Below are 57,671 nucleotides of genomic sequence, written 5' to 3' on the forward strand. Positions count from 1 at the left end.
AGCACTGGGATTAACGAGCCGAGCACTGGGATTAACGAGCCGAGCACTGGGATTAATGATGTCATTATCATCAAGGAAGTGGGGGATTTAAGTAATGATATGCTACTAAATCTACAATCCATTGTAGCGTCCGCAAGGGCTAAAGGCAGATTCACCCCTGAGCAATCGAAAAGCATCGTATTACAAATTTGTCAAAAGCAATTTATGAGCAGTAGTATTTTAAAACATTTTCTCAATAGAGAGATTGATACGATACGCAGAAAGTATTTATCACCCTTGCTTAAGGAAGGGTTACTTGAACTTGCTTATCCTAAAACATTACAGCATCCAAGCCAAGCCTATCGCACAACCGACAAAGGGCTAGCGTATCTACAAACGCTAGATGATAACCCACAGCAAGACTTGCTTATTTAATCCAAATAATTCATTCAAACTCTCAAGGACTTCCCCATGACCACGCTAAAAATGCACACCCCAAACCTAGTCGATAGCAATATTGAGCGTCTTGCCGCGCTGTTCCCCAACTGTGTCACCGAGAAGCCAAAAACCGATGAGCAAGGCAAGGTTATCCGTGATATGAACGGTGAAGTAGTGCTTGAGCGGGGCATTGATTTTGAATTACTTAAGCAAGAATTATCGCATTCGGTCATTGATGGGTCGCAAGAGCGTTATCGCCTTGACTGGGTGGGCAAGCGTGAGGCGATTGTGACGGCGAACAGTCCGATAGCTAAGACGTTACGCCCGTGCCGTGATGAGAGTGTGGATTTTGAGACGACGGGCAATTTGTTTATTGAGGGGGATAATCTTGAGGCGTTGAAGCTATTGCAGGAGAGTTATCTTGGCAAGGTGAAGATGATTTATATTGATCCGCCGTACAATACGGGCAATGATTTTATTTATAACGATGATTTTGCGGCGGATACGGCTGAGTTTTTTGAGCGGTCGGGGCAGGTGGATGGTGATGGCAATCGGTTGGTGGCGAATACGGAGAGTAATGGGCGGTTTCATAGTGATTGGTTGTCGATGATGTATAGTCGGCTGAAATTGGCTCGTAATCTGTTGGCTGATGATGGCGTGATTTTTATTTCGATTGATGATAATGAGCAAGCTAATTTAAAAAAAATTTGTGATGAAATTTTTGGTTCGATAAACTTTATAGCTAATGCAGTTTGGCAAAAAAAATACGGACCTGCAAACGATGCTCAAGGGATATCCGATACTCATGAACACCTAATAATATTTGCTAAAAATGCAAAAATTTGGAAGCCAATTTTATTGAAAAGAGATGAAAAGCAATTATCAGCTTATAAGAATCCCGACAATGACCCACGTGGAGTTTGGAGAGCTAGCGATTTGTCAGTTAGAACTTATTCAGCAAATTGTTATTACCCAATTGTAGGACCAGATGGTAGAGAGCATTTACCTCCAGAATCAACATCATGGCGTGTATCTGAGGCAAAGTTTAATGAACTTTTAAATGATAATAGAATAACATTTGGGGTGTCAGGCACAGGTCGCCCAATGCAAAAGAAATTTTTAACAGAGGTTAAGGAGGGTATTACTCCACAGACTTGGTGGTCTAGGGAGTTTGCTTCAGATACAAAAATAGCTAGGTATGAGATGAAAGAGTTAATTCCTGAGAATGTATTCGATACTCCCAAGCCTTCCATGTTAATACAAAGATGTATAGAGATATCTGCTAAAGATGGAATAATTCTCGATTTTTTCTCTGGTTCAGCAACGACTGCACATGCTGTAATGAAAAGTAATGCAGAGGATAATGGCAAAAGACAATTTATAATGGTTCAAATTCCTAGCTTAAATGATGAAAAAAGCCATGCATTTAAGAATGGATATAAAAATATTTGTGAAATCGGCAAAGAACGCATCCGCCGAGCAGGGGCAAAAATCCGCCAAGACCACCTAGACAATGCAGACATGGACAAAGACCTAAGCCATCTTGACACAGGCTTTCGTGTACTCAAAATCGACACCACCAACATGAACGACATCTACTATCGCCCCGACCAATACAACCAAGACCTACTTGAGCAACTCGAAAACAACATCAAATCCGACCGTAGCGATGAAGACCTACTATTCCAGTTTATGCTAGACACAGGCGTGCCATTATCCTTGCCCATCCAACGCACCGCAATAAATGGACACACCATCTACCAAGTGGGCGGTAACTCACTCATCGCAAGCCTAGACTACATCGACGCAAATATGGTCAATGACATCGCCGCACTCAATCCACTGAAGTTCATCACCAGCGAACGCGCCATCGCCACCGACAGCGACAAAACCAACATCAAAGAACGCTTTAAACAACTATCACCGCATACCGATGTCCGCTTTATCTAAGGGAAAAGGAGAAAAAACATGAAAATCACCTTCAAACCCTTAGCCTACCAACTCGATGCAGTGCAAGCCGTCGTCGATGTGTTCCGTGGACAAGAACAACTGATTGGGCAAACACGCTACACACTCGATAGAGGCATACAGTCAACCCCAAAACGTTTGCCACAGCAAGCAGGGCTAGACTTTGGCGACAGTGATACGTTGCAAAACGCTGCCTTACAAACCTATGATATGTTGGACGATGAAAATATCGGTTTTGCCAACACGCCGTTATTTGACTTAAACGAGATTCTCAAAAATATTCAAACTATTCAAATCAATCGAGGCTTGCCAAAATCCACCGAGCTTGTCACCAGTGACAACAAAAAAGGCGACAATCTCACCACAAGCCCGCTCAATCTCAATATCGAAATGGAAACAGGTACGGGCAAGACTTATACCTACCTACGCACCATATTTGAGATGAACAAACAATACGGCTGGAGTAAGTTTATCATCGTCGTGCCTAGTATCGCCATTCGTGAAGGCGTGAACAAAAGCATTGCCATGATGGCGGACGACCTACTGGCAGAATATGGCAAAAAGCCACGAGCTTTTATTTATGATTCCAAAGCCTTGCACCATCTAGAGAGTTTTAGCTCAGATGGTGGTATCAACATCATGATTATCAACGTGCAAGCCTTTAATACCATAAAAGAAGGGGCGAACAACGAAGCATCCCGCAAAATTTACGCCAGCCTAGATGAATTCGGCTCTCGCCGTCCCATTGACGTGATACGCCGTAACCGCCCCATTATCATCCTAGACGAACCGCAAAAAATGGGCGCTGACAAGACCTTACAAAGCCTTGCCAACTTTAACCCGTTATTTATCCTACGCTATTCCGCCACCCACAAGCGTGACTATAACCTAGTGTATCGCCTTGACGCACTGGATGCCTATAACCAAAAACTGGTCAAAAAAATCACCGTTAAAGGCATTGAAGTCAAAGGCTTGACGGGCACAAATGGCTATCTGTACTTACAAGACGTGGTTGTCTCAAGCAAAGCGCCCGTTGCACGGCTAGAGCTAGAAATCAAATCAACCAAAGGCGAGTTTCGACGTGAAATCCGGAATATTGCAAAAGGCGATGACTTGTTTGTAGTATCCAAAGAAGCCGAACAATACAAAGACCGCTATACCGTCACCCAAGTCACCGCCGATAGTATCGAATTTGCCAATGGTATTGTGCTACACGTTGGGCAGGGGAATGTGGACGATAAAGACTTACGCCGTATCCAAATCCGAGAAACCATCCGCTCACATTTGGACATCGAACAGCGGTTATTTCATAAGGGCATTAAAGTCCTAAGTCTATTTTTTATCGATGAAGTCGCCAAATACCGCCAGTACGACATGGACGGCAATGCGGTGAATGGCGAATATGCTGATATCTTCGAACAGACTTACAGCGAAGAAGTAGGCAAACGCATTGATTTAAACCTAACAAATGACCCATACCAGGACTATCTTAAAGCCATCACTGCTCAAGGTACGCATAACGGCTATTTTAGTCTTGATAAAAAACGCCACATGGTCGATCCCAATGTCAAAAGCGTTAAAGACGAAGAACTGGGCGAAAAAGTGCTGGTCGCTGATGACATCGATGCCTATGACTTGATTTTAAAAGACAAAGAATCCTTGCTTGCTTTCCCCGAACCGCTTGATAATGACGAACAAATCGCGCGTAAAAATGTGCGTTTTATCTTTTCGCATTCTGCCTTGCGTGAAGGCTGGGATAATCCCAATGTCTTTGTCATCTGTACGCTTAAGCACTCGGACAACGTCATCTCTCGCCGTCAAGAAGTAGGGCGGGGATTACGTCTAGCCGTGGATAAACATGGCACACGCATGGACAGTGGCTATCTACCACTCGGTGAAGTACATCGGCTCAATAACCTAACCGTGATTACCAATGAAAGCTATGCTGAATTTGTCGGTAATCTACAAAAAGAAATGCTGGCAAATCTAGCCACTCGCCCAAGCAAAGCCAATCCACAATATTTTACGGGTAAAACCTTGGTGAGTGAACTGGGTGGGCAAATGGTCGTTGATGACAAGACAGCCAATCAGATTTATAAATATCTCGTCAAAAATGATTATCTCGATGATGACGATAATCTACTGGCAAAGTTTCAGGACGATAAAGACAATGATAGCTTGCCAAAACTGCCCGATGAGTTGCAACCCTTTGCCAATTCTATCCATAAACTCATTATCAGCGTGGTGAATCCAAATGCCCTTGATGGCATGTTTAACGATGGCAATAGACCTAAAAATACCATCAACCCAGACAATCTAAACCGTAAAGAATTCCAAGCCCTATGGCGACGCATCAACCAAAAATCCATCTATCAAATCCAGCTTGATAGCGACAAATTGATAGCCGAAAGTATCAGCGAAATTGACAAAGTCAGCCGCGAGCGTAACAATAACTTTGTGCAGTCACTCACCTATACCGTCAAAACATCTGAGCAAAAAGATAGTCTAGATTACGATACAGTGAAACAAGGTGACAGCTTTGGGCAAGTGCAGTCCAACCGTGAGCAATATAGTGTGACTGTACAAACGCCGATTCGCTATGACCTTATCGGGCAAGTGGCAAGCCGTACCAATCTGACCCGTCGTACTGTCATTGCTGTATTGAGTAAAATAAACTCAGCGGTGTTTTCACAGTTTAAACATAACCCAGAAGCCTTTATCAGCGAAGTCAGCCGTATCATCAACGAGCAACAAGCCAAACTAATTGTACAAAACATCGCCTATGAGCTTACCCAAGAGCGATACGATAGTAACGATATCTTTGTAAGTAATATTCCTTTGTCAGATACCGCAATTAAAGCCAACCGTCATGTCTGGGAGTATGTGGAAACAGACTCGGATGTTGAACGCAAATTCTTGGCAGAGCTAGAGCAGCACATCAATGAAGTCGTAGTGTATGCCAAACTGCCCAAAAACTTTGTCATCCCCACGCCATTTGGCGGTTATAACCCTGACTGGGCGATTGCCTTTAATCAAGACAAAGTGCGTCATGTCTATTTTGTCGCAGAGACCAAAGGCTCTACCAGCGAAATAGACTTGAGAGAGACCGAAAAACAAAAAATCGCCAGTGCCAAAGCGTTTTTTGCCAAACTGCAACAGACACAAGGGAACAATAGCGAACTTGAACAAGTGGATACCTTGGCGGCAGTTGAAAAAATGCCAGTTAGCTATGAAGTAGTTAATAGCTTTGACAGCTTAATGCAAATCGTAGGGATAAAATAGACAGAGGGCGTATCGCATAAGCCCAAACAACATTAACTAAAAAAGGCATCATCATGAGCTTTATGGCAAAATCGGCAAATTACCAACGTCACTTTCGAGAGTCGGCTGCATGGCGACTACTGCGAGCCGATAATGCCCCATTTATTTTAGCTTTTATTGCTACTGCTTTTGAGACCGACAATGAAATTAGTTATGGGCAAGCTAGAATATTGCTCGATAATGCTTTGGATGAAGCACGGCTTGATGGCAGTTGGCAAACCGAATCTAACGCAATGACCTATCTGAATGATTGGATAAAAAAAGGTTGGCTTAGAGAAATGGATAACCGCCTGACAGTCACTGACGCTACTGATAGGGTATTACGGTTTTGCCAAAGTTTTGATGAGCGGATTATCAGTACATCTGCATCGCATCTGCGGATTGTCCAAGAGTCGGTTCGAGATTTGGCGGTGATGATGAGTGAAAATACGGCCGAGCGTATCGCTATTTTAGAGAAACAAAAAGCCCAGTTAGAAAGCCAAATCAATGACTTAAATGTAGGTAAAATGGTCTATCTCAATGACTATGAGAAAAAGGAACGAATTCGAGAAATTTATAACCTTGCGTACAGTTTAACAGGGGATTTTCGGCTACTTGAAGAAGAAATCCGCAAAATGGATAAGACCTTACGCGTACAAATGATTGATGATAACTTGAGTAAAGGCGAGTTACTGCAAAAAGTATTTGAACAAGAAGACTTACTTGCCAAAACTGATGCGGGTAGTGCATTTGATGGATTTTTTCATTTGTTATCCGATGACAATCGCTTAACCGAGTTTACCGAGCAGATGCGAAGTGTGCTCAAAACCACTGATAAAAACCAACTTGCCCCACATCACCACCAGTTTTTGAGCACCATTATTTCAGAGCTAACACGAGAAAGTGATAGAGTATTTCGTATCAGACGACGTACTGAAGAACAGTTAAAGTCTTACATTGAAAGTGGCGCAATGAGCGAGAATCATGCAGTTGATAGGCTAATTAGTCAACTTGAAAAACGGGCAATTGCCTTTAAAGACACGCCAAAAATTATTGATAAAGACCTGAATCTAACAATTAAAGTCGGCAAAATGCCGTATTCATCGCCTGATAGTATACGGCTCAGAATTGCTGAAGAAAAACTTGATTTAAGCGACATTCAAGAGCATGAAAACAATCACACCCTAAGCCAAAAAACGTTAGAAAATTTAGAAACAGTCCAGGTCGTTGAAGTCGCCAAAAAAATCTATTACACCTTAGATCAATACGGTGCGATGAGCATAGCGAGTATCAATAACTATATGCCAATTCAAGCAGGACTTGAGGAATTGGTCGCGTTCATCCGTATTGCAAAAGCTGTCAAAGCCACCGACATCGGACAAACAGAGTTGATTTTGGTCAATGATAAATTTGGTAATCAGCTAAAAGCAACTATACCTAAGCTAATTTTGACAACTGAGCATTTCCCTCAAGATTTTATCGATAATCCGATGGCTTTAGCGTTATAAAAATCTCTTACAGCGAATAAATCTGGAAAAATAATGACAAACAGCTTTTTTGACATGGTAACTAGCACCGATAATTCGACCTGTTTTGACACCCAACAGCAAAATGATTCAAAGGCTTCGAGAGTATCAAGCCAAAATATTGATCATGGTAGCGATAGGCAAAAACTGAACACACAAAAGATGGATGAAAATGGATCATTCGATGCGCGATCAGATGCTCAATCGACCGCTATTACTGAGAGTGACATGCCAGCTGACGCACGCCGAGCGTTGATTTATTTATCTCAGCAAGGCGTGATACTGCACAGTGCCAAACCGCAATTATTTGACAATATTGTGCGTCATCAAACCAGTATTCGCCGTCATTTATCCGAGATCTATTGTAGCTTAATTATTGATGAACATAGCGGAGTTGCTTTCGTAGCGAGAGCAGATTTTGTCGCAGAAAACCATGAACAGCTTAAAGGGCTAGATAATTTCGAAAATGACACCGAGCAAGCTGAACTGGATGGCGAAGATATTACGTCCATGATTCAAAAACGTACGCTCAACGTATATGACACGCTTTTATTGCTCAATTTGCGTAAGTACTATCAAGAACGCCAAAACTTGGGCGAGACTGAAATCATCATCGATATCGAAAAACTAGAAAGTTTAATGTCGCCATTTTTGCCACTCACCGACCACGGTTCAAAAGATAAGAAAAAACTCTCAGCGAGACTGGAGCATTTTGCTAAAAATCATAAATTGGTTACTCTCAAACGGGGCAACGTTGAACGCTATGAGATCACACCTATGATACGTTATGTCGTCAATGCAAGCCTATTACAAGCCATGCTCAATGAATACATCGCATTGCTTGGTGAGATGCCAGACAAGTATGACGATAAAGAACACAATCTAGAACAGTCGAGCAATGCTGTCACTAATCAAGTGAAAAATGACACAGTAGTAGAACTTAACTTGCCAACAAAAAATACAACAGGGGACACGCAACTATTCGGACAGCAGGACAGCCTATTTTAATATTAACACAGCACTAGAAATAAATCTTATAAGTAAAAAGAGATATGTCATGGAAGCCACGCTACTTAATCAATCCGATAACGGACAAATAAAACTACGAGAAATTTCGCTATTTAATTGGGGCTCCTTTGCAGACCTGCATACTGCTCATATCGACCCAAATGGCACATTGATTACAGGAGATAACGGTGCAGGAAAATCCACGCTGGTTGATGGACTAATGGCTCTACTAATGCCACCTAGTAGAGCCAATTTCAACATCGCCGCCGCTCAAAACGACAAGGCAGATCGTACCATTCTATCTTATATGCGTGGTAGTTATGGTCAAGAACATGATGGGACAACCACCGCCACTAAATCCAAACGCAGTCAAAAAGTCGTCACAGGCTTACGAGCTTATTATCGCCAAGATAATGGTAATGATATTACTCTAATAGCGCTATTTTGGGCAGATAACACAGCGACTAGTGCCAGTGATGTCAAACGCCTGTATTTGGTTGCCAATCGCGATGTAAAGCTAAAAACGGTACTGGCAGAGTTTGATGAGAAATATGACCGCACGTTTAAAACATGGCTGGAGAGTCAGCATATCAAGCATATGACAACCTTTGATGAGTATCAAAAACTGTATCAAGAAGTTTTGCACTTAAACAACAAAAATGCCCCAGCTTTGCTTTCTCGAGCATTAGGGCTTAAAAAAATCGATAACTTAACCGACCTTATCCGTACCCTTGTACTTGAGCCGAGTAACTTACGAGAAGATGCTCAAGCTATTGTCAAAGAGTTTCAAGATTTAAAGAAAGAACACGATATATTAGTCGATGCCCAAGAACAAGTTCAACGGCTTGAGCAACTACCGATACTCGCCAAAAGAATGGAAGAAGCCAAACAGCAACTTAGCGAACTTGAAGTTTTAAAAGACGCTATTCCCATTTATCTTGCCAAAATCGAACAACACGCCCTTGCAAAAGAGCTTGCAGTGCTAGAAGCGGATTATCGAACTATTGAAACTGCCATTCTTGATAAACAAACACAACTTGAGCAAACCAGACAAACTGCCGAAACTTACCGTGATGAATACATGAAACTTGGCGGTAATCGCATTGAATCGTTACAAAAAGATATTAACTATACCCAAGATGGATTACGCCGTACTAGCAAAAATGCGTCTGCCTATCAACAGCTTTGTGAAGTTTTGGATATCACAACAAACTTAACGCGAACCACCTTTATACAATATCAACAGCAAGCAACTAATAATCAAGCGATTTTAGGCGAGCAATACACCACTGCACAAAATAACTTTGGTTTAGCAACAGGTAAATTTAGTCAAACGCAACAAGATCTATGCAGTGTAGAAAGTGAAATAGAGCAAATTCGACAACGCCCAGACTCCAATATTCCATTACGTTTACAACATTGGCGAGATGCCCTTTGCCAAGAATTAAATCTATCACAAAATACCAAATTTATCGGTGAAATGTTGGATATTGAGGATAACCAAACCGCTTGGCAAGGGGCAATCGAGCGCGCTTTAGGGGGTCTCAAAACAACTTTACTTGTGAGTAAACAGGATTATCCAGCTATCACTAGCTACATCAACACGCAACGGCACACTGGGTTACATTTACGAGTGCAAGTGGTTGAGAATACCAGCGCCACAGCGACTGAATTTTCAGCGAATGGGTTTTTGCGAAAACTTAAATGGCGAGAACATCCTTACCGTGATTGGCTTAAGGGGTTTTTAAAAAAATATGATTTAACCTGTGTCGATGATAGCGAGCAACTGGATAATACACCTTTTTCTATGACGATTACAGGATTGATTCATCGAGAATGGAGGCGTTTTGAGAAAAAAGATACGCATAAAATCGATGACAGACGTGAATGGCAATTGGGCTTTAATAACCAATCCTTATTAAACTCACTGCTTTCTCAACAACAAACGTTCAAAACTCAACTTGTCGAACAAGGAAAAATACTCGCACAAGCTCGCCAAGCCATGACCAACATAGAAATATTAAAAAATCGTTGGCACAAATTACTTGAAACCAACTGGGATGATATCAATGCACCGTTTTGGCAAACCCAACTCGATTACCAACAGCAAGAACTTGCCACGCTTGAAAATGCCCAAGGCGATATTGCCAAAGCAAAACAACTATATCAACAAGCTGAACAAAATCTTAACGAGTTACAAAGCCAGCTAATTAAACTTAATCGCAAAGAAGGGGCGAAATCTCAAGAATTAAAAAGCCATCAGCTTAAAATCACCCAAAACGATATCTTAGCCAACCACCCGATGAGCGAAGCCATCATAGAGCAACTGGATAAAAAATTTAAACAACTCGCTCACAATGCCGATGTATTAAAAACTCGCCTTAATGAAGACATTGAAAGTGCTAGTAATCGTATCAGTCGAGACAGTAAGTCAGCGATTGGTATTATGGGTAATTTTAAAGGCAATGAAAAATGGCAACCTATCACGTCAGATTGGTCAGCAACTGAGCAAGGTATGCCAGATTTTCTTGCCCATTATGACCATCTAATACAAGAAGGGCTTGCAAAACTTACGACAAAATTTAAAAGCCGTATGAATAATAATCTCACCCAATCGTTGGCGAACTTTAAGACCAAAATGAATAGTGAGTTAGAACAAATCAAACAAGGTATTGAGCAAGTCAATCTGGTACTTCAAAAAACCGAATTTCGCCAAGGTACATTTTTACGCCTAAAAATCAAGCCAGAACGCATTGTCAATGTAGTCGAATTTAATAAACAGCTTGCCATGCTCATGGAACTCATGACCACAGAAGAACATGAAAAACGCTTTAAGCTGCTTAGTGATATCAACGCGGTACTTGATAAAGCCGCTAATGGCACTACAGCAAGCAACCTTGAAAGCTTAAGACTGCTCGACCCACGTTACCAAATGAGTTTTAATGCTGAAGAGTTTAAAATAGATTCTGAAACAGGTGATGATATCGTGATAGATATATTAAGCTCATCAAGCGGTAAATCAGGGGGAGAAAAAGAATCGTTCGCAGGTATTATTGTTGCTGCAAGTCTTGCCTATGTACTTACGCCAACAGGAGGCGATAAGCCGATTTACAGTACTGTATTTTTAGATGAAGCTTTCTCCAACACGCAGGAATCGGTCAGTCGCCGTGTGCTGAAAGTATTTAAAGAACTCAATATCCATATCAACTTAATAACCCCTTACAAAAACCTTAACCTAGCCCGTGAAGCTGCCAATAGCCTGATTATCTGTGAGCGCAACATCAATGACCATGAAAGCAGGCTTACCGAAGTGACTTGGCAAGACTACGATAAACAAAAAGCGCAACAGCAAACAAGTCATCTGAATGAACAGCTAGCTGAAATGAACATTCAAATTAGCCATGTTGAAACATAGGAACATGGTATGAATCAAATTCAAACTACGTGGGGCAAGCTGCCTAATGATGTTCTCAAAGAACTTAATCAGCGTTACTGGCAAAATTTAGGCAGATTTAAACAACTGCTAAACCATGAGATCTCCCAGGAAAATGCTATTGAAATAACACTTAAACCCCCAAGCTCTGGTAAAGTAGCCGCTCAAAACACGCTACATTTTCAAGCTTTTGTTAAAGCGTGGCAGATTTTCGAAACTCAGCATCCAAATAGCCATATCCAATTAGAAACTAAAAATTTAGGTTTTCTTGGTGAGCAATCTATTCCAGTAAAGTTAATTATCCATGACCTTAATACGCTTGCTGAAATTTTGGGCAAAGTGGCGATTGAACGCCTTGATAGTTTGCAATTTAAATTTAAAAGTCTAGTTCAACTTAGCCCAAATCCAGACACACAAAAAAGGATTTTTGATAGTTTAATTAATCACTTAGATATGATTGAACGTTTATCTAATGAACAAATTGCCAATCTAACCATCTTGATTCCACAACTATATGAAGGTATGGGTAAAGGTAATTACCTTAGAGCGGTAAACGTCGCAGGTATTGACACTAAGTTTATAGAAAATAATTTTAGAACAATTGAGATTCTAGTACAAAGCCTGCACCAAACCGACAAAGCTATTACTTTAGATACGATCGATGAAAATAACCACCTTACATTATTAGCTTGGCTTGGCTGTAATATTAAGCCAAAAGATTGGCTGTTTGTACGACCACTTTGCGACGCATCAAAATTGGCATTGGCAAATTTGCCTATTTTAAAACTATCTTCTCAAACGTTATTAAACTTCGAATTACCTGCAGATAATATCTTAATCATCGAAAACGAAACACCTTGTTTTATGCTACCAAATTTAGCCAATACGATTGCTGTCGCTGGCGGTGGAAAGAACCTAACATGGTTAAAAGCACAATGGCTGAAGCATAAAAAAGTGGGCTATTGGGGTGATATTGACTCAGAAGGGCTAGCAATGCTCTCTTATGCCCGTAAATGCTGTGCTCATGTTGAGTCATTAATGATGGATAAACATACGCTAGGAAGCCATGATCATAAACGCGTTGCCGAGCCTGTTTTTAATCAAGTAGCACCCAAATTTTTAACCATTGACGAAGCCGAGTTGTTTGCGTTTATTCAGCAGCAAGATATTGACAAGCGACGACTTGAGCAGGAGTTTATCCATCAAGATGTTATTTTACAGGTATTAAAAAACTGGGTTCTTGGGTTAAAAATCTAATTTATTCATTATAGCAGTGGCATAAAGCTAATACGTTTTTTCAAACCCCGCCCTCACCAAATACGGCATATACTCCCCAATTTTACCCAAATCTCGCTGTAAATCTTGAGATATACGGCTCATAAAGCTTGCCATTGCTTCACCGGATCGCGCAAACTTACTGCCAAAGCCTGAATCATTCGCAAGAAGATTAGCAAACATATCTGCCTGTTTTGGGCTAAGAAGTTTCACACTGTTATTAGAATTATCTTTACTCGTATGATTTAACTTTATGGATTTTAGTTTTTTGATAATCATAGAGAAATGTGTAAAGCTACGCCCTAGACGGGTAGGATCTAGCGTTACTTCAAAGTCACCTTGGGCATTAATTTGCTTAAGCCCATAATCTAAAACACGACGCCGAAATTCACTAACTTCTGGATAGGAATCTATATAGCCCAAATATTCCTTCCACTCATAAATGGTCATAGTAGGAGTTTTACCAATGTCTTTCCATTTAAGCACCAACTCGTACAGTCGTTTAGTGCTACAACCTTTAAAATCAATAGTTTTAAGATAATCGTACTTGGTGTAAGCCTTGCCTGTATTGCTAATGATATGTCTGACTAAATCAGAAAAATAAAGCGTAATAAACCCAGTCTGCTCAACATAGGTAGCATTTTGTACCCAATGGCATTCGGTCGCAATAGTTTTATATTTTGAATGATTGGGTCTAACGACCAATAGCTCATCCGTATTTTCTGCTGATAAATCTTTGTACAAGGTAACTGCCAGTTTCTTATTCGGTAAACTTTCGGCACAGTCTTTTAGAACACGGTAGGCATAGGTCGAGCTAACTCGATTGGCAGTCGCAAACTCTCTTACACTGATGATAACTTGATTAGAGTCAGACTTTTGTAAATACAATTTGTTAATAGCAAGCGTGATTAAATCATATTCCGCCATTGTCAAATTGCAGCTAGCCTCGACCAGTGTATTAGGCTTAGTGATAATGATAGATGACTGTTGACCGCAGTAAGCGTTGAGTTCATACATGATAAAACCTCCAATTGAACATACGTTTTATTATAAAAATCGCAGGTTTTGGAGGCAAAACACAAAATGACGTTAAATGATATCAGTTACAAAATTCACTTAATATTTTAATTTGAGTACTTTAAAAATTATTAAGGAAAATCAAATCAATCCTTTAAGAAATAAAGCCAATAATTTGTACACCAATCTCAACTAATCAAGGGGCAAATTCATACCTACTGTCAGCCGATTTCCAACGAGTTGTAAGGCGTATTTGAACTAATAGTACATTTTATTGCTCTCAAACCCTTGCTTATCAAGGCTTGCAGAGGCTCTATAATATATATAATTATTATAATAGAGATAAGTTTTTTCTAAAAATTTTGAATACAAAAAAATTTGAAACTTAAATATTAATTTTCACTTTTTTCATTTGGTACATATTCGAAAATATCACCAACATTTACATCTAATGCCTCACAAATTTTATCAATGGTATCAAAATCAATGCGAGATGTTTGGTCATTATAAATTTTATGCATGGTTGATTTGCTAATATCAGTCATACGTATCAAGTCAGCAACTTTCAGCCGTCTCTCTGCTAAAAGTACGGGTAAATTACTTTTTATCATAATAAAACCTTAAATTTTGCAAAAAGTACTTGTATTGAACTATATTTTACGTTAAAGTACTTCTATCGAATAACAAAATAGTTGTATAAAACTATTAAGGATTTCGATATATATTAATTCTCATTGAATAAGAGGCTATTATGACACAAACCTACCTTACTACAGAAGAACTTTCTCAGCGTATCAAATACGACCAACGCACGATTCGCAATCAACTCAAAGACAGTGTATTGATTGAAGGTATTCATTACATTCGTCCGTTCGGTGGTCGCAAAATTTTATACGTTTGGGAGCAAATCGAAAAGGACATGAAGAAAGCCTTCGCCAGTAATGTCAATGCAATGACACTGCAATAAGGAGATCAAAATGGCAAGTATTCGTACCCGAAAGGGCAGTAAATTTTTACTCGTTGATTTTATGTTTATGGGTCAACGATGCCGAGAAACGACCAATCTTTTGGATAATCCTGCCAACCGCAAAAGGTTGGAAAAAGTAATTCAAAAAATGGAAGCAGAAATTACCTTAGGGATTTTTGATTACAAATCTTATTTCCCCAAAAGTAATAAAGCAGACGAGCTTATGGCGTTAAAAGAACGTGCCGATACGATTTTGTCTGATACACCGCTGTTTGGCGACTTTGCCAAGTTATGGTTTGACGAGAAAAAACTGGAATGGCGTCCGAGCTATCAAATTAAGGTACGCATAATTCTGGAGAAATACTTGATGAAGCATTTTGGACATCGTGCGTTGACTGCAATCAATAGAGCAGATGTGTTAGCTTTTCGTGCCTCCCTCGCCAAAGTGAATCACGGTAAAGCTAACAACACCTTGTCTGCCACCAGAATTAACTCGATTATGATGACCCTTCATATGATACTGGAAGAAGCTTCAAAACGCTATAAATTTGAGAATCCCAGTGAGGATATCAAAAATTTAAAGCTCTCAAAACGAGAAATCATGCCATTTTCGTTAAGTGAAGTATGGTTATTCATTAACAACGTCCGTGAAGACTACAAAAATTATTACACGGTGCGATTTTTTACAGGTATGCGAACCAGTGAAATAGACGGATTACTGTGGCAAGACATCGATTTCAATCGAAAGGAAATCCATGTCAGAAGAGCATTGGTGGAAGGAGAATTGGGCGAGCCAAAAACGCTTGAATCAACACGCGATATTGCTATGTCACCTTGGGTATATGAAGCCCTACAAGCTCAGTATAAAGTGACCTCTGGGCGTTCAAAATTCGTGTTTTGTGATAACCGAGGTAATCCATTCGATTATCGCAGTATCAATCGACGAATCTGGACACCTACACTTAAAAATTTAGGGTTAAAACATCGCCGTGCCTATGAAACCCGACACACCGCAGCCACGCTTTGGCTTGCCGCAGGGGAGGCACCCGAATGGATTGCCAAGCAAATGGGACATGCTAATACCATGATGTTATTTAAAGTCTATAGCCGTTATGTGCCCAACAATACCAGACAAGACGGCAGTGCGTTTGAAGCCCTCATCGCCAGTAGTCAACCTGCCAATCAAAACATTCATCAAAATAACCAATAATTTGAGGTAGAAACATGGAATTTATCGATTTTCAAAATCTAGTCCAACAAACAACCAAAAATAAAAAATACTTTGTTACCGCTGAGGCACGCGACTTAGGCAACAAGTTAATTTTTGAGTATGGCATTACAGCAGACCAAGACTTAGCAAGCTTTTTAAAAGTGAGTACCAGACTAAATGGACAACGTGCTGTCAGAGTATGGGCACAAAAACAATTGCCTCTAATTGATGAAGATGAAACTGATGATGAGCGTTATCGCCAACTACGTCATCTTTTTCAAAAAGCGATCCCTAATTTTATGTAAGGAGCTATTATGCGTATTCATCTACTTACCAATGGCATGTTAACCGGTCAATCATTACAAATGTGCCAAGATTATTGGCGACCTTATTACCCTTATATCCCATTTGACTTTTCACTAGAATGGCACATTCAACAAATCTGTCATCGATACAATGTTACCTTTGAAGAGTTGTTTTCAAGCCTAATGAAAGTCAAGGCTTATGATTCAAGTATCAGATGTAGACATTGCGGAAGGATGTATGAACTATACAAGCCGTGTAATTTGCCAAATTCAAATAATTTCATAACTTGGGAATGTCAAGAATGCCAAAAATTCAAAAAAAGGGGCGTAGTAAGATTGAATGATTTCTTAAACTCTCTTAATATGCTTAGTGACGATGAATGCCCATTTTGAGATTTTCACTTCCATTAAAAAATACCGCCAAACCACTGGTGGTATTTTTTTTGGCTGTTTTTATAAACATTTTACATCTAATGATCATTACCTTTTTTAAAAGTTCTTATAAAATCTCTTAGCTCTGGGTAAATAATTTTTTTTAAAATTAATCTGTCATAAAGACAACGGTTTAATCACTAAATTATTATCATGTAGTGCCGGAACATCTTTCATAGACTTTATCGACTCTAATATAACAAATTTCCCCGTTTGACTACAGTCACGGTAGATAGATAGTATCGTGTGTTCATCGTCATCTATCGTGACGACTCTTGGATTACTATTAATAAAATGTTCACCTTCGCCTGTTAATAGCCAACTAATGTTTATTCCTAAACGTGTGCAAAGAGTTCTCAATCCCTCAGCATTGGGTTCTCTATCGCCATTTAAATAACTTTGAACAGTTCGATAGGGCATTCCTGTTATTTCAGCTAATCCTTTTATGTTTAGTTCTTTCTCTTGACAAACTAGCTTTAATCTTTCATTTATACTCATTTGTGTATATACCTTGATTTAAAAAATTCAATTGTGTATATTAAGCATTAAATAATACTCGCTTAAAAAAGTCAAACTACATTCTAATTCACATGCAATCGACTACGCCAAAACAACTTCAACTAAAAAAAACGAGCCTAGCGTCAGAGGCTATATGGGTTTATACGATTTATCATCACTGGATTGTATGCAAGATTTCGAACGAAGCACTGAGGGAAGAACTAACTATACTTTCAACTGAACCTATAAGAATTCATATAACTGCAGATGGCTACTGGCAGATAGAAAACAAAATTCTCATTTATTATAGTTTGTTCTCTTATGAATTAGAAAAGTTTTTGCCCCTTAATCTGACGATTGAAAAATCCGAAAAATCCAAATTTGATTTCATTGTGATATTTAATGAACTGATTGCAGTGATTATACGCCACAAAAAATCTCTGCCGATCAAAACAATTTATAACGATGTCAAAAAATCTTTGAATAAAAACGCTTGTCAAACTTTATTTAAAAAAAACACTTTCTCAATAGTGCAATATTGCTCGCTTCTCAATATCTCGCTAGCAACTTTTAAAAGAGCAGAATAATGGCTAATCGAAATAATAAAAAAAATGGGCTGAAAATTTATAACGTCAATGAATTTAGAGATCTTATTTCCGAAATTCTTTCTAGTGAAGGGTTTAAGGAGGGTAAGCTAAAATTAACAGACATTACAATTAATAATGAAGATGTTAAAAGCACATTAAGCGAACTTATAAATATTGCTTTGGAGAGTCAAAAATTACTAACTCATTATGACGTTAATACATTGCTGATACACAGAATTATAACTTTTAAACCGTTAGATTTTTTTAAATCGGAAAATTTACAAAAAGTAAGAACCCTAAGCAAACAGCCACCAATTGTCCATCTATTAATATTATTACATAAAGAGAGGTTAACGCCTCATCAAATAAGTTGGCTAAAAATAGGAATTTACCTCGCAATTGTGATGAAAGCCCTTGGCAGAATGTCTTATTACAAAGATATTATTGTGCGTTTTAAAATGCCACTCATTCGCAAGACAGCAGTCTATACATGGCTTTATGATGAATTTCCGACAATTAGTGTTGAAAAAGATTTAAGCTTTATAAATTTAATTTCTTACTTTCCTCAGCTAATCAAACGCATTGAACCACCTGCAGACAGTAAAGATCGCGATAAGGGGAAAAAACAAAAAGTAAATCAAGTTCTAAAGTTTTCTCTTTATCTAGAGCTTATTTCTGGGCACAGACATGCAAGAGAAATAACAAAAGAGATTAATAAAGTTGAAAAGGACGAAAAAGAGGAAAAAGATAAAGAACCGAAAGATAAATTACATAAGCCGAAGAATATAGCAATCTATCAAAAAAGTGATAAAGGCTTTCGTGCTGATGTGCCAAGTTATTTTAATCCAAGCCTAGTAAAATTCCAGCCGTATGATATGGAAAATAATCTGCAAGGCTTTAGCAAAGTATTTTTTTCAAGCATAGCATATCAAGACCAGTATAAGAACGGCAAACCTATTGATATTAATGAGTTTTTCGATACATTAGGTAAGCCCATCCATAAAAATCTGGCTTATCAAGATAAGTTGTATGCTCAGAGCCAACTGCTACAACTTAAAGAGCTAGATGTCCAGCAGCTTAATATCAGTTTGAGAGAAATAGCACTTATCACCAGTCCCACCGTTTTGAGTGAAATTAGCTATAAAGAAATTTTTAGCGTTTTTGTCCGGGATGCAAAGTTACATGAACCGATTCGTGAAGATACAATCGAGTTGAAGAAAAGTTGTGCGTCAGTTTGTTTATTATCAATGCTGTCAGCTTCTCGTGTTGAAGCCTTTACCAGTAAAGCGTTTTTGAAAGATTTAGGAATTTTTAACGTTTCTCCTAGAAAAGCCACCATCATATTTTTGCTCGGTATTACCCGTCCAAAGAGAAGCTACGATAGTAATATACATGAAAATGAATTTGATAAAGTTGAAATTCCTTTACCGCACAAATTGCCGAATTATTTACTTTCTTTAGAAGAAATGCCCAATTTGACACAAATTCAAGACTATCTATCCAATGTAAGAGAAGAATTGGGGTTAGTCTACTTGTCAAACTGGCGAATTGAATCGTCGCTTCAAGTGGTCTTGAGTAGCTATATTCTGACCGCGGACAGCCATACAAGCGAAATCATCTGTCGTATTTCATCGGGCGAAGCACCTGCTATGTTTTATAGCAGTCATGAAAATTTGGATCTCGTCAATTGTTATCGTGACGCGATGATATGGCTCAATCAAGATAATCTGCTTAACTTAGATTATCTTTGGAATACAAAGAATTTTTCAACGGGCTCTCAATTTGCTCTAAAGATAGAATTTGTCAAAGCTACCTTAGCTCAATTACGAAAATGGGTTATGGGTTCAAGCAATCAACTTCAACTATTCAATTCATTTAGTATTTACACCTGGATAATATTTTGTGTCTTAACAGGCATTAGACCGAACAACAAGATCAGTGCTATTCAAAATATTGATTTAGAAATGGGATGGCTGATGATTGACGACAAACCCAATCGCTCAGTCAAAAGCCATCGCCTCGTTCCACTTGGCAAAATAGTGATTGAATATTTGCATATTTACAAACGATTTTTGTCAGATTTCCGCCATCAAAATATTGCTAACGAGCTCATTCGCCACAAAATCGAAAATATCCTATTTGGCATGTCATCAGGCACGAGTGAAAACCATCAACTCCTAAATTTAATTACAGAGACTTTTGAAAAAATTAGCAGTATTAAGCGTGGGCAAGTGTGGGAAATGATGAAACCCATACTAGACTTGACCCCTTACTGGACCAGACATTTTGTACGCACGCAACTTGAAAAACGTAAAATTCCCATGCCACTGATTAATGCCATTATCGGGCATGAGCGATTTATGCAGGAAGCGTTAGGTGAGTTCTCAAGCCTCAGCAAATCAGATATTAAAGACCAAGCCATCATCTTTGATGACATTGCGAGAGATTTAGATATTTACGAAACAAAGGATGTTGAAAAGCAGATTTTAAATAAATTGCGAGAAATAGACTTATGCAATTAAAAAATTTAACATTTAAAAAAGTAGCCAAAAAATATTTGGTGCCCTTACCGATTTTACCTGAGCCATTTCCTTACCCGTTTATTTATCAAAAAATAACCGTCTTTACAGAATTTGAAAAACTGTGGCTTGCTCTTCTTTCTCAAGCTAAATATCAAGATACTGCCAATCATTCCCAAAAAATAAATGCCAAACAGCTAAAAAAATTAGAGGAAAAATTCCGACAACAAGGCAAGTCAGCAGACGAATTCAAAGATTACAAGGCAAAACTGGTTAAAGATTTTACAGGTCTAAATGCTCAAGGTTTTACCCTGTTTTTGAGGCAAGCCAATGAATGGGTGGATGAGAATTATGGACTGCTTGAAGCGGATTATCTCATCAGCATGCGTCTTCTTACTGATTTTATTGAACAAAAAAACAAAACGACGCGACTAAAAAATCACTACTACGCAGAGCCTGCCCCACCACAAAAAGCTCAATATAAGCCCAATACTCTCAGAATGGACGAGTTTTGGGTCACTAAAGGAATGGAAGTAAATAAAATAGTCAAACTAGTGCTTGATTACTGGGTGCAAGAGGATTTTTTTAAGACAGTTAATAAAGACGCTCATCACCAAAAAATGGCAATCGGTAGTTTGCTGTTTTCGGGTATCGTTTTTGGGGCAATTAATGATAAAAAAATGCTCTTAGCTTGGCTCAAAACGGTGGTTAGTGATGACTTACAACCTTTCATTAATCATCGAATTATCGCAAAAATCCGTTATGAGAGTGAAAATTATGGCAATGAACGCGTGGATGAAACGCTATATAACTCACAACAAATCTGTGTTGACCTCATAAGTCAACTTTGGCTTGTAGTCGTCAGAAAAATTCCCCAAACTATTACTCATACTTACGTGAATAAGCCTATAAACGAAATTTTGCAGTATTTTTTTAAATCGTTGTTACTGCAAGAACTTCGAAAATTTGGTGAGTTACCAACCCTTTTAAAATATGCAAGTTACTGTTGGGAAAATACAGATAATGTTCGTATCAATCAGACCTCGGTGGGGGTGCTTCAAGGAACCCTTGAGACCTGTGGACTGCCCAATCAGGATTTTGACCTTCTAACCTTCAATAAGTTTAATTATCCCAACAGAACCTATGATTTAAACAATTTAAATTCAACGGTGACAAATACTGTAAATTGGAGCAATCAGCAAGCAATTGCTATCAATGCCCAAATTCGTCATTCAGATTTGATTCAAGAAATCATAGATATTTTTAGAACCAAATATTCGAAATTACGCATTGGTGAAAATAGGGTATTAACGCACAGAAGACGACTAGAACTTCATGTTGAAGATTTAAAAAGTCTAAGCCACACTTTCAACCACGTTGCCGAGCAAATTTTAATTGATTGGATTATTTCTTTATTATCAGCGGATAGGCCCATTCAAACAAGCTCGGTTGAAAAATATCTATCAGCCATGGGTTATGATTGGCTGTGGTATACAGTTGGCGAGGATTTATTTAATTGGACAAGTGATGATTTTGAAAGCATGTATGAGAAAATCATAGACTTTAAAAAAAGTAAGCTGGAAAACATCGATATTGGCTATCCCGCTAACTGTCTACAGCGTTTGCATAACTTTGCTCATAAAAATGATAAATACCTAATAGCTGAAGCCAACATTCCTGAAGCAAAAAGAAAAAGAAAAGTGCGTGTTGAATGGATTTCACCCAATTATTTTCAAGCTATCGTCCAACAAATACGAAAAAACATCGATCCACTAGATGCAGATATGTTGATATTGCTTTATCTGTTAGCGATGCGAACAGGGGCACGCAAAATGGAACTGGTAGGACTGCGATATAGTGATATAGAGAATTTGGACAGCGGCAAACCCTGTATTATTATTCGCCCTAACAATCATAGACGGTTAAAAACGGAAGTGAGTACACGTCGATTACCCTTATACGCACTGCTTTCTGAAGCAGAACTTAACTTTTTTATCGACTATATACAAGCCAATCGTGGACGCAATAAGCAACAATTAATTTTTACGCTTTCTTACAATACCCAAAGCCTGAGCCAACATTTACCAACGCAGTTTTTAAAACAGCTGGTCACAGATATCAGCCTAATAGAAAAAACCTTTAATTTCCATGGTTTTCGACATACTGCCATCAGCAATTTTAGTCTTATCTTAACCAGTGATGTGTCGCTAGCAAGTGCAATAACAGGGTTTAGTGAAAATGAGGTGATTCGCATTAAAGATGCTTTACTACGGCGAGGTGAATTCAGTCAGTTTAAATGGTACATGGTCTCAGGGCTTGCAGGGCATATCTCACCTGAGCGGGGGATTGAATATTACAATCATTTTGCCATGCTGTCTGCGACTTATGAAATATCCAAAGCCAATCCAAGTTTACCATTGACACTCATTAAAAATCTTACCCATATTAGCACACAGAATCTGCTAGATAACAATATTACTGTGAATGACGGTATGATTAAGCTATTGGACATGCAAAAATGGCTTTATCGTAAAATACTGGGAACAAAGCATAGTTCGACATTAGCAGATTTTGGCTATGATTACAGCCAATTCGCTGATATCTTGGATAACTCGCTACCGAATAGTCACGAGCTATTCGGGCGTTATGGCATTAATAAGCTATTAGCTTTATTGGGTCATTTTGAACAAAAAGTAGAAAACGATGATATTGCCACCCAGCTACGCATGCCGATAGCAGATATAAAGACTCTAAGCCAACGAGCCATAGCCCTATCACATATCAAAACGACACGTGGTGCTCGCCGTTTTGTGGCAACAGATAATCGAGTTTCACCAATGCTTATCGATTTGTATGTAGAAAGGCGAATGCTACGCCAAATAATGACGAGAGCAAGTTTTATCCGTCAACAACAACCTGATGATTGGCAATGGTTTATTGAATTAATCACCCATAAAGTCAGCACAGCTCATGCAACTATCACGTTCAGAAAAACTTACCAAGAACTTATTGAATTTGATAGATTTTTATCGCTATCCGAACAAATTTTCGGTCTAAATAATTGTATGTATAGTTGCCATGAGCCATTAAGCCAAATCATTGCCAATGCTTGTGAAAAAGAAACCACTCGCTTGAAGCAAATAGCTCAAAATCGGCGTAGCAGAAGAGGGAGAGTATCGCAAATAAGGCTATATGATTTTGAAACTAGTTTACAAGCTAAAATGACTCATAAACGTCGAAATGCCCCTACAACGATTACATTTGGCATTAAAATCAAAGACACCCATTCAAAACGGTTTTATTATAAGTTCTCAAGTCTACTACGATTTTTTGCCTATATGGTACAACTGCAGGATGATAAATATTTTGAGCTATAAATTTCTTAATCAATGGTGATAGGCATATGCTGAAGTAGGACATTCAACCAAATTTCCTGTCTAGCCACACGATTATCAATAGTCTGCCAAATTTTTAAGTGTTCGGCAGATTGCAATTTTAGTTCAACAAGTTGCCAACGCTCTTCATTTATATCACAAAAAAATCGACCCTCCTTGTCCCGCTCGCTATCACCGTATTTAAACGAAGCATAGAGAATGCCATTGGGTTTTAAACAACCGATTAAATCATTTAAAATTTGAGGCAATTCTTCAAAAGTTACATGAAGCAAAGACGCACACGCCCAAATACCTGTAAATCGATTTTGCCAGTTTTGATTAGCGATTTTATCAAAAGTTAAACATTGCCAATTGATACGATTATCCGTTTGTTTGGCTAAATCGATTAAATTCTGTGAGCCATCAATAGCGGTAACATCAAAGCCTTGGTTGGCAAAAAAAATACTATCACGCCCAGAGCCACAACCAACGTCCAAAATAGTTTGCTTACCATTGGGTAAACGTTCTAAAAACGGCTGATACACGTTTTGCATATCGACGTTAATCGTTTGGCTAAAAAAATCTTTAGCATGGGTCTGGTAAAAATCAATTGTGGTCATCAAAAGATACTCGTACCTTGTGCTTTAGGTTGCCACACATGTATCAAATTGATTTTAGAAAAGCGATAGGACTTATCCAAAAAATACTTTCTATCACGCTCCGTATTCCCCGTTTGCATAATCAGCGTTTCCCGCAGGGGGTGATGACTGCCAATTAAATATTCATTGCGAGTATGAAGGCGTTCAAGCAGTTCAAGGCTCGGTACTTGGGCAAATTTTCCATTCTCGCCACGATTGCATTCTGGACACGATAACACCAAGTTCCAAACCCCATCCACATTGACATGGCGACAACAGCCTGCGGTTGCCACTTGTGGTTTTAATAGATGTGGAAAAAAATGGTCAACGTCTGCCAGTAGGTCATCCACTGATGAAATACTGATTTCTTTAAAGCAGTAAAAACAGCGACTTTTTTGATAGCCATTTAACGCGCCACGAGAGGTGGTAATATTGGTTCGATTGTGTTTGGTATCGTGGGTAAAAAGCTCTTTGGTTTCTTGATCGAACTCGACTGCAATGAGATTTTTATTGATATTGAGTTCCCATGCTTTTTCAACCAAGTTCCAACGAGATTCGGTCTCTTGGTTTAAATCTTTTGCCGAGTTGTCATACACATAAAACAGTTTAAATAAGTTATCGGTTAAGCGAATCCCTTTGTTAAATTTGCGTTCATCAATAAAAAACTCTTCATTCACGACGTCATAAAATCGCTCAGTAATCGCTTTGGTATTGACCACATGAAAAGCGTCTAAAACGTATTTAAAGCCTTCTTTTTTGGTGATTTGAATCAGCTTATCTTCGTCAATGTTGCCTTCATTATAACCTTGGCATGCTTGGATAAATTGACTGGTTTTAGCGGTACTTTGTTTTGGGCTGTGCTTAAGGTGTTCGGCAAGGTGCAGTGCGTAGGGTAGGGCTAAGTCATCAAGGGTGATCAAATCTGACTTTCGCTCAAGACTGATATCAATAAGACTCTTGGCAAGGGCAAATTTGTAAGAGGCGGTATTTTTACCAAATAAAATAATCGCTCGCCAGTAGTTTTCTAGGGTAGGTTCGACATCGACAAAGTTCATACTTCTTCCTTGAATTTAGCATTTTTATAAAACTAACAATGCTAAAATTCAGTAAAATTACCTAGTTTTTCACGTCGAAATTGTCCAATGTATTTATGACAAAACGAGTTATTATACAAAATAATAAATGTTTGAGTGCAAATCTCCCCTAAAATAGAACAGCTTATTGTTTATATTTAAGAAATAGTTGCTTTAAATACGGGACACAGCCTAGATAGTATGGTTTTTCCAAAGCTATTATATTCTTATAATTATTTACTTTGATTCATTTCATACAATTTTCGCTTTTCCGCAGCGATTTCATACATTTCCTCAATGTTTTTTTGAAGAAAAGCGTTTAAAGGAATTGAATTTTTCTCAAAAAATTCTTCAAGTAAAATATAAAGCTGCTTGATGTGTAGAATTGGCAAAGTATAACTTTTTAGCTTCTCAGCCTTCTCGACTTTAGCTTTCTCATCTGACGCAACTGGTTTGTCTGATTCCTGATTGCTTGAAGTGTTATCGTCAGGTTTTATTGTTTTAGATAAATCATCTTTCTTAACGCTAAGTGCAGCCTCAATACTCGGAAAATTCATCAGCTTATTCAAATCTATTGCATTATAGGGAAGAATAGCACCTTCTTCTCCAATACCTTCATATTTTTTTTCAATCTCATAAGATACAGATCGCTTTTCGACTCCTTTAACATTCATGCTTTTATCAACGTACACTTTAACGCCAGACTCGCTAAGGAAATTTTTAGCTTTTTCTAAGTAAATGAAAAAGTCTACCATTTCAATACCGAACAGTTCGCAAAGTCTATAAATGGTATCCACTGTCACACTGACGTTACCTAGCTCAATCTTAGAAATTGTTGACACTGATAAGTTGAGTCTAAGAGCAACAAGATCTTGATCAACTCCTCTTTCGTATCTCAAATTTTTAAAAATACAGCCAATCACATTACTTAAAGAAGTAGTCGAAGTTTCTTTCATAAAACATCCTAATCACTAATTTATAAGACATATCTTAACACAAGATATTTATATTTTAAATATATAAATATTATTTATATAATTATATTTTTAATGTTATTATCTTTTAAAGATAATAACACGATAAAGAAAATAGGAGCCATCATGCACAAAACTACGCATTTACATAGACGTATGAACGACCGCGGTATTGACAATTCTATGGTTCTTTTCACTTTAGATTTCGGTGATATAGAAGGAGATAAGTATGTAATCAATCACAAAGCTGCTCAACTACAGGTTAAAACACTTAAAAAAGAAGTACGTAAGTTTGAGCAGCTACATAAAAAATTTAAAAACTTTAATGTAGTGAATTTAGTGAATAAGAAATTAGAAGGCTTGCAAAAAGATTACTCAGTTGCAAAGCGTATATGTGACAAAAAAGGTGTGGTAGTCGTTTGTAGTGGTGACGCAATTATTACTACTTACAACAAATCTAGTTACTTGAGTTATTAATATTAATCATTTATCCAACGCAATGAGTTCAAATCGTTTTTTTAAATATATTTAGTAAAACATCTATTCAGGAATTATTTTATGCACACTATTATCAAAAATGCTTGTCTCAATATGGCTAAAGATGGTTTTGAAGGCTTCTACGATAGCTTGGCAGATCAATTAGTACCAAATTTGCCTACCACGTATCGATCATTTATCCATCGTACCGATGGAGCAACGTTGCCACTCACTAGCGTAAATGATGCGTTATTCTTTAGTTTGGCATATGACAAAGGCCACTATCTGACCTTTAGTCGAGTTTTAAAAGATCGCCTTATCTTTAGTGAAGAAGATACTGTAATAAATCTTATCGATTATGGCTGTGGACAAGGTACAGCTACTCTAGCAACGTTAGATTTTATTGCTAAGTCTTGTAATCCTAAATCAACCAAATTGAATATTCATTTAATTGAACAATCAAGCATTGCTTTGGAAATTGCAGTTTATAAGATTACTGCTCGATCAAAACAACTTGGCTTTAAAATCAGTTTAAATACCCAAAACTGCTTTTTTTCTGAAGTCACATTGCCTGAGTTTTCTAATAATTACGATACGATTCATTTAATGTCATATGTCTTAGATATTAAGAGTGTCCAGGAAGAAATATTAACCATCACTGACCAAATCAAAGATTTTCCTGGTAAGAATTTTATTGTGGCCACTGATATAAACAAGACAGAAGGCAAACGAGGTTTTAATTTACTATCAATTCAATTAACTGCTAAAAAAACACCCATTAAAGAGTACTACCTACCGCACCATCGCTATAATATTTGCCAAAAAAGTTTTGGTACCCATATCGCGGATGCCATCGGATTTTTATTAGAAGTTGATAACTCTATTAGTTTAGATTTGGCGGCTTAAGGAATAGGTAATGGACTTATTTTCTGAACTCGAACCAGCCAACAGCCTAGCAGACATGATTACTAACGACAAGTTTCAAGACACTGCCTTTGATGCACATCTGCATGAAGATGGTAAAGGCATTGTCATTCATGTACCGTTTGGTAGATTGTATTATGCGCCTTGCTTTTTTGATCAAGCGACCAGTGATAAGTTCATTGATTATTTTTTAGCTTGCGATGGCATTAATTCGAAAGAATATGACTGGCAGCATGATGATGCTCTTAATGATAGACCGTTTACCAATATAGCTTGGCATCAAGATAGCATTAGTATGTATGGCAAAACGCATAAGCTGCCAAGAATCTCGGCTTGGTATGGCGATAGCGATCGACCTTATACCTATTCAGGCATTACTTTGCAGCCTAAGCCTTGGACAGAAGAGCTTAATTGGTTACGTTCTCAACTAGCACCTATCTGTAGACGCCAATTTAATAGTGTGCTATTAAATTGGTACCGCTCGGGTGAAGATTATATTAGTTGGCATACGGATGCTGAAAAGGAACTGGGGGTAAATCCGTTGATTGCTTCGATAAATTTTGGGGAGTCTCGACGTTTCTTACTCAGGCTAAAAGAGGATCATGACATAAAAATTGAACTGCCCCTGCATCATGGCAGTGTTTTAGTTATGGCAGGAGCGTTGCAGCATCATTGGCAACATAGTGTACCCAAGCAAAAAAAGGTTAAATCTAATCGCATTAATTTAACGTTTAGAACGATTTCTACTTAAATATTTAATAATGAGGTAGCTATGAAAGCTTTTTTATCCACTGCTTTGTTTGTCAACGTCTCCACAGGGATCTGGCTGAAAAATTAGTCCAAAAGTATTGTCATGATGAATCAAAAAATCTTTAAATTTATCTAATACTGCTGTTTCCTGTTCTACTTTCTTTATAGACATAAATTAGTAATCTTTATCGAAACTAGCTTCGCTAGTATAATCAGTATCTTCCAGGATACAAAATTTATTTGGGATTATGTGATGATCCATTCCAAGACTTTTATCGTCAGGCTGCCTGACTCAAGACAATCTTTCTCCGATAAAACCAGGACGTTTCAGTAATGTGATTGCTAATTTTTAAGTTAGCAATCAATGAAACACAGACTTATCGCACACGCAACCTACAAGAAAGTTGTGAATTGCATTAAATTTAAGCCTTTAATCAACTAGCCATTATTGAACGTTGCATTTTCAAGTATCTATATTTTTATTTTAAATTAAATTGACCTTAATATCTAATCAGGTGACAAATGTTTAATATTTTTAACAAAAAACCTTGCAATGACCCAGAGCTTTTGAAAAGAATACAGGAAGATGGGATTGACTATGCTGCCCTTAGATTTTCTCAAATATTGATTCGTGATTATTTAACAAGAAGAATAGACGCTTACAATTTTATATTGCAAGAGTTAGATGGTGCCCGACAAGGGAATGAGCAAGCTAAAAATTTTGCACTTGAAAGTGGAATAGATTCTAAAGAGTATATAGGGACACTGAAACTTGACACACCTCACCTTGATAGTGCTCAAGATTTTTTAATAGCTTTAAGTGCAAAATTACATCCTAAAATGGATATATCCATTTCTTTGAAATTAAAAATTTTAGAAAACTTGATGAAGTATTATGGGATTGGCAAATATGAATTGTAGACATTGCGATTCTAAGTGAAATTATTAGAGATTTATTGAAATAATTATGATGGATTTGTATTTAACTTCTTTACTTGAAGAATTAGGCTTTAAGCCAAGGGATTCAACTGACGTCGATTTGCTTAATGTTGCGAGTGCTGCAATTTCAACAGAGGGATTTTTAGGCTTCTATAATACATTTGCTAAGCACTATTCAGAAAGCTTATCCAATCTTAAATATGAGGAGTTTGCTAATCGGACCAATCGAGCCACTCTCCCATTAGAGTCTGAGAAGGAAACGAGCTTTTATAATGCAGCCTATGGATTGCAACACTATTTAACTTTTACAAAAGTTTTAAATGATAATTTTTTTATTGATACGTCTGATGATTATAACGTATATAATATTGTTGACTATGGATGTGGACAAGGTATAGCTACCATTGCATTATTGGATTTTATAGCTAAGCAGAAGAAACACAAAATTCATCTTAATATACATTTAATTGAGCCATCAGCTATCAGCATTAATAATGCCGCTTACCTTATTACTTTGTTCGCATTTAAACATTCGATAAGTATTAATATTTCTACTCACACATACAAATTAGCCAACATCAATCTTAATCTACATCCTTTTGCTGATATGACTTTACACTTAATGTCATATATTTTAGATGTTAAAGAAATTCAAAAGGATATCCCTTTTTTAGCTAAAAATATTATAAATGAGGCTCAACCGCAGATTCTCATAGCAACTTGCCCTAAATATCCTAGAGCTTACGAAGGTTTCAATAAATTATTTAAAGCATTATTTGCGAATGGACAACCCAATATTATTGAGAGTGATATACCTCACTATTCATATAGGATCACAAAAGGTGTTTATCAGAAAGAAGTCGCGAAAACTATTTCAATGATCTTAGCTTTTTAGGATGAAACATTGAAGCTTATAGAAATCATAATTCTGATAGATAATTTAGTTTATGAAAATTTTAAATTTGGATTAATTGAATATGTTTAAACTCTTGAACAATAACTTAACCTCACAAGCCACTAGTAATGTGACTGCTTCTAAAACTCAACATTACCCAGTTAAAAGAGGGCTAAGGCTAGAAGATTCTAAAGTAGATGTAATAGCCATCGTACACGACAATGAACTAATTTTTTTGAATACTGGCTCGAATCATTTATTTAGGGATAAAAATGATAGTAGTCAAGAATTGCTTGGAAAGGTTACGGTAGTTACTTATCAAGATAAGTCCATGGGTAAACTAACAGAGGTTTTTGTTGCTTTTGAACAGCTTGATGATATATATCAGCTGAATTCTGAATTTATAAGAAAAGCAAGGTTAAATCATGTTTCTGACGAAGTATATGACTATATTATATTAAATTTCCCACAAGTTTTATCAAAAAAGAGCAGTGGATATTATACAGATTTTATCTATGCCTTTGATGTTTGCAGGTTAAATGAAGACTATCTAATCGTTAATAATAACTATACTAAGGGATATGTTATTAAAAATAATAAAATTATAAGAGGGAGTGCTTCTGAAGTTGTTAAATTATTTTGGCCTAATGAAATAAGAGCAAATAAAGATTTAAGATTTGATGCAAATGAAAGAAAGCCGGAAGATATTTCTTTAGGATGGGAAATAACTTATAAGAAGTACGGTCCATTTTTAAACTTAAAAGGAGATCTAGAGATTTATGATAGAACTTTTCCTAAAAATGGTATGCCTCATAACTTAGCTATGCCATTTTTCTATGCCTATAGATGTGCTGCTGCGGGTCTATTTCACGAAGGTTTAATGGACAAGGATGTCTTTAATCATATAGATAATATGCATTTTGGTTTAATGGTTATTATTGGTCAAAACATCTCAAGAGAACATCAAGTAAGATTTCAAGATGAATCATTTAGGATAGCTAAAAACATAATTGACTTGTACGTGCCGAATTTAACAGAGCTCACTTTAAGAAAAATGATTATTTTGGCTAAAAAAGGTATTTCTGTGTATTCTGCTGTATATAATGGCATAGTTTCCGCATATCGTAATGAAGAAGAAAGAGAATTTATTGCAGCTAATATTTGTCAGCCACAATTCGTAATTTCTTTCATGACTTCTGCCTTATGCGACCCTGATGATGAAATAGAAGTATTTACGTCAAAGGCAGTTGAATATTATAGAATTATGCAGAACCCAGAATTACTGCAAAAATCATTTTCAAAAATATTTTATTAGAGACCGAATGCAGAATTCGGAATATATAAAAATATAGTGATATTGATTTACATTTAATAATTATAATATCAAGAAAAATTCTATACTGTCATCATTTAGGATATCTTTTAAAATTTAGGGCAGATTTAATAGATTGCTTAGCAAAATAGAGTATATTTTAATATTTTTTAGGAGTTAAAAATTTATGTTTGGGATTTTTAAAAATTCTTCTCACACTGATCCCCATAATCCACAAGTAGAAGTCGACACAGAAGCAGGTGCAAAAAAATATCTTAAGAGTTTGTCAAAACTTAGTTATAAAGATTTATGCAAAGAATTTTCTTATGTCATGGCAGGCAAATATAATGCTATGAATATGTTGCCGTTTAGTGATTATCACCAAAGACAAAAAACTGTTACTGATTTGACAGATAAAGCCACTTTAATTTGTATTTATGCTTTTGGTTATCAAAAACTAATGAACTTTTCTAATAATGATTTGACGGTTGTTAATCGACTGGTTAATCAACTTGATGACCAAGTGGCGAAGCTAGATTTAGAACCTGCAGATCACGGAAGTCTTCTGTTGGCAAAATTAAAAGACGCTATATTTTAATTTCTTTATGTAGGCGTCAACACAGAATTCGGATCATATAGGGCGGTAAGTACATTTGTTTAGTATTTAAATTACTGTGATAGGTAAAACTCACTATCAAAGCGACCTATGGAAAACACTTGTTTTCCATAGATTTTTCATTTTTTTTGGTAGTGTTCAAAAAACTGTGTCAGGTGAATTAAAGTTTCTTCACATCAACTAACCGACCAGGGAAATGAATAGATAACTGCATCATCGTTTGACCTCAATGATTAATGGGCATTGTCCATTTCTCTGACGCATTTAACATACCAACATATAAGATTTTAAGTAAGCTAGTTTCATTTGGGAACGCTCCTTTAGTTTTAGTCAGCTTACGAAACTGGCGATGCACTGCTAGGGCGGCATTGGTCGTGTAAATCGGCTTTCTGATGGCTTCAGGGTACTTAAAATAAGCAGACAGCAAATGCCACTTATCTTGCCATGAGGCAATCGCCGCAGGGTATTTACTACCCCACAGTCTATCAAACTCATCCAACGCCAGCTCAGCCGACTCTTTATTGACTGCCTTGTACACAGGCTTTAAATCCCGCATAAAGGCTTTTTGGTCACGGCTCGCCACATAACGAATGCTATTGCGGATTTGGTGAATCACACACAGTTGCACCTCAGTATTGGGAAAGATAGCCTGTATCGCTTCAGGGAAGCCTTTGAGACCATCAACACAGGCAATCAGAATATCTTGTACACCACGATTGTGTAAATCAGTGAGCATAGATAACCAGTGGTTTGCTCCTGAGCAATGAAATTCCCCGTTGCGGTCACGTGGTGTTTCAAGCTCAAAGCTACTGACCGCTGATTTGATGGTATTTTTGCTGTAACCGTTGCGACCGGTACTACTTGGATGTAGTTCAAGGTAGCTGTCTATTTCAGCCGATAGAGCGGCTTGGGTGAGTTGTTCGATGAGTGGAGCGAGTACACCATCACTGCCTGTGATGGGTTTGCCTGACTGAATGGCTTTTAGGGCTTAGTTAAAGTCAAAGTTTTGCATGGTGTCATTCCTGTTTTATTTAACAATTTATGGGAATGACACAGTTTTTTGAACGCTCCCTAACGTTATATTAGTTCTAAATCAGAATCTATATGATTCTAACTTAGTTATCTTTTAATGCTAACTGCTTCAACGCATAGCGAATAATCCCGCTATGCGTCTGCCCATATTTATCTGCCAACTCAACCAACAAATTATACTCATACTCATTTAAAGGCAAGGTATGTGACTTAAATTTTCGGGGCGCTTTGGGGTCTAGGTTTGGCGTTTCATCAGCTGAATTAGCAGTTACGCCATTGACAAAATCATCTTCCGTCAAGGTGGGTGCTTGGGTACGACGTTTAATCATAATGCCAACTCCTTCATCAATTCACTAAACTCAGTAATGGCTTTCGCGTTATTTGCCTCTATCACGCCTTTACCCTCTGCAAGTACATCGCGATAAATTTTACGCTCGTGAATAATGGTCGTTAATGGATTTAACAGCGGAAAATCACTCAAGTATTCTTTGGCTTGAACGACTTCTTTATTGGCGCGGTTAGTCGGTGCTAAGGTCAATAGCCCAAAACACTGCAATTGCTCGTTAAAGCTAAGTGCCTGATCAATCACTTCGGTTAAATGGGGTAGGGTGTCTAAATCCAGCTGCGATGGTTTAAACGGCACAATTAATTTATTAGTCACTAACATCGCAGTCCGTAGCTCTTTACTGTCATGTCCTGCCACATCAACAACTACGTAAGCATAGCGCTGATTTAGATCTTTAAGGGTACTTTTGATATCACCATATCGCTGGATACAGTGTACCTTTGCTAGACTGGTTTCATCCCGATCTCTCACCCAATTTGCGGAACTTTGCTGGGGATCAGCATCCACCAAAACCACATCTTTGCCAAGGTTTGCTAAGCTACAAGCAATGTTAATGGCGATGGTAGATTTGCCACAGCCACCTTTTTGACTACCTAACAAAATAATCATAATGACCCTTAATGTACTATCAATTTAGAACTAAATGATAACTTATTTAATGGTTAACTAGTTTTTTATTAGTATTGATTATAGTGCATTCAGAATCGAAGTCAACCAAACGTATTTGACAGCTTTATTCATGTGATAGAAATTAAATAAGAAAGGCGCAGATAAGTTTTTTTATATATTTTGTGGATTATAAAATGTATCAAAATACAGACTATATCGAATAAAGAAACCTAGAATATATTTTTCCAACTTTACGGTTATAATCAGATTAACCTTTTTATACGACTCGTGATATGACCAGACTCTCCACTACGATTTGTGCGATGACCTTTCAAGGCAATGCCAGCAACGGCTTGCAGCAAGATGCATTTTTCTTTGTCGATGATTATTACCAAGAAGCGCTTGGTATAACACCTGTGCATCGATGTGATGACGCCTTTTGTGTTGCGGTATCCGATGGTGTCTCACAGTCCGATTTTTCGCAAGTTGCTAGCCTTAAAGCGATGAAGACGGCCAAACAATTGTGGCAAACTTACCTAGATAATCCTAATCAATCGGCTGTCATGGATATTTCAAAAATCTATGAAAAAGTGGCAACCTTGCCAAAACGCTATTATGGGGCATCCGCGACGCTTGCCTTAGTCTATCGAGCGTTTGCAAAGGACAACCAGTCCAATTCATCTGTGGTTATCAAACATATTGGTGATAGTCGTGTCTATCATTTTTCAGCTATGACAAAAACATGGCGATGTATCACTCGTGATCATAATTTGCTGAATCAAATAGTAGATGAGCAAGCCGCAGCAGAAAATCGCCAAGCCGACTTTGGCAAATACAACCAAGAGGGCATGGCAAGCCCCCTTTACGCATTAACCGATTGTTTGATTGCCGATAGTGACTTAGACAACAATCCAATGCCTACTTTTGACAGTCAAACGTTAAAGGTCTCATCAGATGATTGCTTAGTGGTATGTACCGATGGCGTACATGAATTAGTGTCATGTAAAGAATGGCAGAGTATTGATAAGCATACTAATTTACAAGCATGGCTAAAGCAGCTACGTAAACAAATTTATGCCTCTAAAGGTCGTGCGTATGATAATGCAACCGCAATTTTAGTAAGGTTTGATGAGCATTAAAGCGAAAAGGCGTATGTGAAATGGAAAATAATTCGTCAGTACTTGATAGTGATATTGTAAAAGTCGATAAATATGAACCACATAAAATTGCCAATGACAAAAATGAAGTCACTTTTTTTGTGGCGAGTGATGAGGTTGATTTGGCAGATTTGCAACGCTATCGCCAACAAACGCAAACGGAATGCTTGATTGCGATTACTACCACGAATAAAGATTATGATTGCCTAAAATTTGCGGATAATGTCATCTTGTGTTCACCAAATGAAGTGCCTTTAGTTATGCAAGCATTTCAACGACTACATAGCAGTAGTAGCATCATTGGTATGAGTTGAGACGAAGTAAAATGGGCAATTTCTGTTAACAAAAATATTGAATTTTTACATGGTATGCCAAGTGGTGAAAATTGTGTGGCTTTAGCATGTGAACAGCTTATCCCAAAATTAAAGAACCTATCATCTAACTATCCGATAAAGAAGATGATATTGAGCTAGTTATTATAGAAGACGATATACAGATGAAAACCACTAATCCAACTCAAAGAGTAGGCAACTCAATTAAAGAGTATCTCAGACGACAACAGCAAAGTAATAAAAGTGAAAGTTAACTTCTTAAACCATTTAAAAAACGGGAATTTATTATGCTTGAATATTTAGATTTTGCTGCGTTTACTGAAAGAGACAATGGCAAGAAATGGGAACACAAATTATATGAGCCTAACAAATTAGCGGATAGTTTCAATCTCATCACCTATTTCATTGTCAATGACGATGTTGATGCCGAACAAGTCCAGCAATATCGAGAAGCCACAAAAACTGAAGTTCTTATTGCTCTAAATACCACTGGTAAGAGTTACGACTGCTTAAAAATTGCAGACAACATTATTCATTGTGGCTCAGATGAAATAGAGTTGGCAGTTTATGGTCTGTCTTTTATGAATGCATATGGTAATTTTATCGGTATAGACTGGTATGACGTGAAAACGGCACTTTCTTACGGAAAAAATATTCAATTTCTGCAGAGTTCCAGGATTGGTGAAAATTGTGTAGGGATTGCTTGCCAGCAATTAACAGAAAAATTTAAGGCTTGCGATTCCAAATATACATTAAAAGGTATGATGATTAATATTTTTGCAGATAGTAGTTTTGATTTTGAAAAACTGGAATTTATTAATAATCAAGTGCAAGAAAATATTGATGTCGATGAGGTTGATATTTTTTATCAAGTTAATTTTTTTGAGGAATTTGATTCTTGGAAAGAGGGTGATCAGGGTTGTTGCGTTTGTATGTTGTTAATTTATTCTGATGAAGAAAATGATAGTGAGTCAGTCACTAGAGAACAGAATATACCAAAGCAATCAACTAAGCCAATTCAAGGAACAAGTAATTCAATTAAAGAATATCTCAGACGACAACAGGAAAAGAATAAAAATGGATAATCAAACCAAATTGACACAGTTTGCCGAACACCTTAAACAAGCTGATGGCTTACTCATCACCGCAGGCGCAGGGATGGGGGTCGATTCAGGTTTGCCAGACTTTCGTGGCGACCAAGGCTTTTGGAAAGCTTATCCACCGCTTAAACATCTGGGTAAAAGTTTTGTCGATATGGCAACGCCAGAATTGTTCCACACCAATCCAAAACTGGCTTGGGGGTTTTATGGTTTAAGGCTCAATGCGTATCGAGCTGTCGAACCGCATCAAGGTTTTCATCTACTCAAACAATGGTCAGATACATTACCCAATCTTAAAAATGGCTCATTTGTATTTACCAGTAATGTCGATGGTGAATTTCAAAAAGTTGGATTTGATGATGACCAAGTATTTGAATGTCATGGTTCGATTCATTGGTTGCAGTGTTTGGATAATTGCACGCAAGCTATTTGGTCAGCGGACGATTTCAAGCCCGTAGTCGATGAAGAATATTGCCAGCTAATCAATGAATTTCCAACCTGTCCACATTGTGGTGGTATGGCGCGCCCCAATATCTTGATGTTTAGCGATTGGCATTGGCAGTCACAGATGCAAGATGAAAAAGAGCAAAAACTCATTGCTTGGCTGAAGCAAGTTAAGAATCTAGCCATTATTGAGTTAGGGGCGGGGACGGCTGTACCAAGTGTGCGTAATTTTGGTGAGCGATTGGTCCAGCATCCAATCAACGAATCAGTAAGCTTACTGCGTGTTAATCTGCGAGAACCGCAAGTACCTGATAAGTTAAATTGCTATGGTATAGATTTGGGGGCTTTGGAAGTCCTAATTGATTTGGAGAAAAAAATAAATGTCTGAAGCAAAAGCCACTATCAAAAAAATTCAAGAAATTTTTGATATAAATCTTAGAATACCTGAATATCAACGCCCCTATAAGTGGCAAGTTAATCATGCACAACAGCTTATTATTGATATATTGAAGCACTTTAAACAAAATATTATTTATCGTATTGGTACGATTGTTTTATATCATCATACTAATAAAATGAATAACGAAGTTCAGTCTGATATTGATAATAATATTGTAGATGGACAACAGCGTTTAGTGACTTTATCTCTAATTCTACATTTATTAGATTATCAAAATATCAAGTTATTGAAAGAAGAATTTAATCATACAACTAGCCATGTAAATATCTATCAAAACTATGAGTTTTTAAAAGATTTTATTAAAGACAATATTAGCAAAGAAGATAAATCCAATTTTAAGAAATACATTTTAGAAAAATGTGAAATGGTCTGCATTAAGCTAGAAGATTTGGATGAAGCCTTCCAATTTTTTGATTCACAAAACTCCAGAGGTAAGCCTTTAGAATCCTATGATTTATTAAAAGCGTATCATCTACGAGAAATGAAAAGTAAACCTGAATATTTGGTTTTAAAGAGTGTTGCGAACTGGGAACAAGCTGCTTTAGCTGATAAAAATACTCCAAATTTGAGCAAAATTATCAATCAGGTATTATTTCGTCTTCGCCGTTGGCACTATAATCTTGAGAGTGAAAACTTTACAAGCCAAGAATTGAACACGTTTAAAGGTGTTTCTGAAGAAGTTAAATACCCTTATTTACATACCCAGAAAACTGCAAAGTTACTTTCACAGCTTATCCAATCCAATCCGAATTTATATAATCCTGAGCTTCTTAACTTAGGATTTCAAATTAATCAACCCATCATCAACGGAGAATTATTTTTTGCTTATATCGAGCATTACCGCAAACTATATGATGAATTATTCAATAACAAGACAGGTAAGCTATTAATAGTTAAAAAAATTAATGGCAAGCACTTTAATGATGTTTTAAAAGAAAATTTAATTCAATTTTTAAACAATTACCAAGGCTATTCTCGTACAGGTGACCGATATTTAAGAATGCTGTTTGAAAATACAGTATTAACTTATTATGATAAGTTTGGCGATGTAGAACTAGAACGCTTTGTTAACAAGGCATTTTGGTGGGTGTATAGACTAAGATTCCATCATGGTCGTATTGGGTTTAAAACTATAGAAAATCATGCTATCTCCTCTGATAGCTTGCTCAAGCATATTGAAAAAGCATACTCACCTGAGGTCGCATTACAATTCCCTAAAATGACGTTTAATACAGAATTTGAAAATACTGATAAAAAAATGAAAGAGATTTTTGGAGTAAATGTCTAATGAGTCAACCCGATACCTTATCTATATCACAATTACTAAGCCAAGACCATTATATAATCCCGATCTACCAACGTAACTATGCTTGGGGAGAGGTCGAAATTGAAGCATTATTAACCGATATCAAAAATGCAATGGATAGAACGCCTGATAACAACTATTACGTTGGCAGTTTGATTGTATTTAAAAGAGATGATGGCAAATTTGAAGTCATTGATGGGCAACAGCGTTTGACAACGTTAACCCTTATTGTCAAGGTGTTAAAAAATAGCCAACTGAAAGAAAAATTACCTGAAGCCAACAATATTAGTTTTGAATATCGCAAAGAATCAGACAGAGTTTTAGAAAATTTATCTTCTGGGAAGAATTCATCAGGATCTTTACCCAGTAATTTTAAAGATGCTATAGATGCCATTGAAAAATATCTTGATGACAATAACCCAGATAAGTTTGTCAATTTTTTATTGAGCAAAGTAGAAGTAATTAGAACAGAAGTCCCGCCTAAAACTGATTTAAATCATTATTTTGAAATTATGAATACTCGAGGTGAACAGCTAGAAAAACATGAGGTTTTGAAGGCTAGATTAATGAGTAAACTATCGAAAATTAATGGTGACCAAGGTGCATTCTCGAAGATTTGGGATGCTTGCTCTGATATGAATCGCTATATGATAATGAGTTTTGATACTGCATTTAGGAAACAGTTTTTCGGTGAAGACTGGCAATCACTACCTGATAAATTTGATAGTATTTCTCAATATTTTATCAAACCTAATAATGAAGCCAGTGTACAGACTAGCAGAGACGAGGTAGGTAATCGTGATAATCTGCAGCCTACTATTATTAACATTATTGAAAGCCATTTCAAAGGACAGGAAGAAAATAAAAATGAAACTTCTGAAAGATTTAATCCCGTTATTGATTTTTCGAATTTTTTAATGCATGTTCTAAAAATTTATGTTGAACAATATCCTTATAAACAAATTTCAGCTAAAAAAATTCCATTAGATGAAAGAAATTTGCTAGAAAGTTTTAAGTTTTTGGATAAAGACGACCATCAAACTGAAATCAAAAATTTTGCCTTATTATTGTTACAAATAAGGTTCTTGTTTGACCGTTATGTGATTAAGACTGATACCTCGAAAGAAAAAGATGACCATTGGTCATTGTTAACGCTAAAGCCTGCTGACAAGAGTAGCTATCAATATAACAACACTTTTAGCGATGCTATTCTAAACCAAAATGTCATTATGTTATTATCAATGTTTCATGTATCCAATCCATCACGAATGTATAAAAATTGGCTATATGCTGTTGTAAGATGGCTAGTCAATCAAAAAATCAAAGATAAAGATATAGAAGCCAAAAGTTATATCGATTATTTAGAAAATTTAAGTGACCGATACTATTTCGGACACTATGGCAATGGGCTTGATTTTTTTGAATTAATTACAGCAGATACGCGTGATATTAATGCAACGACTGCAATTGATAAATATTTAAATAGTGGTACAAATGTCCCGAATTTCATCTTTAACCGATTAGATTATTTACTCTGGAAAAGTAAGGAATATCGTAATATCTATCCTAATTTTCGATTCACTTTTAGAAGTTCTGTTGAACACTTCTATCCCCAAAATCCATCGGAAGAAAATCAAGATGAGACTATAAAAGATGTTTTGCATAGTTTTGGAAACTTATGTTTAATTTCATCAAGCACGAATTCCAAATTTACCAATAATATGCCCAAAGCTAAAAAAGCTAATTTTGGCAATAGTCAATATAACAGCATAAAACTTGCTATCATGATGGAAAAAGCAGATGAATGGGATAAAACTCAAATTGAAAAACATGGACATGAAATGATAGATATACTAAATAAGCGGTTACTCAATCAACCACAATGACCACTCCAAAAACCTACGCTATTGACGACATACATGGCTGCAATCAACAACTCATCGCCTTACTATCCGCCCTAAATATCCAATCCGATGACACACTGATTTTCTTAGGCGATGTCATCGATAGGGGAGCAGATAGCAAAGGCGTGCTTGATACCATCTTGCATTATCAGACCCTTTGTCGAGCCATCTTGATAAAAGGCAACCACGAAGAAATGATGCTCGGTGCCATACATGAGCGAGAATATCTCAAATACTGGCTAAAATTTGGTGGTATCGAAACCCTACAATCCTTTGGCGTAACCACTGATTTGCAAGGGCTACTGCAAATTCCTTATATTTACTACAAACTGTTAAAAACGAGTCTGCCTTATTACCAAACAGATGATTTTATCTTTACTCACGCTATACCATTGCCACACCTACCAATGAATAAACAAACCGATGACAGCTTACGCTGGCAGTTTATTCCATCCGATGGACAAAATACTCACATCTCAGGCAAAACCATCATTTGCGGACATTCAGCACAAAAAAACGGCAAAGTTTACCATCAAAATGGCTTAATTTGTGTCGATACCTTTGCACATGGTGGTGGTTATTTGACAGCGATTGAAGTTAGTCAAATGAGGATTTATGAAGTCGATTTAAATGGCAATGTGCAACAATTTGATTTAACCAAACTTTAGCATTTTAGGAAAAATAATGCCTAGTATCATGGAAAAAAACCGTGGAGAACGCTTAATTCTGCTATATCAAAATTTACCCAAAGGCGAAAAGAACGCCAAAACCCTAAGCGAGCTATTAACCAGGTTTAACCCCACAGGCGGCAAAGCCAAAAGCCGTGCCAAACTCCTAGAGCAAGACTTGCTTTCATTGTATTCACTGTTTGGCGATAACTCTATGTGTCGTATGCCAGCATGGGAAGAAGGTTCAATTGCAGGTAAAACCCCAAAATACTACCTTCACCCCAACTTTACCCTAGATAGCTTTGACAATGAAAACCTATTTTTTTGGGAAATGCTTGATAAATTCACTGCCAACTACTTACCTAAAAATATTCATAATAAATTAACTGCCAAGATTGCCAACGTCAAAAATCATCAAAATCGGCAATATCAAATTAGTCAGCTTGGGCAATGGAAAAACCACCTATTTACGATACCAAGTTTATTGCAAGCCCCTAAATACGATGAGCATATTCTAAAAACTATTCATCAAGCGATCATTGATTGTAAAAGATTAAAAATAAGTTATCTAGCGAAGTGGGCAAATGAGCCTGTTACGCGGTGGGTTTATCCAAGAGGATTGATATTTATCGATAATATGATTTACCTAACTGCTTTTTACAAAATAGAGGAGAGTATATCGACGCCTGAAAAAGTCTATTTAGATGCTAACCGCAATTACGCCATCATACGCATCCAATCAGTACAGATTTTAGAAGAGCCAATACCCAATTGGGTGAATGATTTAAGTTTGGAAGAATTAAGTCGAAAGGGCATGCTTGAAACCCATTTAACGCAGCGAGGAAAGCCAATTATATTAAGGCTTAAAATTAATCATATTGCTGCCCAACATCTGACCGAGCGACCACTGTCAAACGATCAGAAGTTAGAAAAGCTGGATGAAAAAAACTTGTTACTTACAGCGACCGTGATGAATACTGTAAGGCTTGAAGATTGGCTAATCAGTATGTCGCATATGTCAGAAGTCATTGAGCCTGTTAAGCTTAGAGAAATAATTATTGATAGATTAACGGACGGACTGAATCAATACACCAAATAAAATTATCAACTAGTAGTTTTAGATTAAAATTAAAAAAATGTAAAATTAGTTATAATTAAAAACCAAATTAGAACTAATTTTACATTAATGATTTAGGATTAATATGCTTTTTTATGTCATTTATAAGTATCATCCATAACTACTCAATTTAATCGTAAAGCCAACAAAACATTGGCGAAAAAGCTGCTATTCCTAAAGCAATCTACGTGATCGATGCATTACCCTTAACCGCCGTGGGTAAAGTATTTAAACCTGCACTAAAACGTCAAGTGAGTGTGATGTGTAGTAGCATAATAAACCACGACAGTTAATAAGAGATTATAATACCTTCAGTAGAGAAATAATCTCATTACAAAAGTAAGAAATCAATACTCACCAGAATTTAAACTTGAACTCATCAAACTGATTGAAGAGTAAGGGCAAAAAGTTCCTGATGTTGCCAGTCAATACAATGTTGGCAAATCAACTTTGGAAAAGTGGCTACAACGCTATCGTGTCGAACAATCAGGTAAACCATTAAGTTCAGGTAGAGCGATAACGCCCAAACAACAAGAAATCCAGCGACTTAAAAAAAAAGTGGCACAACTTAAGCTAGAACGAGATATCTTAAATGAGGAGGGATAAGCGAAGCACTGCTTCGCCCCGACGAAAGGCGAGAGTTATCCTCGAGTGGGCATCCGCTCTATTGGCACAAGACAGTCTCGGTTTTCGCTAATAGAGCAAGTTGCTAAATCTGAACGTAAAATCAGGCTGTGCCAGCTATTTGATATACCAAGGAGCACTCATTACGCTCTAAAAAAGCCTAAACTGCCCAGCTTAGAACAAATAAATCTAAGGACTTGGGTTTTTTTTTATTCTCTCAGTCATGCCGTGAAATAGCTTGCCATAGGATATCAAACAAAGGATCAAAGTCAGCCGTCATCGGTTTGGCAGAGTGTCTTAACACGTGCATCAGCCCCAATCGGGTGATAAACCCCATAAACACATCTAATAAGGTTTTAAGCGAGACATTTTGATTAAGCTCCCCACGCTGCTGCCCATCCGACAACACTTGCAAAAAAGCTTCCATCAAGTCCTTGTTTTCATAAATGGCAATATGTTGATAGTGGGAGACAGGAATCGCTGTAGAAAAAAACAATACCGCATCAGGATTGTGGTCAACAAAATCAAACATCACCCATAGCGTCTTACGCAGCCGGTCTTTAACACTATCAATACCGCTCAAATGGTCAATCATTCGAGCGGCTAGGCGACTAAGCACTCGATCTAAAATCACATAAATTAGCGTGTTTTTATCGCCAAAATATTTATACAAGGTCTGCAGTGACACGTTCGCGTGTTTTGCAATTGACTGCATTGTCACACTATCCGCAGCGACCTCACTCTCACCACTGGCATACAGCGTAATCACACTTTTTTCGATTTTATCTAAGGTTGCAGGTCGTATCTGCGCAAGTAAGGTTAAATCACCCATTGCATTACTAGGACGTCCAAGCGTCATTGGCTTTTTCAACGCAGTCATAACATTCTCTATTTAGATATTTAAAAAATAGTAATATATATTACCATATCTACAGACAATATTGTTCTCATTTTTTATCTTTGTTATTATGGCGGTATTATTTGGCTATTTAATCATAATATTAGGGTTTATAGTTAGTATTAGAATGGTAATATAAATTACCTTTATAATATAATTTAAGGATAAATAACTATAAATAGCCGAGCAATTTTTTAAGGTAGTAATTAATATTACTATGATAACGGTTTAATTAATCTCTCAATAACGAACGAGGAATCAAGGATGATCAACCATTTTGAATCAAGCTGGATGAACGAAGAAGTCGCCATGCTAGAAGAGACTGCCAAGAAGTTTTTTCAAACTTGGATTGATAAAGACATCGAGTGGCGAAAAAACGGCATGATGGATAAAGAAGCATGGCTTGAAGCAGGCTCGATGGGCTTTTTATGTGCGTCGATGCCTGAAGAGTATGGCGGTGCCGGTGGCGACTTTCGTCATGAAGCGGCATTGATTTATGCCCAAGCCGATGCGGCCTTGAGCGGATTTGGTGGCTTTTTGCATTCAGGTATTGTGGCACCTTATATCTTGCATCATGGCAGTGAACAGCAAAAACAGCGTTGGTTACCAAAAATGGCAACGGGCGAATTGGTTGGTGCGATTGCGATGACCGAGCCAGGGACGGGGTCAGATTTGCAAGCTATCAAAACCTATGCCGTTAAAGACGGTGATGACTACATTTTAAATGGTTCTAAAACTTTTATTACCAATGGTCAGTTAGCCAACCTAATTATCGTCGCTTGTAAAACCGACCGCGAAAAAGGCGCTCAAGGGGTATCTCTCTTGGTATTAGAAACCGATGGTTTAGCAGGCTTTGAGCGGGGTCGCAACTTAGAGAAAATCGGTTTATCGTCACAAGATACCTCAGAGTTGTTCTTCAATAATGTGCGTGTCCCACAAAAAAACTTATTGGGCAGTGTGGAGGGCATGGGCTTTATTCAGTTGATGCAAGAGTTGCCACAAGAACGCTTAATCATTGCTTTAGCGGCGGCGGGGGCGATTAAGAAATCGATTGAGCTTACCATCGAATATACCAAAGAACGCCACGCCTTTAACAAGCCTGTGTGGTCATTTCAAAATACCCGATTTAAACTTGCCGAATGTAATGCGGACTACCTTGCCGTCAGGGCAATGTGTGATGCGGCACTCGAGGCCCATCTTAACAAAAAACTGACCGTACAACATGCCGCTCTATTAAAAGCCTTTACCACGGATAAACAAGCCAAAGTCACGGATGAATGCTTACAGCTATTTGGTGGCTATGGTTATATGCTGGAGTATCCGATTGCCCGATTATATGCTGATGCCCGAGTGCAAAAAATCTATGGCGGTACCAATGAAATCATGAAAGAGTTGGCGTCTCGTTTTATGTAACTCATCGTTTTATATGGCTGCGCCACTTTTTAGCTAGCCTAGATATTAGTATCAGATATTAGGATTAGCCATTAGCAATTGACAAATTTTAATCATGATTAAGGAAAATCAAATGAGTAATACCGCTTATATTTATGATGCTATCCGCACGCCGCGTGGCAAAGGCAAATCCGATGGCAGCTTGCACCAAGTCGCTCCAATTTGGTTAATCAGAGAACTGCTGACAAATTTACAGTCGCGCAATCAGTTGGACACGCAGTTGGTGGATGATGTGGTACTAGGTTGTGTCACCCCTGTTGGTGAGCAAGGCTCGGATATCGCCCGAATTGCGGTAATTGATGCCGGTTGGGCAGAATCGGTGGCGGGCGTTACTTTATCGCGATTTTGTGCATCAGGGTTAGAGTCAATTAATTTAGCCGCGAGCAAAATCATGTCGGGCATGGAAGATATGGTGGTGGCAGGTGGCGTGGAGTCTATGAGCCGTGTCAAAATGGGGTTAGACGGCGGGGCTTGGTACATGGACCCACGCGTCAATACCGCCACCGGCTTTGCCCCACAAGGCATCGGCGCTGATACGATTGCGACATTAGAAGGCTTTAGTCGCAGTGATGTTGATGCATATGCCACCGAGTCTCATCGCAGAGCCCAGCAGGCTTCTGAGCAAGGGTATTTTGCTAAATCGATTATTCCTGTTAAAGATATCAATGGTCTGATGATTTTAAACCATGACGAAACCATTCGCGCTGATACCAGCGTTGAACGCTTGGCAGAATTAAAGCCCTCGTTTGCCATGCCAGGAAAAATGGGCTTTGATAAAGTAGTCTTAGATAAGTATGCCACGATTGAAAAAATTAACCATGTGCACCATGCCGGTAACTCATCAGGTATCGTTGACGGGGCCGCGTTATGTCTGCTTGGTAGTCAATCAGCGGGACAAGCGGCGAATTTAAAACCCCGTGCCAAAGTCACGATGGCGGCAGTGGTGGGGTCAGAACCGACGATTATGCTAACAGGTCCGACACTGGCTGCAAGAAAAGCCTTAGCCCGGGCGAATATGCAGGTGTCTGATATTGACCTATGGGAAATCAACGAAGCGTTTGCAGCGGTGCCAATGAAAACGGCAAAAGATTTAGGGCTTAATATAGATATCGTGAATGTCAACGGTGGTGCGATTGCTATGGGACATCCATTAGGGGCAACAGGGGCAATTTTGATTAACACCTTGTTAGATGAATTGGAGCGTCGTGATTTGACCACTGGACTTGCGACCTTATGTGTCGGTGGCGGTATGGGTATTGCCACGATTATTGAACGTGTTTAAGTCGCCTATTTAATTGAATTAAAAAATCTAAGAAAAAAGGATGTTTCTATGACCAGTCTTACCAGCCAAGCGGCGAATCAATTGGCCAATTTTTCTGCCACTGACGACGATAATATTGTCATTTTGACCATTCAACAATCTCGCAAAATGAATGTGCTTGATGAGCATTTTAGCAATGATTTAGAAAAAATCGTTCAAAGTTTTATTCAAGACAAAGACAGCAAAGGGCTTATCATCACCAGCGATAAAGATAGCTTTATCGTGGGTGCCGATATCGACCAATTTGCCAATATCCAATCCCCCAAGCAAGCTTTTGATTTTGTTGAACATTTCAAAAAGGTGTTACGCAGCTTTGAAACCTGCGGTAAACCTGTCGTCGCTGCATTAACAGGCACTGCCTTAGGTGGCGGGCTTGAAGTAGCGTTGGGCTGTCATTATCGCATTGCCGTTGACCAACCGAATGCCAAATATGGCTTGCCTGAAGTCAAGTTGGGCTTATTACCTGGGGGCGGTGGTACGCAGCGTTTAATGCGTCTTGTCGGTATGCAAAAAGCGTTAGAGTTGATGACCCAAGGTACTAAGCTTACCACCCAAGCCGCTCATCAGCTTGGCATTATCGATGCGGTAGTTACTGATAAAACGTCACTGATTGAACAAGCCAAACAGTGGATTCATGAGCATCTAACCGCTCAGCAGCCTTGGGATGACAAAGGCTTTAAAATCCCTCAAGGTAACGCCTTAACCCCGCAAAATGCCCAAATGCTGAGCATTGCCCCTGCGATGGCGAATCAAAAATCGCATGGCAACTATCCTGCCATTACCCACATTTTATCATGTGTGTTTGAAGGTAGCTTAGTGGACATCGATACTGGTCTGGCGCTTGAGTCGCGCTATTTTGTCGCCTGTGCCATGTCACAAGTGTCAAAAAATATGATTGGCACGCTTTGGCACCAACTCAACAGCATCAACAAGGGCCAATCTCGTCCAAAATCTATCCCGCCATATCAAACCAAAAAAGTCGGTGTGTTGGGTGCAGGGATGATGGGTGCAGGTATTGCCTATGTCTCTGCTAAGGCAGGCATTGACGTGGTATTGCTCGATACCACGATGGAAAATGCGGATAAAGGCAAAACGTATTCAGAAAACTTGCTGGATAAAGCGATTGCCAAAGGCAGAAGCAATGATAGCAAAAAACAATCCTTACTGGATAAAATTCAAACCACCACGGATTATGCAGATTTAGCGGATTGTGACTTGGTGATTGAAGCGGTGTTTGAAGACCGTGATATTAAAGCCAAGTGTACCCAGCAAACAGAAGCAGTCACCGCTAGCGATGCGATTTTTGCGTCAAATACCTCAACCTTGCCAATTACCGGTTTAGCCAAAGCGAGTGGCCGTCCTAAGCAATTTATCGGCTTACACTTTTTCTCACCTGTCGATAAAATGCCGCTTGTTGAAATCATTATGGGCGAGCAAACCGATGAAACTACGTTAGCCAAAGCCTTTGACTATGTATTACAAATTGGCAAAACGCCGATTGTGGTCAATGATAGCCGTGGTTTTTATACGTCTCGTGTGTTTGCCACCTATATCACCGAAGGCTCTGCCATGCTCTCTGAGGGCGTCCATCCCCGATTGATTGAGGTAGCTGGTATCAAATCAGGTATGCCTGTCGGACCGTTGGCACTGCAAGACGAGGTGTCTTTAGGTCTGATGCTGCATATTAATGAGCAAACCAAAAAAGATTTACAAAAAGAAGGCAAAGAAATGCCCCATCACCCCGCCGATAGCGTGGTTGAGCTGATGGGCAAAACCCACGGGCGTTTGGGTAAAAAAGTCGGCAAAGGGTTTTATGACTACCCAGAGGGAGGTGAAAAACAACTGTGGCCCGGGCTATCAAACTTATTCCCTGTCGCAGACACGCAGCCTACTCAGCAAGAGCTTATTGACCGCTTTATGTTTATCCAAGCCAATGAAACCGCTCGTTGTTATGAAGAAAACGTGATTAATTCAATCGCAGATGCCAATATCGGCTCTATCTTTGGCTGGGGATTTGCCCCGCATCATGGGGGTACTTTGCAGTTTATTAATGCCTATGGCGTTGATAATTTTGTCGCACGCAGTCAACAACTTGCCGAGCGTTATGGCGAGCGCTTTGCCCCTGCCCAAGTTTTAGTAGCTATGGCAAAGGCGCATAAGGAGTTTGTTAATGAATGACGCCATAGCCGCACTGGGTATAGCTGACTGCTTAACAGGGCTAAAAGTTATTGACTTATCACGCAACTTGCCGGGTCCATTTGCCACACGACTGCTCGCTGATTTGGGGGCAGATGTGATCAAATATGAACCTAAGCCAGGTGACCCTGCCCGGGCGTTGGGCAATTTATTTGATGCTTTAAATCATGGCAAAGCTTGTCACAAAATGGACTTTAAGCACCCCGATGATATTGCTAAGCTTAAAAGCGACATTGCCACTGCTGATGTGATGATTGATAGTTTCCGCCCCAACGTATTAGAAGGCATGGGACTTTCGCCACAGGCACTGCTTGCGGACAACCCAAAGCTGGTGATTGTTTCCATCACTGGCTATGGTACGACGCCCAACTGGGCGGATAAAGCCGGGCACGATATCAACTTTATGGCAATGAGTGGCGTACTTGACCAACTCAAAACCGCATCGGGTGAACAAGCCATGCCCAATGTGCAATTTGCCGACTTGGCTGGCGGGAGTGACACGGCGGTCATCGCTTTATTAGCGGCCGTTGTCAATGCCAAGCTAACTGGCAAAGGTCGCCATATCATCATCAGCATGACCCATAGTTTATACAACCATTTGGTGATGCCAAAAGCGACGGGAAAATTTGTCAAAGCATTAACACAGGTAACACCGACGCCTGAGCAGGATTTTTTAGGCGGCGTGCTGCCATGTTACCGGCTATATCAGACACAAGACGGTCGTTATATGGCAGTCGGCTCGCTTGAGCTAAAGTTTTGGCAAGGCTTGTGTCAAGCGTTAGACGTTAATGAACATGCGGCTAGCCATTGGCAAATGGGCGTACTGCCTACTCATCCGCAGAGCCAAGCCGCTGCCAAGGCTATTGCCCAAAAATTTGCCTCGCAGCCACTTAGCCACTGGCAGCACTACTTTACCCAATTTGATGTGTGCGTGACGCCTATTTTAACCTTGGCAGAAGCCGCCTGTCATGAACTATTTGCTAATCAAGATGAGTATGGTAATGTTAAGCCTTGGTGTGATAATGATTGCAACTAGGCTATTCATTTGCGTCACTATCAACTCAAGGCACAGTAATTGATAGTAATCAAAAAGCGCGGCAATACGCGCACCCTAATAGGCCCATGGAAAAAACCTTTTCAAGGGCCTATTAGCCTATTTTCTAAGGACAGAAAAAGGATAACAACATGGAAAATTTTTGGACAAAATTTTATGACCCTGCCACCGCCGCACACATTCACGCTTTAACTGATCAATCGTTAATAGAATTTTTTGATGATCGTTTAACGGCCTTTGCCTCCCGAGAATTCACCAGCAATATGGAGCGAGCGATCAGCTATCAACAGGCGGATAACGTCGCACGCCTAGTCAGCCGCTGGCTACAATCCCAATCCTTGGGCCCAAATGCCAGTGTCGCTATCATGTTGCCTAACGTACAAGCGTATTTACCGGTCATGATAGGTGCGATTCGCTCAGAGTATGTTTTGACGCCGATTAATCCGCTACATACAGCTCGTGAATTAGAGTTTCAGTTGATTGATGCCAATACCGAAGTTATTTTTATTTTAGAAAATTTTGCTCACACTTTACAAAAAATCATTGATAAAACCCCAGTGAAAAAAGTCGTAATTATCCGTTTAGGAGACTTGTTAGGATTAAAGGGTAAAATAGTCGATATCGCTGTAAAATATGTCAAGAAAATGGTAGAGCCTTACCAAATTGACCAAAAGTATCAGCCATTACGATTGGGTCAAGTGATGAAAACCGCTAAATCCATGCCTTACCAACAGCCATCCAAATCACTTGATGATGTTGCCTTTATCCAATACACCGGCGGCACCACTGGCAGACCCAAAGGCATCTTGCTGACCCATCGAAATATTTTGACAGCAGTTGAGCAATACTATCAGTGGTTTTTGCCGGTACTCAACCAACAAAAAAATGTCGAACAAGTATTCCATAGTATCCTAGCGTTGCCGCTATATCATATCTTTGCCTTTATCTTTTCCATGTTAGGCATAAAATCTGGCATGCGCATGACCTTGGTGACCAACCCTAAAGACATTGCCGGTTTTATCAAAATATTATCTGCTAAGCCGTTTCACATTCTTCCTGGGGTTAATACCTTGTTTCAGGCATTAGTTAACCATCCCGATTTTAAAAGTGTCGATACCCGTGAACTAAAATTATCAATCGCCGGCGGTATGGCAGCCACACCCGCCACGGCCAAAGCTTGGCTTGAGCTCACTGGCTGCCCCTTAATAGAAGGATGGGGCATGTCCGAAACTATCGGTGCAGGCACGTGTAACCCCCTCACCAATCATGAGTACACCGGCGATATTGGGCTACCTTTGCCGAGTATCGATATCAAAATCTGTGATGATGTGGGCAATGAAGTGGCGTTAGGCGAAGTGGGTGAAATCTGTATCAAAGGTGATAATGTGACTATAGGTTATCATAACATTGACAACACCGATTATTTCTTACCTGAAGGCCATTTAAAGACAGGCGACATTGGGATGATGATGCGAAACGGGCATATCAAATTAATGGATCGCAAAAAAGATATGCTGATCGTCAGTGGCTTTAATGTCTATCCAACCGAAATTGAAGCGGTGCTGTTAAATCACCCGAAAGTCCAAGAATGTGCCGTGATTGGCGTTGAAGATGCGCTTCAAGGACAATCGGTTAAAGCCTATATTGTCAAATCAGATGACAGTTTGACGATAGATGAGCTGAAAGCCTTTAGTCATGAGCAATTAACCGGGTATAAACGACCACGTCAATATACGTTTATTGAGCAATTACCCAAAACCGCGGTTGGCAAAATTCAAAAAACTGAACTAAGATTGCTTAAAAAAAATCTGACTTAACAACCATCCTGCCCGCAAACGTGCCAATATCTACGACCTACAATCCTGGCGCGTCATGCAAAAAGCTGACCCCAATTAATAGCTTTGAGCAAAATATCCGACAGTTGACAATAAGACGTTATTAACCAGCAGCCAAGCCCCACAGCTAAGCGCCACAGCCAACTAACCACAAAGCAGATTTACTCTGTTTGGTAATCTGAGGCGTGGATAGGGGTGTTTGGCTAATATTGTGGGTAAGCTCGCTCACATTAAGCCCGCAACTGGTTAAAAGCGCAGATAACAGCTGATATTTGACTGCATAATTCATGTTTTGGGTATTGGCAATGGTATGGGTAACCATACCGACGACCTCGCCTGTGGGAAGCAGGAGCGGACTGCCACTTGAGCCAGGCTGAATTGGCGCAGTAAACTGCATAAAACGAATATCATTGCCAATGCCTTGTAGCCCTGCGATATTGCCTTGGGTGACTTGTAATTGACTACCAAGACCTGTTAGCGGAAAACCAAGCGTGGTAATCTGCTCACCCAGCAAATCATAGCCACGTTCTCGCACGGGCAGATAACTTGGTAAAGGCTGATTGACTTTAAGTAACGCTGTATCACTACCTTCATCTGCCAGCAACACTTGGCATTCCATGTCGGGATAGCCTTGTTGACGCAGCGCAATTTGCGTTGCCCCGTCCACCACATGCTCACAAGTGAGTAAATGATAGGGATCAATTGCAAAAGCCGTCCCAGTCCAAGTGTCACCTGGCTGAGGGCGAGGACGTCTGTTGTTTGGTATAGCGTGCAAAACGTTGCCTGTCGTCATGTTGTTAGGGTAACGGGCGTCGAGGCTGATTTGTAAACGTTCGGCAAAACTGGCTAGACTTTGACTAGATGTTTCCGCGAGTGCTCGGCATTTATATTGCCCATTACGCTGGTAGATCTCCAGTACAATACTGGCTTTGATATGGCGCTCTGGGGTATGAAACGCATAGTCAATATCGCTAGCGACTTCAATACCCAGGACTTTGATACCCAGATCATTGACTTCCACGGCTGGGGCAATCACACTAGCGTCTTGGTAAGCATACACGATCAGTTGCAGATACTGGGTTTGATTTTGGGAAAAGACATTGGCTAAGTCTAATTTCCAAACATGGCTTTTCTCACTCTCGACTGTCAGCGCTGCCCAATCTTTGCTTTCATGCAGATAAGCAGGGCTAGTAGTTGCTCGGCGACTTGCATCCATCGCTATCCAAACGCAGCCCATCTCAACCCCAAAACGACTGGCATTTTGGCTAGTTACTGTCACTTGGCAAGGCGTGTGGGGGATAAGCGTATTTGCCCCAAGTACCAAAGTTGGCATCGTGTTTCCTTATTATTTTTTTATTATCCGAATAAAAAAATACCCCATTGACAGCAAATAGGGCATTGTTATCTACAATTTAAATTTAGGCATGTGGTGTAATAGCAGGCATCAAATCATGAAAGGTACGACCACTGGCAATTTCGCCAATGGCATGCATTTTCCATTCACCATTGTGGCGATAAATCTTTGCCAAAATAAGCGCGGTATGACCACCTTGAGCTGATAAGTTATAGCGAGCCACTTCGCTATTATTGCCGGCATTAACGATACGACAAAACGCATTGGCAACTTTCTCAAACGTTTGACCCGTAAAGCTATTGACGGTAAATACCAGTGACTGTACATGAGCAGGGATACGAGATAAATCGACATTGATGACCTCATCATCGCCATCCCCTGCGCCTGTGCGGTTATCGCCTGTATGAACGATACTACCGTCCTTTGACTGCAATTGACCAAACCAGATTGCATCGATGGGCTGTTTACTCGCGTCAAACATAATGCAAGATGCATCCAAATCGATACTATCATTACTACCGCCGCCACCGAATAAACTGCCCAAAAAGCCACCGGATTTTGGGGTGGATGCAACATCCCACCCTAGACCCATTTTGATACGAGTCAGTGCCGTGCCTGCTTCTTTATCAAGTGAAATTTTTTGTCCTTTTTGTAGACTAACCGCCATCTTTATATCCTTTATTTAATGAGTCTTTATCATTCTTTTACTGATAAATTGCTGCTTGAAATCTGATTTAGCCGATATTTACGCCATATTGTTGGCACATAGCTGCTAAGCCACCTGCATAGCCTTGACCCACCGCACGAAATTTCCATTCGCCATTGTGTTTGTAGACTTCGCCAAATACCATGGCAGTTTCGATTGAATAGTCTTCTGCTAAGTCAAACCGTACTACCTCTGCCCCTGTTTCTTCATTGACCACACGAATGAAGGCATTGGATACTTGACCAAAGTTTTGATTACGGGCTTGGGCATCATGGATTGTCACAGTGACTGCAATTTTTTCAATATCGGCGGGTACTTGGGAAAGATTGACTTTGATCACTTCGTCATCACCGTCACCTGCCCCTGAGCGGTTGTCCCCGGTATGTTCAACTGCACCGTTGTCAGATTTTAGTTGGTTATAAAAAATAAAGTCATGGTCGCCGCGTACTTTGCCTGTATTATTAAGCAAAAATACGCTGGCATCTAAGTCAAATTCTGCCCCTGATGTGGCACGCTCATCCCAACCTAGACCAATTAATAGCCGTGTTAGGGTAGGATCTGTTTTTGACAGGGATAAGTTACCGCCTTTATTGAGTGAAATGGCCATTTTGCTCTCCTATACTATAGTATGTATTATCCAAATTTATTTGATAATGTTTTTCTCTATCAAATTAAACAATTATCTGTATAAAGTCAAAGTTCTATTCGTTATTTTAATGCCTTAATCATCATATTTTTTTAGAAACTTAAAAATGAATTAAGTAATAACCTGTTCAAAATCTTTTCAATAATAAAGCAATGAAAGCTAAAGTCATATTTTTCAAGTAAACTATCCCGCAGCATCGTTGCCAAATTGGCAAAAAAGGTCAAGGGTAATGGCTGAGTACCATCACCGATTGAAAATAAGTAGGTGTGTTTTAAGCGTCTTTTACGAGTGACAAATTGCTCAAAATTTTCAAATTCTGAAAATGGCTCGAAAATGGCAAGTTTAGTAATTAAATTGCTATCGCATAATTCTTTTTAATTTAGCCTCATTTAACCAACTGGGGAACTCTTCTAATAGCAGCTCATACAAGCGCTCATCGCTGATAACGGTGATACGCTCTAACTCGAAGAAATTGCAATTATCAATAATACGGCCTGCCATATCATCGAGTTTTTCAAGCACCCCATAATTGCGACCGCCAATGCCAACAAACTGCCAAAAAATGGGTAGCGTTGCTGCCTGCGTTAAAACCTTTTGCATTTGCCGGCCACTGCCCACACCACCATCGGAGATAAACAACACATACACAGGGATACCATCGTCAAACTGTTGATAGTAGTTAATCACTGCTTCAATCGCCGGTATCTCTTGATTGATCCTTGCGCCCACCTGCCAGTTGCGCCAACCTCGCTTGGTTGTTTGAATAAATTGATTTACATTGGTTAAAGTGACATCATCAAGCTGCGTGGTATATTGAGCAAATGCCCAACATTCAAAACTACCGTCATTGTCAAAGTTAATTGCCAATGGCATAAGACGATCAACCACTTTTTGCACATCGCCATTATGATATTGATGGTTCATTGAGCCTGAGGCATCTAGCACTAAAGCGACACGTGCTTGTACATCAAGTAGGTTTTTCTTTTCCAGTTGTATCAGTGACTTTTTGGTTAAATCAATAATGCTAGCGTTACCTGTTTTCTCTGCTTTTTCTAAGGAAATTTTCTTTTTTAAATCAATTTTGGATAGTTGTGGGGTAGTGGGCGCCGTTGGTGCGGCTTGGGTAGGCACTGCTTCAGCCACCTCACCGCCGAAATGCTTGATTAAGGCTGCCAACCCACCATTAAATCCTTGTCCAACTGCATTCATGCGCCAAATATTATCTTTTTTATAAAGTTCCAGTGCCATTAACGCCTTTTCTTGCTGAAACATACTGCCGTCAATTGGAAAGCTTGCGACCGTCTGCTGCTGAGATTGCAAGTTAATTGCCATTGCTGGCAACTGTGCCATGGTTTGATGACCATCAATGGTTAAGGTTAATACCAAGCGTTCAATTTGCGGGGTTAAAGTGGCCAAATTGACATCGAAGCTGACTATTTGACTATCATTTTGGGTGAGCTTTAGGCTACCGCACGGGCTTTGGGGTTGGTTATAAAATATCATGTAGGCTTCGTCGCTAAGCTTACCCTGACTGTCTAAACCAAACAGTGCGATGTCTAAGTTTAAATTGCTCGGTATAGTAGTTGCTAAGCTAAAACTCAGCGAATTGTTTAATACATCTGACAGTTTAAGTTTTTGTCCACGAATAAGCTGCATCTGTAAATCCTTATTTATCGTTGTTGGTCATTGTTATTTTATTAGCGCAACCAATTAACATGCGAGCATCTTTATAGGGCTAAATGTTAACGGTTTAATTGTTGACCCAATTGCATTGCCATCGCGATATTATAGGCAGTCTTTTCAACATTCTGTTTTGCTAAAGCAAGTGCCTCATCAAGCGAGCCTAAAGTTTGAATACTGGGCATCGCGATTGTAAAACCATCGTCTTTCCAATGGCTGTGGGGGTCATCGACCACGCCACAAATGGCGATAACGGGCACATTCACTGCTTTGGCAAGTGATAGTATGCCTGATGCTACTTTGCCCATGGACGTTTGAAAATCCATTTTCCCTTCGCCGGTGATGACCAAATCTGCTTGCTGAATCATTTGCTCAAGCTTACTAAATTCACTTACTAACTGAAACCCGCCAGTCAGTGTTGCCGATAAAAACGTCATTAACGCAAAACCCAAACCGCCTGCGGCACCTGCGCCTGCTTCATTACGATTATCGGGGAAATTTTGACGGCTGGCAATATTGGCAAAATGATTAAGTGCATTATCTAAAATAACGATATCGTCTAGCGTCGCCCCTTTTTGCGGGGCATACACATGGCTAGCACCGAGTTTGCCACATAATGGATTGGTCACATCACAGGCGACGGTAATACTAATATCAGCGATTTTATCGCTAAATCCACTGCTATCAATAAAAGCCAATGCCGCTAATGCTTTACCGCCTTGCGCAAGCTCATGATGCTGTGCATCCAAGAAACAATAGCCCAAGGCCTTTAGCATACCTGTACCTGCATCATTGGTGGCACTGCCACCGATACCTAGGATAATATGTTTTGCGCCTTTATCAATCGCATCAAGTAGCATTTCACCCACGCCATAAGTGGTCGTGATACTTGGGTCTCGCTCTGATTGTATCAGCAGGTGCAAGCCAGCACAGCTTGCCATCTCAATAATGGCGGTTTGATTGGGCAGTAACACATAGCTTGCCTTAATCGGGCGC

General features: G+C 38.8%; 46 protein-coding genes and 3 pseudogenes (1 of these 49 running past the window's edge). 34 read left to right on the plus strand and 15 right to left on the minus strand.

Annotated elements, in window-relative coordinates:
* The 7 genes and pseudogenes from RTJ53_RS04515 to RTJ53_RS04545 form a co-directional block, all read left to right on the plus strand.
* A pseudogene (locus RTJ53_RS04515) lies at positions 1-414 on the plus strand (Fic family protein); the annotation flags it as partial.
* A 36-nt stretch (positions 415-450) separates the two neighbouring features.
* Positions 451-2,367, plus strand: coding sequence for a site-specific DNA-methyltransferase (locus RTJ53_RS04520; RefSeq protein WP_312276035.1), 1,917 nt, complete (start codon positions 451-453; stop codon positions 2,365-2,367).
* An 18-nt stretch (positions 2,368-2,385) separates the two neighbouring features.
* Complete coding sequence (locus RTJ53_RS04525; protein ID WP_312276036.1) at positions 2,386-5,667, plus strand: restriction endonuclease; 3,282 nt, start codon at positions 2,386-2,388, stop codon at positions 5,665-5,667.
* Between the two features lie 53 nt (positions 5,668-5,720).
* Complete coding sequence (locus RTJ53_RS04530; protein WP_312276037.1) at positions 5,721-7,193, plus strand: DUF3375 domain-containing protein; 1,473 nt, start codon at positions 5,721-5,723, stop codon at positions 7,191-7,193.
* Positions 7,194-7,226: 33 nt separating this feature from the next.
* The gene (locus tag RTJ53_RS04535) at positions 7,227-8,219 is read left to right on the plus strand and encodes a DUF4194 domain-containing protein (RefSeq protein ID WP_309576405.1); all 993 of its coding nucleotides are present in this window, start codon (positions 7,227-7,229) and stop codon (positions 8,217-8,219) included.
* 49 nt (positions 8,220-8,268) lie between these two features.
* The gene (locus RTJ53_RS04540) at positions 8,269-11,634 is read left to right on the plus strand and encodes an ATP-binding protein (RefSeq protein ID WP_312276038.1); all 3,366 of its coding nucleotides are present in this window, start codon (positions 8,269-8,271) and stop codon (positions 11,632-11,634) included.
* A gap of 9 nt (positions 11,635-11,643) precedes the next feature.
* Positions 11,644-12,909 (plus strand): Wadjet anti-phage system protein JetD domain-containing protein, encoded by a 1,266-nt coding sequence (locus tag RTJ53_RS04545; protein WP_159375528.1) that lies wholly within the window; start codon positions 11,644-11,646, stop codon positions 12,907-12,909.
* Positions 12,910-12,936: 27 nt separating this feature from the next.
* Here RTJ53_RS04545 and RTJ53_RS04550 read toward each other — a convergent pair whose 3' ends face one another.
* Positions 12,937-13,944: a RepB family plasmid replication initiator protein gene (locus RTJ53_RS04550; protein ID WP_312276039.1), complete on the minus strand. Its 1,008-nt coding sequence runs from the start codon at positions 13,942-13,944 to the stop codon at positions 12,937-12,939.
* Between the two features lie 392 nt (positions 13,945-14,336).
* Positions 14,337-14,555 carry a helix-turn-helix domain-containing protein gene (locus RTJ53_RS04555; protein WP_312276040.1) on the minus strand — a complete coding sequence of 73 codons (219 nt, stop codon included), beginning with the start codon at positions 14,553-14,555 and terminating at the stop codon, positions 14,337-14,339.
* A gap of 140 nt (positions 14,556-14,695) precedes the next feature.
* Here RTJ53_RS04555 and RTJ53_RS04560 point away from each other — a divergent pair, with 140 nt between their 5' ends.
* Genes RTJ53_RS04560 through RTJ53_RS04570 form a run of 3 tightly spaced genes read left to right on the plus strand, consistent with a single transcriptional unit; the run spans position 14,696 to position 16,426 of the window.
* Positions 14,696-14,911, plus strand: a complete 216-nt coding sequence (locus tag RTJ53_RS04560) for a hypothetical protein (RefSeq protein ID WP_312276041.1) — start codon at positions 14,696-14,698, stop codon at positions 14,909-14,911.
* A 10-nt stretch (positions 14,912-14,921) separates the two neighbouring features.
* The gene (locus RTJ53_RS04565) at positions 14,922-16,121 is read left to right on the plus strand and encodes an Arm DNA-binding domain-containing protein (RefSeq protein WP_312276042.1); all 1,200 of its coding nucleotides are present in this window, start codon (positions 14,922-14,924) and stop codon (positions 16,119-16,121) included.
* A gap of 14 nt (positions 16,122-16,135) precedes the next feature.
* Positions 16,136-16,426 (plus strand): hypothetical protein, encoded by a 291-nt coding sequence (locus RTJ53_RS04570; protein WP_312276043.1) that lies wholly within the window; start codon positions 16,136-16,138, stop codon positions 16,424-16,426.
* A 549-nt stretch (positions 16,427-16,975) separates the two neighbouring features.
* On the opposite strand, the gene RTJ53_RS04575 is transcribed toward RTJ53_RS04570, so the two are convergent.
* Entirely contained in the window at positions 16,976-17,356 is a 381-nt protein-coding gene (locus tag RTJ53_RS04575) for a helix-turn-helix domain-containing protein (protein WP_312276044.1), read from the minus strand.
* 92 nt (positions 17,357-17,448) lie between these two features.
* On the opposite strand from RTJ53_RS04575, the gene RTJ53_RS04580 reads away from it, so the two are divergent.
* The 3 genes from RTJ53_RS04580 to RTJ53_RS04590 are packed head-to-tail and all read left to right on the plus strand — an operon-like array spanning position 17,449 to position 23,839.
* Positions 17,449-17,943, plus strand: coding sequence for a hypothetical protein (locus RTJ53_RS04580; RefSeq protein ID WP_312276045.1), 495 nt, complete (start codon positions 17,449-17,451; stop codon positions 17,941-17,943).
* Complete coding sequence (locus tag RTJ53_RS04585; RefSeq protein ID WP_312276046.1) at positions 17,943-20,465, plus strand: site-specific integrase; 2,523 nt, start codon at positions 17,943-17,945, stop codon at positions 20,463-20,465. The genes RTJ53_RS04580 and RTJ53_RS04585 overlap by 1 nt, the downstream gene beginning before the upstream one ends.
* Positions 20,456-23,839 (plus strand): tyrosine-type recombinase/integrase, encoded by a 3,384-nt coding sequence (locus RTJ53_RS04590; protein ID WP_312276047.1) that lies wholly within the window; start codon positions 20,456-20,458, stop codon positions 23,837-23,839. Before RTJ53_RS04585 ends, RTJ53_RS04590 begins: the two co-directional genes overlap by 10 nt.
* A gap of 5 nt (positions 23,840-23,844) precedes the next feature.
* On the opposite strand, the gene RTJ53_RS04595 is transcribed toward RTJ53_RS04590, so the two are convergent.
* The 3 genes from RTJ53_RS04595 to RTJ53_RS04605 all read right to left on the minus strand — a co-directional run bounded on the left by RTJ53_RS04595 (position 23,845) and on the right by RTJ53_RS04605 (position 26,503).
* Positions 23,845-24,456, minus strand: a complete 612-nt coding sequence (locus RTJ53_RS04595; protein WP_312276048.1) for a class I SAM-dependent methyltransferase — start codon at positions 24,454-24,456, stop codon at positions 23,845-23,847.
* Positions 24,456-25,529, minus strand: a complete 1,074-nt coding sequence (locus RTJ53_RS04600) for an HNH endonuclease family protein (protein ID WP_312276049.1) — start codon at positions 25,527-25,529, stop codon at positions 24,456-24,458. The genes RTJ53_RS04595 and RTJ53_RS04600 overlap by 1 nt, the downstream gene beginning before the upstream one ends.
* 251 nt (positions 25,530-25,780) lie before the next feature.
* Positions 25,781-26,503, minus strand: coding sequence for a helix-turn-helix domain-containing protein (locus RTJ53_RS04605; protein WP_159375514.1), 723 nt, complete (start codon positions 26,501-26,503; stop codon positions 25,781-25,783).
* A 144-nt stretch (positions 26,504-26,647) separates the two neighbouring features.
* Between RTJ53_RS04605 and RTJ53_RS04610 the strand changes: the two genes are divergently transcribed.
* The 7 genes from RTJ53_RS04610 (at position 26,648) to RTJ53_RS04640 (ending at position 32,416) form a co-directional block, all read left to right on the plus strand.
* Positions 26,648-26,998: a hypothetical protein gene (locus tag RTJ53_RS04610; RefSeq protein ID WP_312276050.1), complete on the plus strand. Its 351-nt coding sequence runs from the start codon at positions 26,648-26,650 to the stop codon at positions 26,996-26,998.
* A gap of 81 nt (positions 26,999-27,079) precedes the next feature.
* A complete protein-coding gene (locus tag RTJ53_RS04615) occupies positions 27,080-27,904 on the plus strand; it encodes a hypothetical protein (protein ID WP_312276051.1) in 825 nt (274 codons plus the stop codon).
* 10 nt (positions 27,905-27,914) lie between these two features.
* Positions 27,915-28,673: an alpha-ketoglutarate-dependent dioxygenase AlkB family protein gene (locus RTJ53_RS04620; protein ID WP_312276052.1), complete on the plus strand. Its 759-nt coding sequence runs from the start codon at positions 27,915-27,917 to the stop codon at positions 28,671-28,673.
* A gap of 521 nt (positions 28,674-29,194) precedes the next feature.
* Positions 29,195-29,593 carry a hypothetical protein gene (locus RTJ53_RS04625; protein ID WP_159375510.1) on the plus strand — a complete coding sequence of 133 codons (399 nt, stop codon included), beginning with the start codon at positions 29,195-29,197 and terminating at the stop codon, positions 29,591-29,593.
* Positions 29,594-29,639: 46 nt separating this feature from the next.
* Entirely contained in the window at positions 29,640-30,506 is an 867-nt protein-coding gene (locus tag RTJ53_RS04630) for a hypothetical protein (RefSeq protein WP_312276053.1), read from the plus strand.
* 82 nt (positions 30,507-30,588) lie between these two features.
* The gene (locus RTJ53_RS04635; protein WP_312276054.1) at positions 30,589-31,821 is read left to right on the plus strand and encodes a hypothetical protein; all 1,233 of its coding nucleotides are present in this window, start codon (positions 30,589-30,591) and stop codon (positions 31,819-31,821) included.
* Between the two features lie 184 nt (positions 31,822-32,005).
* Complete coding sequence (locus RTJ53_RS04640) at positions 32,006-32,416, plus strand: hypothetical protein (RefSeq protein ID WP_312276055.1); 411 nt, start codon at positions 32,006-32,008, stop codon at positions 32,414-32,416.
* 178 nt (positions 32,417-32,594) lie between these two features.
* Here the strand turns inward: RTJ53_RS04640 and RTJ53_RS04645 are convergent.
* The 3 genes and pseudogenes from RTJ53_RS04645 to RTJ53_RS04655 form a co-directional block, all read right to left on the minus strand.
* Positions 32,595-33,454, minus strand: a pseudogene (locus RTJ53_RS04645) (IS256 family transposase).
* Positions 33,455-33,549: 95 nt separating this feature from the next.
* Positions 33,550-33,795: a ribbon-helix-helix domain-containing protein gene (locus RTJ53_RS04650; RefSeq protein WP_135887707.1), complete on the minus strand. Its 246-nt coding sequence runs from the start codon at positions 33,793-33,795 to the stop codon at positions 33,550-33,552.
* A complete protein-coding gene (locus tag RTJ53_RS04655) occupies positions 33,792-34,421 on the minus strand; it encodes an AAA family ATPase (RefSeq protein ID WP_312276056.1) in 630 nt (209 codons plus the stop codon). The genes RTJ53_RS04650 and RTJ53_RS04655 overlap by 4 nt, the downstream gene beginning before the upstream one ends.
* 293 nt (positions 34,422-34,714) lie before the next feature.
* Here RTJ53_RS04655 and RTJ53_RS04660 point away from each other — a divergent pair, with 293 nt between their 5' ends.
* The 9 genes and pseudogenes from RTJ53_RS04660 to RTJ53_RS04700 all read left to right on the plus strand — a co-directional run.
* The gene (locus RTJ53_RS04660; protein ID WP_312276057.1) at positions 34,715-35,560 is read left to right on the plus strand and encodes a PP2C family protein-serine/threonine phosphatase; all 846 of its coding nucleotides are present in this window, start codon (positions 34,715-34,717) and stop codon (positions 35,558-35,560) included.
* A gap of 20 nt (positions 35,561-35,580) precedes the next feature.
* Positions 35,581-35,892, plus strand: coding sequence for a hypothetical protein (locus RTJ53_RS04665; protein ID WP_312276058.1), 312 nt, complete (start codon positions 35,581-35,583; stop codon positions 35,890-35,892).
* A gap of 305 nt (positions 35,893-36,197) precedes the next feature.
* Positions 36,198-36,995: a hypothetical protein gene (locus RTJ53_RS04670; RefSeq protein ID WP_312276059.1), complete on the plus strand. Its 798-nt coding sequence runs from the start codon at positions 36,198-36,200 to the stop codon at positions 36,993-36,995.
* Positions 36,988-37,842, plus strand: a complete 855-nt coding sequence (locus tag RTJ53_RS04675) for an SIR2 family NAD-dependent protein deacylase (protein WP_312276060.1) — start codon at positions 36,988-36,990, stop codon at positions 37,840-37,842. Before RTJ53_RS04670 ends, RTJ53_RS04675 begins: the two co-directional genes overlap by 8 nt.
* Positions 37,835-39,202: a DUF262 domain-containing protein gene (locus tag RTJ53_RS04680; protein ID WP_312276061.1), complete on the plus strand. Its 1,368-nt coding sequence runs from the start codon at positions 37,835-37,837 to the stop codon at positions 39,200-39,202. The genes RTJ53_RS04675 and RTJ53_RS04680 overlap by 8 nt, the downstream gene beginning before the upstream one ends.
* Positions 39,202-41,106: a DUF262 domain-containing protein gene (locus RTJ53_RS04685; RefSeq protein WP_312276062.1), complete on the plus strand. Its 1,905-nt coding sequence runs from the start codon at positions 39,202-39,204 to the stop codon at positions 41,104-41,106. The genes RTJ53_RS04680 and RTJ53_RS04685 overlap by 1 nt, the downstream gene beginning before the upstream one ends.
* Positions 41,103-41,792, plus strand: a complete 690-nt coding sequence (locus tag RTJ53_RS04690) for a metallophosphoesterase family protein (RefSeq protein WP_312276063.1) — start codon at positions 41,103-41,105, stop codon at positions 41,790-41,792. The genes RTJ53_RS04685 and RTJ53_RS04690 overlap by 4 nt, the downstream gene beginning before the upstream one ends.
* 16 nt (positions 41,793-41,808) lie before the next feature.
* Complete coding sequence (locus RTJ53_RS04695) at positions 41,809-42,891, plus strand: helix-turn-helix transcriptional regulator (RefSeq protein ID WP_312276064.1); 1,083 nt, start codon at positions 41,809-41,811, stop codon at positions 42,889-42,891.
* 429 nt (positions 42,892-43,320) lie between these two features.
* Positions 43,321-43,515 (plus strand): annotated as a pseudogene (locus RTJ53_RS04700) (transposase); the annotation flags it as partial.
* Positions 43,516-43,750: 235 nt separating this feature from the next.
* On the opposite strand, the gene RTJ53_RS04705 reads toward RTJ53_RS04700, so the two are convergent.
* Entirely contained in the window at positions 43,751-44,413 is a 663-nt protein-coding gene (locus RTJ53_RS04705; RefSeq protein WP_312276065.1) for a TetR/AcrR family transcriptional regulator, read from the minus strand.
* 282 nt (positions 44,414-44,695) lie between these two features.
* Here RTJ53_RS04705 and RTJ53_RS04710 point away from each other — a divergent pair, with 282 nt between their 5' ends.
* From RTJ53_RS04710 to RTJ53_RS04730, 5 genes are all read left to right on the plus strand, one after another.
* Positions 44,696-45,844: an acyl-CoA dehydrogenase family protein gene (locus tag RTJ53_RS04710; protein ID WP_312176494.1), complete on the plus strand. Its 1,149-nt coding sequence runs from the start codon at positions 44,696-44,698 to the stop codon at positions 45,842-45,844.
* A 112-nt stretch (positions 45,845-45,956) separates the two neighbouring features.
* Positions 45,957-47,165 (plus strand): acetyl-CoA C-acetyltransferase, encoded by a 1,209-nt coding sequence (locus RTJ53_RS04715; RefSeq protein WP_312276066.1) that lies wholly within the window; start codon positions 45,957-45,959, stop codon positions 47,163-47,165.
* 48 nt (positions 47,166-47,213) lie between these two features.
* Positions 47,214-49,382: a 3-hydroxyacyl-CoA dehydrogenase NAD-binding domain-containing protein gene (locus RTJ53_RS04720; protein WP_312276067.1), complete on the plus strand. Its 2,169-nt coding sequence runs from the start codon at positions 47,214-47,216 to the stop codon at positions 49,380-49,382.
* Positions 49,375-50,436 (plus strand): CaiB/BaiF CoA transferase family protein, encoded by a 1,062-nt coding sequence (locus RTJ53_RS04725; RefSeq protein WP_312276068.1) that lies wholly within the window; start codon positions 49,375-49,377, stop codon positions 50,434-50,436. Before RTJ53_RS04720 ends, RTJ53_RS04725 begins: the two co-directional genes overlap by 8 nt.
* Before the next feature lie 149 nt (positions 50,437-50,585).
* Positions 50,586-52,271: an AMP-binding protein gene (locus RTJ53_RS04730; protein ID WP_312276069.1), complete on the plus strand. Its 1,686-nt coding sequence runs from the start codon at positions 50,586-50,588 to the stop codon at positions 52,269-52,271.
* 145 nt (positions 52,272-52,416) lie between these two features.
* Here the strand turns inward: RTJ53_RS04730 and RTJ53_RS04735 are convergent, their stop codons facing one another.
* The 5 genes from RTJ53_RS04735 to RTJ53_RS04755 all read right to left on the minus strand — a co-directional run.
* Positions 52,417-53,622, minus strand: a complete 1,206-nt coding sequence (locus RTJ53_RS04735) for a S1 family peptidase (protein ID WP_312276070.1) — start codon at positions 53,620-53,622, stop codon at positions 52,417-52,419.
* An 85-nt stretch (positions 53,623-53,707) separates the two neighbouring features.
* Positions 53,708-54,310 (minus strand): TerD family protein, encoded by a 603-nt coding sequence (locus RTJ53_RS04740; RefSeq protein ID WP_312276071.1) that lies wholly within the window; start codon positions 54,308-54,310, stop codon positions 53,708-53,710.
* Between the two features lie 67 nt (positions 54,311-54,377).
* Entirely contained in the window at positions 54,378-54,956 is a 579-nt protein-coding gene (locus RTJ53_RS04745; protein ID WP_007116710.1) for a TerD family protein, read from the minus strand.
* Positions 54,957-55,352: 396 nt separating this feature from the next.
* Positions 55,353-56,651 carry a VWA domain-containing protein gene (locus RTJ53_RS04750; protein WP_312276072.1) on the minus strand — a complete coding sequence of 433 codons (1,299 nt, stop codon included), beginning with the start codon at positions 56,649-56,651 and terminating at the stop codon, positions 55,353-55,355.
* A gap of 86 nt (positions 56,652-56,737) precedes the next feature.
* Positions 56,738-57,671 carry the 3' portion of a glycerate kinase family protein gene (locus tag RTJ53_RS04755; RefSeq protein ID WP_312276073.1) on the minus strand. It continues 209 nt past the right edge of the window, so the window shows 934 of its 1,143 coding nt (coding positions 210-1,143); the start codon falls outside the window, past its right edge; it ends in the stop codon at positions 56,738-56,740.

The organism is Moraxella sp. CTOTU46711 (genome assembly GCF_031975715.1).
In the GTDB taxonomy this organism is placed as follows: domain Bacteria; phylum Pseudomonadota; class Gammaproteobacteria; order Pseudomonadales; family Moraxellaceae; genus Faucicola.

Excerpts from the sequence above, each read along its gene's own strand:
- RTJ53_RS04705 (WP_312276065.1), bottom strand. The coding sequence starts at position 44,413 with ATGACTGCGTTGAAAAAGCCAATGACGCTTGGACGTCCTAGTAATGCA.
- RTJ53_RS04590 (WP_312276047.1), top strand. The coding sequence starts at position 20,456 with ATGCAATTAAAAAATTTAACATTTAAAAAAGTAGCCAAAAAATATTTG.
- RTJ53_RS04685 (WP_312276062.1), top strand. The coding sequence starts at position 39,202 with ATGAGTCAACCCGATACCTTATCTATATCACAATTACTAAGCCAAGAC.
- RTJ53_RS04655 (WP_312276056.1), bottom strand. The coding sequence starts at position 34,421 with ATGATTATTTTGTTAGGTAGTCAAAAAGGTGGCTGTGGCAAATCTACC.
- RTJ53_RS04575 (WP_312276044.1), bottom strand. The coding sequence starts at position 17,356 with ATGAGTATAAATGAAAGATTAAAGCTAGTTTGTCAAGAGAAAGAACTA.
- RTJ53_RS04675 (WP_312276060.1), top strand. The coding sequence starts at position 36,988 with ATGGATAATCAAACCAAATTGACACAGTTTGCCGAACACCTTAAACAA.
- RTJ53_RS04715 (WP_312276066.1), top strand. The coding sequence starts at position 45,957 with ATGAGTAATACCGCTTATATTTATGATGCTATCCGCACGCCGCGTGGC.
- RTJ53_RS04560 (WP_312276041.1), top strand. The coding sequence starts at position 14,696 with ATGACACAAACCTACCTTACTACAGAAGAACTTTCTCAGCGTATCAAA.
- RTJ53_RS04520 (WP_312276035.1), top strand. The coding sequence starts at position 451 with ATGACCACGCTAAAAATGCACACCCCAAACCTAGTCGATAGCAATATT.
- RTJ53_RS04660 (WP_312276057.1), top strand. The coding sequence starts at position 34,715 with ATGACCAGACTCTCCACTACGATTTGTGCGATGACCTTTCAAGGCAAT.
- RTJ53_RS04565 (WP_312276042.1), top strand. The coding sequence starts at position 14,922 with ATGGCAAGTATTCGTACCCGAAAGGGCAGTAAATTTTTACTCGTTGAT.
- RTJ53_RS04545 (WP_159375528.1), top strand. The coding sequence starts at position 11,644 with ATGAATCAAATTCAAACTACGTGGGGCAAGCTGCCTAATGATGTTCTC.
- RTJ53_RS04690 (WP_312276063.1), top strand. The coding sequence starts at position 41,103 with ATGACCACTCCAAAAACCTACGCTATTGACGACATACATGGCTGCAAT.
- RTJ53_RS04615 (WP_312276051.1), top strand. The coding sequence starts at position 27,080 with ATGCACACTATTATCAAAAATGCTTGTCTCAATATGGCTAAAGATGGT.
- RTJ53_RS04580 (WP_312276045.1), top strand. The coding sequence starts at position 17,449 with ATGCAATCGACTACGCCAAAACAACTTCAACTAAAAAAAACGAGCCTA.
- RTJ53_RS04695 (WP_312276064.1), top strand. The coding sequence starts at position 41,809 with ATGCCTAGTATCATGGAAAAAAACCGTGGAGAACGCTTAATTCTGCTA.
- RTJ53_RS04670 (WP_312276059.1), top strand. The coding sequence starts at position 36,198 with ATGCTTGAATATTTAGATTTTGCTGCGTTTACTGAAAGAGACAATGGC.
- RTJ53_RS04725 (WP_312276068.1), top strand. The coding sequence starts at position 49,375 with ATGAATGACGCCATAGCCGCACTGGGTATAGCTGACTGCTTAACAGGG.
- RTJ53_RS04600 (WP_312276049.1), bottom strand. The coding sequence starts at position 25,529 with ATGAACTTTGTCGATGTCGAACCTACCCTAGAAAACTACTGGCGAGCG.
- RTJ53_RS04710 (WP_312176494.1), top strand. The coding sequence starts at position 44,696 with ATGATCAACCATTTTGAATCAAGCTGGATGAACGAAGAAGTCGCCATG.
- RTJ53_RS04540 (WP_312276038.1), top strand. The coding sequence starts at position 8,269 with ATGGAAGCCACGCTACTTAATCAATCCGATAACGGACAAATAAAACTA.
- RTJ53_RS04640 (WP_312276055.1), top strand. The coding sequence starts at position 32,006 with ATGTTTGGGATTTTTAAAAATTCTTCTCACACTGATCCCCATAATCCA.
- RTJ53_RS04735 (WP_312276070.1), bottom strand. The coding sequence starts at position 53,622 with ATGCCAACTTTGGTACTTGGGGCAAATACGCTTATCCCCCACACGCCT.
- RTJ53_RS04730 (WP_312276069.1), top strand. The coding sequence starts at position 50,586 with ATGGAAAATTTTTGGACAAAATTTTATGACCCTGCCACCGCCGCACAC.
- RTJ53_RS04530 (WP_312276037.1), top strand. The coding sequence starts at position 5,721 with ATGAGCTTTATGGCAAAATCGGCAAATTACCAACGTCACTTTCGAGAG.
- RTJ53_RS04595 (WP_312276048.1), bottom strand. The coding sequence starts at position 24,456 with ATGACCACAATTGATTTTTACCAGACCCATGCTAAAGATTTTTTTAGC.
- RTJ53_RS04605 (WP_159375514.1), bottom strand. The coding sequence starts at position 26,503 with ATGAAAGAAACTTCGACTACTTCTTTAAGTAATGTGATTGGCTGTATT.
- RTJ53_RS04745 (WP_007116710.1), bottom strand. The coding sequence starts at position 54,956 with ATGGCCATTTCACTCAATAAAGGCGGTAACTTATCCCTGTCAAAAACA.
- RTJ53_RS04720 (WP_312276067.1), top strand. The coding sequence starts at position 47,214 with ATGACCAGTCTTACCAGCCAAGCGGCGAATCAATTGGCCAATTTTTCT.
- RTJ53_RS04650 (WP_135887707.1), bottom strand. The coding sequence starts at position 33,795 with ATGATTAAACGTCGTACCCAAGCACCCACCTTGACGGAAGATGATTTT.
- RTJ53_RS04750 (WP_312276072.1), bottom strand. The coding sequence starts at position 56,651 with ATGCAGCTTATTCGTGGACAAAAACTTAAACTGTCAGATGTATTAAAC.
- RTJ53_RS04625 (WP_159375510.1), top strand. The coding sequence starts at position 29,195 with ATGTTTAATATTTTTAACAAAAAACCTTGCAATGACCCAGAGCTTTTG.
- RTJ53_RS04525 (WP_312276036.1), top strand. The coding sequence starts at position 2,386 with ATGAAAATCACCTTCAAACCCTTAGCCTACCAACTCGATGCAGTGCAA.
- RTJ53_RS04635 (WP_312276054.1), top strand. The coding sequence starts at position 30,589 with ATGTTTAAACTCTTGAACAATAACTTAACCTCACAAGCCACTAGTAAT.
- RTJ53_RS04555 (WP_312276040.1), bottom strand. The coding sequence starts at position 14,555 with ATGATAAAAAGTAATTTACCCGTACTTTTAGCAGAGAGACGGCTGAAA.
- RTJ53_RS04740 (WP_312276071.1), bottom strand. The coding sequence starts at position 54,310 with ATGGCGGTTAGTCTACAAAAAGGACAAAAAATTTCACTTGATAAAGAA.
- RTJ53_RS04550 (WP_312276039.1), bottom strand. The coding sequence starts at position 13,944 with ATGTATGAACTCAACGCTTACTGCGGTCAACAGTCATCTATCATTATC.
- RTJ53_RS04620 (WP_312276052.1), top strand. The coding sequence starts at position 27,915 with ATGGACTTATTTTCTGAACTCGAACCAGCCAACAGCCTAGCAGACATG.
- RTJ53_RS04570 (WP_312276043.1), top strand. The coding sequence starts at position 16,136 with ATGGAATTTATCGATTTTCAAAATCTAGTCCAACAAACAACCAAAAAT.
- RTJ53_RS04665 (WP_312276058.1), top strand. The coding sequence starts at position 35,581 with ATGGAAAATAATTCGTCAGTACTTGATAGTGATATTGTAAAAGTCGAT.
- RTJ53_RS04680 (WP_312276061.1), top strand. The coding sequence starts at position 37,835 with ATGTCTGAAGCAAAAGCCACTATCAAAAAAATTCAAGAAATTTTTGAT.
- RTJ53_RS04585 (WP_312276046.1), top strand. The coding sequence starts at position 17,943 with ATGGCTAATCGAAATAATAAAAAAAATGGGCTGAAAATTTATAACGTC.
- RTJ53_RS04610 (WP_312276050.1), top strand. The coding sequence starts at position 26,648 with ATGCACAAAACTACGCATTTACATAGACGTATGAACGACCGCGGTATT.
- RTJ53_RS04630 (WP_312276053.1), top strand. The coding sequence starts at position 29,640 with ATGATGGATTTGTATTTAACTTCTTTACTTGAAGAATTAGGCTTTAAG.
- RTJ53_RS04535 (WP_309576405.1), top strand. The coding sequence starts at position 7,227 with ATGACAAACAGCTTTTTTGACATGGTAACTAGCACCGATAATTCGACC.